The sequence below is a fragment of the Nostoc sp. JL33 genome (genome assembly GCF_017114985.1).
In the GTDB taxonomy this organism is placed as follows: Bacteria; Cyanobacteriota; Cyanobacteriia; order Cyanobacteriales; family Nostocaceae; genus Nostoc.
Window position 1 is genome coordinate 1 of record NZ_JABXKP010000028.1, and the last position, 57,671, is coordinate 57,671.

The window sequence follows — 57,671 nt, forward strand, 5'->3', positions numbered from 1 at the left end:
ACTGAAGTGGTTCCCGTTACAACTGGAGTGGTTCCCGTTACAACTGGAGTGGTTCCCATCACGACTGAGATGACTAATATTTAAACATTGCTCATCAACATCCTAATTTTTGTGAGTAAGCTGTTACGTATACAACTTGCATTATTAGGGCGGGCTTTTCGGCCCACCCCACAATCATATTGAAAAAATATTAGTGCAAATTAAAGGCGCAACAGCTTAACAATAGGTAAGAAACCTACGATAGTTATTAGTGTAAGCTACTTGACAGGCGGACACACTTGCTGCACTCTTTGGGGAAATTGCCGACACATCTGCTGGAATCCTTGAGGATTAATTTGCCACCAAGCAAATAATCCCAGACTTGTACCCCCCACAAGCAACGCCAACACTACTCCCAGCCTTACCAAACGTTTACCCCGATTAGGTTTTCTAATTAAACTTCGTGGAATTACTGGGCTTGGAAGTGGTTCTTGTGAAGTATCCAAATCTAGATCCAAATCTAGATCCAAACCTAGATCCAAATCTAGATCCAAATCTTGCAGCGATCGCGAACTTTCTATGAAGATAATTGGTTCTTCTACTTCCTCTTGTTCCTCTGGTTCCTCTGGTTCTTCTTGTATTTCTGCTTCTATAATCTCTTCTGGCAACGCCGGAGTCACAGGTACTAAGTATTCTGGCGAGACACGATAATAAGTGAGAACAACCGACGTATTATCACGCCCATTTTTTTCGTTTGCCAAGTTAATCCAGTTGCGAACAGCATCTTCAACTGTCAGTTTACCTGTTAACACGGGTATTGCATAATCCTGCCAAGATTGTTCCACCCAGTTATTATCACTTAAACCATCAGAACACAATAATAAGATGCCGTCTTCTTCTACAATGAATCGCTGAACTTTAAGACGCAAAGATTCTGCATCTCTTGTTCCCAATGCTTGAGTTAGGGCACTAGCATCTGGTCTTAATAGTGCCTGTCGATACAAGCTTTTAGCAAAGCGTACCTCTCGCGTTACCACATCATCATCTACTGTCAGTAGCTGACAATAATTACGAGTAATCCAATAGGCACGGCTATCGCCAACATTAGCCAAGTAAAGCTCATGGGTATTATTTGATTGCCACCCAGTACTCGTCTGCACTCGTTGTGGAACTTGCACCCCCATTACAATAGTTGTAGCCATGCGTTCTCTGCCTTGGCGTTTTTGTTCATTATTGCGGGCACAAATCAGATTATTTATCACCCGTAAGCTTGCTTCTAATTGTTCCTGCAACAACTCTGGTGATACAAGCACAGCTTGTTCTGTCACCTCCGTTAGTAAGGCGCGAATTTGCAATTTTACAGACTGCACAGCCAACTTACTGGCAACCTCGCCGCCTTCGTGTCCACCAATGCCATCGCAAACAATCGACAAGTGCGGTAATAAAGGTTCATCTAACTCACTTAAAGCATTGGGGTAGCAAGCGTCTTCATTTTGCGCCATAACTGGGCCAATATCTGTAGAACCTGCCACCTTTAGGACTAATGGTAATTCTGCCGCAGACGCTAATAATAAATTATTGAGTTGAATATTAATAGCTTCTAACTCAACCTCAGTTTCACACATCTGCTGGGCTATGTTCTGTAACCCTTTAGCTACTGATGCCTTTGCAGACGATACCCAAAATTGCCAACACTCTCCCAGATTTTTTAAACTCAGTTTCTCATCTGCTGGTGTTTCGTAAAGTTCCACTAGTCGCACACACCAACCTTGGACTCTCAAATTATCTACTACTAGTAAACTGCGGCTAACTCCCAATTCTGATAAAGGTGTCCAAAGTTGGAGAATTTGCCACAACCAGTAAATTTGTCGTACCGCCGTAGCTTGCTCCCATGCCTCAACAATAGTTGGATAAATATTTCCTGTCTCATCTATTGGCACATTTTCCAATAAGAGAATATCAGTTGTATCTCCCTCAAGGTAAGAAGCAAACCCATAAACCTGGGGCAAATGCAACCGCTCTTGATATAATCGTAGATAAGAAATTACTTCCTTTGGCAATTCTTCAGGTACATCTGGCAGCAGTCCCGGTTGAGTATCTAGCCAAATCTGGTGACTAATTACTTCATATCTATCTGCAACCTTTGTACCTGGTGGGATTTGAGCAGACAATGAGCCAGTAGCCCAAAGATAGCGGTGAACTAAAGGAGTTTGACAACTGGCACAAGCACTATCTCCCATAGGATTAATGGGGCTATTACAGCTTGGATTTATACAATAAATTATCAGTTGAGTAGAAATCATAAATAAGGGGTCAGAATTGCTGAATACTCCACCCATAAAGGGATAGAGTTTCAAGAAGGAAGAATATTTAATACTAGTTTTGCTCACCACCGACAAGGTTTTAAACCAATATTCATTAAAGAGGCGCACAGAATTCATTCTGGCTTCTGGCTTCTGAGTTCTGAATTCTTCTTTATAAAAGTATAAATTTAAGAACTCAATCAACTCATGAACTTCGATTAACTTTAGGTGGCAATGACTTGAAGGTTAGAATAGACTGGATTGGTGTACTGCTAGCTACACCTTGTTACTGAAATTAATCAAAACTATTGGTAAAAAGACCAAGTTTTGCTTTCCGTAAATAACTTACGTCTGGCTGTATTTAATCGTAGAAATGCATTTACGTCAATGTAGAGTTTAGGATGGCGCTATGCCAAGTATTACCTTAATCTGGCTTCTGGCAGGAGCAGTTCTGTGTTTAATGGAACTGTTCTTACCATCGGCGTTTGTCGCCTTCATGATGGGAATTAGCGCTTTTGTAGTGGCGCTGCTGTCTGGAGTGGGTTTGGGAAGTGTATGGTTGCAAATTGTGGTTTGGCTATTGCTTTCCACAGCACTAATTTTGCTTTCCCGTCGGTTTTTGCAACCGCGACAACGCAAATCTAAAATTCGGGATGCAGTCATAGCTGAAACCTTAACAGAAATTCTGCCTGGGAAAACAGGGCGGGTGCGGTATGAGGGAAATTCTTGGCAAGCAAGATGTGACGATGACAAATTTACCGTACCACCCCATCAAAAAGTTTATGTGGTGAGAAGAGAAGGTACTACTTTGATTGTGATACCAGAAAATTTGTTGAATTCTTAGTTATTAGGAATGGGGAGTGGGGAATGGGGAGTGGGTAGAGACGCGATTAATCGCGTCTGTACTGAGTTAGGAGTGTAGGAACTATCTATCAACCCCTGCCTCCCCTGCTCGCTCATCCCCGACTCCCGACTCCCCACTCCCTACTCCCCTTCCCTTTTTTTAAAATCAGGAGATTCATAATGGAACAGTTCTTCTTGCTCGTCTTTTTAGCCCTTGGTGGTTCTGCCGTAGCAGGTTCTGTGAAAGTCGTCAATCAGGGCAATCAATCTTTGGTGGAAAGATTGGGTAGTTATAACAAAAAACTCGAACCAGGACTAAACTTTGTCATTCCTTTTCTAGATAGAGTTGTCTACCGAGGAACTATCCGAGAAAAAGTCTTAAATATTCCTCCCCAACAGTGCATCACTCGTGACAACGTTGGCATTGAGGTGGATGCAGTGTTTTACTGGCGGATTGTGGATATGGAAAAAGCCTGGTATAAGGTAGAAAATCTGGAGTCGGCAATGGTAAACATGGTGCTGACTCAAATTCGCGCCGAAATGGGACAACTAGAGTTGGATCAAACTTTTACTGCTCGTTCTCACATCAGTGAACTTTTATTACAGGATTTGGACGTTGCTACCGATCCTTGGGGTGTGAAAGTGACACGCGTAGAACTGCGAGATATTATTCCATCTCAGGCAGTGCGAGAATCGATGGAATTGCAAATGTCGGCAGAACGACGCAAACGGGCAGCAATTTTAACTTCTGAGGGCGAACGCGAAGCTGCTGTTAATAGTGCTAGAGGTAAAGCAGAGGCGCAAATATTGGATGCGGAAGCTCGTCAAAAATCGACAATTCTGCAAGCGGAAGCTGAACAAAAGGCGATCGTTCTGAAAGCTCAAGCGGAACGTCAGCAGCAGGTTTTAAAAGCGCAGGCGATCGCAGAGTCTACAGAAATTATCGCCCAAAAGCTCCACACTATCCCCAATGCCAATAAAGCGGTAGAAGTTCTGTTTGCCTTGGGCTATCTGGATATGGGTGCGACAATTGGTAAAAGCGATAGCAGCAAAGTCTTATTTATCGATCCGCGCACTATCCCTGCTGCTTTCGAGGGTATGCGCTCCATTATCTCAAATGGTCAGGTTGACTCTAACGAGTTGTTTTCTAAGCAAATACCAGGGTTAGAAAATAACCGCCCTAGTTAGAAGTGGGAGTGGGGAGTGGGGAGATGAGGGGGATAAGGGAGAAGCAATGCTCAATGCCTCATGCCCTACATCAGCAACTCTCATCTCCAATTTCTGCTCCATTTTCTTACTGGAGAACCACCTGATTTAGCACAACGAGCTTTCAGACTAATACAAAAGGCTGAATCTGGAGAAGTTACGCTCTGACTTTCGCCAATTGTCGTTGCAGAAGTAGTTTGGGTTTTGTCTTGATTTTATAAATATTCCCGCGTGCAAATTGCTGAAGTTTTGTTGCCTTTAGTCGTCGCAGAAGGAATTTTGTTAGATGATTTAGAACAAGTAACAGCCGCCCTTAAACGCATGGCTAATGCTAATGTCGATTTTATCGATGCTTATTTGGCAGAAACTCCCCATCAAAAAGGAGAGACAATAGTTTCTTTTGACAGAGATTTTAAGCGTTTATAAATTGATTGGGTTCAGCCAGAATAAATAGATGAAATAAAGTATCAAATGAAGCACAAGTGATTATTATTAATAAATTTTAGGCGATACCTGACGGTAAGCTAGCGCGATCTCTAGGGTGGGCTACACCTACGGACTAAATTGCCACATTCTTCTAATGATAAAATAATCAAGTTTTGATAAGTTGTAAATTATGACGTTATCTATTCAGCCAACCACAGCATTAAGTGTAGAAGAGTTCTTAAAACTACCAGAAACCAAGCCAGCAAGCGAGTATTTTAACGGGCAAATCTACCAAAAACCTATGCCACAAGGAAAACATAGCACTTTACAAATTGAATTAGCTTCTGCCATAAATCAAGTTACAAAACCACAGAAATTAGCTTATGCCTTTCCTGAATTACGCTGTACATTTCAAGGTCGTTCAATAGTACCGGATATTGCTGTGTTTGAATGGGAAAGAATTCCCCTTGATGGAAAAGGTAGAATTACAAATAAATTTGAAATTGCCCCAGATTGGATAATTGAAATTCTCTCACCAGAACAATCACCCAACCGAGTTATCCGCAAAATTACTTTTTCTATCCAAAATGGAGCAAAGCTAGGTTGGTTGCTCGATTCTGATGATGAGTCAATCATGATTTTTGAACCCAACAAATTACCAGAATTAAAAGAAAAGCAAGATGTTTTACCCGTTTTGAGTGTTTTGGAAAATTGGCAATTAACAGTTGCAGAGGTATTTAGTTGGTTAAGTTTTGTTTGATTGAAGAAGAATATATTCTCACAATTCAGGAGCGAAGCCGGAGACGCTCCAGGACTCGCTGACGCAGGCTTGATTTTGGTAGCCCCAGACTTTAGCTGTACGAGAATAAAGTGCAACCTCAGATAAAATGAGTATGACTATTGAACAATCCCAGTAGCTTGATTTACTTGGCATTGGTTGCACAACCCAAAAAACTCTAGGGTGTGGTAAAAAACTTTAAACTTATGGTTGGATTCTAACTGGTCTTCTAGGTCATGAACGGGGCATTCATTAATCGGAATTGAGACACCGCATTGCAAGCAAGTAAGGTGGTGTTTGTCTTGCTGCGCTAGGCTGTAGAGGGCTTCACCGTTAGCCAAATTCCGCACTTGTACTATGCCTTCAAGTTTTAAGGCATCTAGGGAGCGGTAAACTGTCGCTAAACCCATGCTCTGATTAGTGTTACGTAGTTCTACGTAAATATCCTGGGCGGAAACGCCTTTTTTGATGGTTTTCAGTAGGTTGAAAATACGCTCTTGACTGCGGGTGCGTATGGCTCTCATAGACAATTATTTAAATATGCCACTGTAGTTGAAGCTGTTAGATGGGCTAATTGATCAATTAACTTTAACGGCTTCGTAATCTTATTTTCACTCAGTTCGAGCATAAAGTTATAGTATAGCGATCGCAGCATTCAGCAAAAGCCCGTGCAAACCAAGTATTTAGCCAAAATTTTCGTGACGCTTCGTCCTTCAGTCTTAGACCCTGCTGGTGTGGCTGTACAATCCGGTCTTCAGCAAATGGGATACGATAACGTTGACCAGGTGCGGATTGGTAAGTACATTGAACTCACCATCACCTCGACTGAAGAGAAAAAAGCGCGTCAAGACCTTGATCAAATTTGTAACCAAATGCTAGCAAATCCGGTGATTGAAAATTACCGATTTGATTTGATTGAGGTCGAAACCCAAACTGGGGTATTTTAGAGATTGGGCATGGGGCATTGGGCATTGGGCATGGGGAAAACTCTTCTCCAGTCTCTACTTCCCAATCCAAACTCCTAACTCCAAACTCTTAACTCCAAACTCTCCACTCCCCACTCCTCACTCCCCACTCCCCTTGACTAATCATGAAATTCGGTGTTGTTGTTTTTCCAGGTTCTAATTGCGATCGCGATGTTGCTTATGTAACCAGAGATTTGCTTTTACAACCAACTCGCATGGTTTGGCATCAAGAAACGGACATTGCTGATTTGGATGTCGTGATCATACCTGGTGGCTTTAGTTACGGGGATTATTTACGCTGTGGTGCGATCGCGCGTTTTTCACCCGTGATGCAGCAGGTTGTCGAACACGCCCAAAAAGGTAAGTTTGTCCTCGGTATTTGCAACGGTTTTCAGGTATTAACTGAAGCTGGACTTTTGCCTGGGGTGTTGACTAGAAATCGGGATTTGCATTTTCTGTGCGATCGCGTTCCCTTAAAAGTTGAGCGGACTAATCTCGCATGGACGCAAGCTTATACCAATAGTGAAGTTATCACTTTGCCCATTGCCCACGGAGAGGGGCGATTCTACGCTGATCAAGCCACTCTCGCAGAAATTGAAGATAACGGGCAAGTCTTGTTTCGCTATCAAGGGGAAAATCCCAACGGTTCACTAAACAACATTGCCGGGATTTGCGATCGTCGAGGCAATGTGTTGGGGATGATGCCGCACCCAGAAAGGGCATCTGACGCGATGCTGGGGAATAGCGATGGGTTAAGGTTGTTTCAGGGATTGTTAGAGAAGGTAGCGGCATTAGCCTAGAGCGCCGGTCGAGCAACTAGGTTGGGCTAGCGATCGCTCTGTGAAAGATAATGAAGATTCTTCTACAGACAGCGATCGCTCCAATAGACATAGGCGTGAAATTAAATATGCGTTACCCAGAACCCTTGTAGAGACGTAGCAGTGCTACGTCTCTACATTCTTTTCACGCCTATGTCTAATGAATAACTAGCAACTTGGGTTAATATTCAAAATTGGCTCACCATCCCCAAGTACCAGGAGCGCCTTTGAAAGGCCCAACAATATCACTGGTGATCCAACCGCCGTAGAAGTTACCTGGTTGTGGTTGCACCTCTTCGCCATCCACGTAGCAATTATCCATTAAATGAGCGTAAAAAGCTACATAGTCCTTAAGAGATTCAAAAGCTGGTGTCGGGTTAGGATAGAACCAGGCAGCATTATGGACTTCTTTTTCACCAACTCGAATTGTGTAATAAGTAGCACTCCCCTTCCACTCGCAAAAGCTAGATTGCGGCATCAGTTGCAAATATTCGATTTTGATATCCGCAGGGGGAATGTAGTAAGAAGGAGGATGACTAGTTTCTAAAACACGTTTGGCGTTGTGGGTATCTGCAATTATTACTCCGTTAAAGATTATTTGGATATGTTTACTTGTCTCCTCCAGACGAGGAGGACGGGGGTAATCCCAAACTGATTCTTGTCCGGGAGTGGGTTCGATGCGTTGAGAATTAACCATTTAACAATTCAAAATTCAAAATTGTTTGACTACAAGTACTAACGTACCCCTTTAAGAGTATCAACTTGCTTGGTAAACAACTCAGTGAATAAACTAAGCACACTCCGTTCTTCGCGCACTTTTATATTGGCACTGATGGACATACCTGATTGCAAGGTGACTTTTCTACCCTTAATCACTAAGGATTGTTTATCCAATGAGATTCTTGCCGGAAATCTATAAAACTGATGTGTTTGATCTGGCGGTAATGCGTCTGAACCTATGTCAAGCACTTTTCCTTTGATATCGCCAAACTCGCTGTAAGGAAAAGAGTCAATTCTGACATCTACGTTCATGTCTTTTCGCACAAAACCAATATCTTTGTTAGTGATGAACACTTCAGCTATATACTTTTCATTTGGAACAATTTGCAGCAGCTTTGTGGTTGGAGTCGCTACAAATCCAGGGTTTTTTGCTTGTAAATCGAAAATTGTTCCACCTACAGGCGCATGGAGTTCTTCATATTTAACATTTAACTGTGATTGAGATATTTTACTATTGACATCTGCCAAACGCTGCTCATTATCCAGCACAACTTTCATGAATTGGCTATCGATTGCGGCAATACGCTGTTTGTTATCAGCTATCTTATCCAAAATGCTTTTATTAGAAACAGCCACCGTATTGCTTAACTCTTGTCGTCCTTTTTCTATATCAAACTGGAGGCGTTTTGTTTCCTCGCCTAGTTGCGCTACTTCTGCCGTGCGGTTTTGTACTTCTTGTTTCTGGTTGAGATACTGAAGTTGAGAAATGCCACCTTCTTCTGCTAATGTCTTCAGCTTATTTAAAATCCCCTGTTGAATAGCTAAACTTGCTTTACTATCTTCCAGCTTAAATTGATTTTGGCTAAGTTGCTTTTTGGTTTTTTCTACTTCCAATCGCGCTGCTGAAGAACGAGAATCTAATTCTTTTTTGGCAACTTGTAGAAGTTGTTGTTCATCAGTTCCTAGTGCATAAGCTTGACCAGAATTTTTTAATTGAGTCCGCAATAATTCATTTTCTCCTACTAGCGCTGACCGACTTTTCAGCAGAAAAGCGGTTTCTTGTGGTAAATTACCGCGCAAATATAACAATTCCGATCCCGTTGCGTTACTTGCACTCATCAATCGGCGATAAATCTGGTTTTCTTTAATTAATGCAATGCGAATTTTATTCAAAGAATTTAATTCAGCAACAGAAGCAATGGAATCAAAAGTCAGCAACAAATCTCCTGGCTTTACTTGTTGTCCATCTTTAACATTAACCGTTTTCACCACTCCACTAACAGGAGCCTGAATTTCTTTGACTGTTCCTTGCGGCTTTAATTGCCCTGTTGCTGGCACTACTTGCTCAATTTTTGCAAAATAAGCCCAACCAATTCCAAAACAGGCTAGTCCGATTAGAGTAACCATGATTGTACGCGACCAAATTGGAGATTGCCGCAAGACAATGGATTGCTCAAATTCCTGATTGTTTGAGTTAGTTAAAGACTGTTGAGCAGCTTTCTGTTGTTTTGTAAGTACCCGTGAATCTTGCTTTACTCCGTTTTTCTGATTGCCGTTTTTCTGATTGCCGTTGAGGTGATTCCCATTAAGTTGAGTCATAATGATTTTGGGTTTTGGACTTGTCGTGAGCGTTCAGTCGAACGATTTGGGATTTTTTGTAGGATGGGCAATGTTTGCCGAAAACCTGGATTTTGATATTTGTGACATTGCCTACTCTACGCTGATTAGTGCATCTATTATGGAATGTTGGTCAAACAGAGAATTTTCTGATGCCATGCCCCCAGCAATGACTAATTACAAGTTCACATCTTGTTGCTGATACAGGTAAGAATAATGACCTTTAAGAGCCATTAGTTCTTGATGGCTGCCTTGTTCTATAACCCTGCTATTATCCATCACGACGATCATATCTGCATTACTCACGGTGTTCAGGCGGTGGGTAATAAAAAATACTGTCTCACCCTTGAATGCTTTAGCTAAATTGAGACATATTTGCCGTTCTGTGGGATAATCTAATGCACTAGTTGCTTCATCTAAAACTAATAATTTTGGTCGTTGTAAAACAGAGCGGGCGATCGCAATTCTCTGTCGTTGTCCACCTGAAAGTGCAGAACCCCGTTCTCCCACCCGTGTGTTGTAACCGTTGGGCAAGCTCATTACAAACTCGTGGGCGCACGCAACCTGAGCCGCTTCGATAATTTCTTCGGTTGTGGCATCGGGATTCGTCAGAGCAATATTTTCCTGAACGCTGCCGTCAAACAATAATGTCTCTTGGGGAACTACGCCAATCTGCCGTCGCAGTGAATAAAGTTCTACTTTGGCAATATCATAACCATCAATCAAAATTCTGCCGGACTCGGTTTCGTAAAGTCTGAGTAATAACTTCATCATCGTACTTTTACCAGACCCACTTTGTCCGACAATGCCGATAAATTTACCTGGAGCAAATTCGAGGGTGACATTAGAAAGTTGCAGAGGGCCACTTGTACCAAACCGGAAGGAAACATTTTCGTATTTCACTGCTCCCTTGATCGTAGGTAAGGGTATATTGTAGCGGTCTGTTTCCCCTTCTTGTGGCGTATCGACAATATCGCCTAAACGCTCTAGAGACAAGGCAGTTTCTTGGAAGCTTTGCCAGAGTTGAGCCAACCGCAATATTGGACTGGTGACGTAACCGGATATAATCCTAAAAGCAATTAATTCGCCTAAGGTTAATTCTCCTTTAAGTACTAGATAAGCTCCTACCCATAAAACTAATAAGCTGCTGAGTTTGTTGAGGAAGCTGCTGGTAGAATTGGCGAGGGTAGAAGTCACAACGGTTTTAAAACCAGCCGCGACAAACCGAGCGTAACGCTCTTGCCAGGAAAAGCGCGATCGCAATTCGATATTTTGCGCTTTTACTGTTTGAATTCCTGACATCACCTCCACTAAATAAGATTGAGTTTCGGCGTTGCGTTCGGCTTTGCCACGTAATTGTCTGCTAATAGTGGGAGAAGCAATTAAGATCACAATGATAAACACCGGAATTGTGCTTAAGCCTACTAAGGTGAGTTGCCAACTGTAAATCAGCATCACACCGATATAAACCACTGAAAACAGAGCATCTAAGCCCACTGTTAAAGCAGTACCCGTGAGGAATTGACGGATATTTTCTAATTCGTTGATCCGAGTAGAAAGTTCGCCCACCGGTCGGCGTTCAAAATAGCGCAGTGGTAATCGTAGCAAGTGGTCGATGATTTCCGACCCTAAACTCATATCGATCCGGTTAGTGGTATCAACAAATAAGTAGGTTCGTAAGGTAGTCAAGACTGCTTCAAATATTCCGACTACTAATAGCAAAACCCCCAAAATATGTAGAGTACCAATACTATTTTGAGTGATAACTTTGTCGATAATTAACTGAACTACCAGAGGATTTGCCAACGCTGCCAACTGCACAAAAAAGGAAGCGACGAAGACCTCTATTAGGACTCGACGATAGCGTGACAAATAGGGCAGAAACCACCGTAAACTAAAGCGCTCTTGGGGTGTTTCTTTGGTAGGACTGAGCAGTAATACCCTAACTTGGGGCGGAAAGTTGGTTGGATCAACATCTAATTGTTCAAGCAATCGAGCGGGTTTGCAGCGCACAATTCCTTGGGATGGAACACCCACAACCATAGTATTTGCATCCGCCGCAAATAAAACGGCAAAACTATCACCATAGCGAATCAATGCCGGTGTAGGAATGCGGCTCACTGAGGCGACTGGTAGCTCTATCAACTGCGCCTTAAGTCCGATTAACTCTGCCAGATAAGCAGTAACTTGAAACGATATAGTACCCTGACGTTTAACTTGCTCAGTTAAGATACGGCGAACCACCTCTCGACGAAACGGCATTTCTAGGTGCTTGGCGATCATTTGGAAGCAGGCGAAGGCTGTATTCAGTTCTCCCTTACCCCCAAAAAACGGGTATTTGTCTTTTAGCGAAATGTTTGAGGTCTGGGGGGCTGTCTGTGGAACTACTTCGTCCGATGCGTAGGGGATATCTAGTTCCTCTGCGCTATCTGATTTGGTGTCACTTACTACAAGTTCTATTTGATCAGGGACTTGCAAGATCAAATCTGAGGGATGTATACCAAGCAAGCGTGCGGGGTTTTGACCTATAACTTGGATATTGTCTCTGTCATCGTCAGATTCTAGGCGATCGCCAGGTGACAAATTCGTTACTGTACCACCCCCACTCACAAACCAGACCCTTTCGCTATCTAGTTGGTTGAATGAAGTTTTTCCTGGAGGGACGTAATGTATTTTCGCCTCTGGTAATGCCTTTTCTGCGAGTTCTCTGAGATTCAAAGTAGCGATCGCTTGCTTTTGCCAATGCAAACTCAAAATATCGAAAACTTCCACCAAATAACTGCGATTCTTACGAACATTGGCAAAAGCTGGATATAAACCCAGAAAGCTAAAATATGCCGATGCATTCAAGGTAAAACATACTACTTCGGTGGAAGCGATCGCTGTTTCACAGGCGACATCGCGCAGCAAACCAATTTCGCCGATAATTTCCCCCGGTTGCAGCAATTTTAGGGTGATTGGCATTTGTGTCTGGGGATCATATCCCAACAGGCGCACTTGTCCCTCATAAATTATCGTGATCTGTTGTGGGAGACTTTCTTTACCGATGATTTTCTGACCGATGCGATATCGCCAGGCTTGCGCCTGTTCTGCTAGATTGGCGATCGCCCCATCTGGTAACTGATCAAACCCTTCTATGGTGGTGAGAAATTCCGCAAAAGTGTTCTTAATGTAAGTCATATAAAACAAGTCGAAGGTAAAAGCCAGGAATAAAGTCGAAAATATTAGGGAGTATCTCTTTTACTAACAGTGGCAGTGTTTGGTTTTATGCCAGCAGTGGCAAGTCTTCTGTCTATTCAATGTGTCTAAATATCTAAAACCATAGAAAGTCGCTTAGTCTAATTGCAGACCTGCATTCATATCACAGAGCTATAACTGTTATGCACTGTTCCAAACAAGTATAGTGTAAATAGATCGAGGACAAGTTATCACTTAGTTCACGCTACATACTTTATACTATCTTAAAATAAATATTTAGCATTGCAAGTATGCAAGATGGATACTGATCATCAAATCAAGATACAGAAAGGCGGCTGTTAAACTTAGAGTTGCATATTTTGATTTATGATAATCAACATGAAAGTATCATAGATGCTTTTCTAAGTAAATACCCTAGTTAAGAATTATGTAATAAAAAACTTGAAATTTCGGAATGATTTCTGACAAATTCTTGAATATAGGGATTGAGACGATCACTGATGGCGAAAAAAACTGAGCTTTTGTTAGTAAACAGCGCCATGCCCAATTTATGAAAGAATTCTCCATCACTTTTTTGCTAGCTTAATTTAATAAAAATTAACTGGGAAAGTAAAGGTGAAGATTTTTTAATCACCTTAGAGGAGCCAATTACTAAATTTATGAAGGAAAGACAATAACTGGCTTCAGTAAATTTACTAGTTTAATTAATATCAAGTCAATTTAATCGCTATGCATAAAATAACCTCGCTCCACAGTCAGGATAAGGTTGTTCAATTTTGCTAAGTAATTACCCGGATTTAATATTAGGCAGCGCTGACACTAAATTTTGCCTGCACAATCATATCGTTATAATCTTTGTCACCACCATTTGCCAAATCCTCAAAGCCAAAGGCGTTGTTCCCTAACATCCGAATGTGATCTGTCTTGTCTGAGTTAGCACCCAAGAATGCGAAGTAAACATTCTTATTGGCATTGCTATTGAGAATCGCATCGGGAGTACCATCAACAATAATAAATGGTGCAAACAGAGAATCAGCCCCGAAAGTCCCAGTGTAATTTGCTGTCCCTTGGTTATTCACTGTCAAGTCAATGCCTGCAACCCGCCCACGCACGGCAGCTTCGGCGTAACCAGCCTGTCCAACAAGAATATCTGCTGTGCCATCGCCATTAGTGTCAATGCCACCATTCTTATCAGCCACCTGATAAAAGCCCACAAAGTTGTTGTAAGAAGCTTCTCTGTTGACTGTAAAGTTACCTATTACCGATTGTGTCACACCCTGTAAATCAATCAGTTCCCCTTGATACTGATCTTGCAGACCTGTACCTAAAGTTACTTGTTTATCTGTTGGCTGAATCGTCACAACCAAATTCTGGAAGTTAAGAGAAAACCCTTCCTCTTCTGTGTTGTTATTTGTAGCTGAGGGAAAAGTAACGCTTGAGAAAGAGGTTTTTCCAGACAGTATATCGTGAGTAGTACTGTTAGATACCAGATAAAATCTGAGTTTGGTATCAGAGTCTAATTCTAAGATGTTTGTCAGATCGGCAGGATTAAAACCATTAGGCAGATTGGCAAGGGTAGAGAAAATCACCTTGGAGCGCAAAAGAGCCGCTTGTGTATAGCCTTCTGCACCAGGGGCTATGCCGTTAATCCTACCTTGTTCATCGTCAACGGTAAATACACTCAGTTCATCCACCTGTTTGGAGGTGTTGGTTTTAATCTTGATTGAGAGTCTTCCTTTATCACCTTTAATATTCAGCTTAGTCTTGACACCAAAGATATCGTCTGTAATTTTTGTCAGTATAGGAGTCCCGTCAGCGATCGCAACTGTAAACACATCACTGGCTTTTTCTCCAACAACATCCTTAGCGGTAACTTTGATGTTTACACTACCTATGTCTCCCTTATCGGGAATACCACTGAAAGTCCTGGTAGCAGCATCGAACTTCAACCCTTTCGGTAGAGGGGTATCGTCAAAAAGAGTTGCAGTGTAGCTGAGGGTATCTCCGACATCTGGATCGCTGAAGCTGTTAGCTGGTACAGTGAAGCTGAAAAGGCTACCTTCAGTGACTTGTTGGTTAGGGATTTCATTTGCCACCACTGGAGCATCATTGACATTATTAACCGTGAGCTTAAACACATCACTGGCTTTTTCTCCAGCAACATCCTTAGCGGTAACTTTGATGTTTAGGCTACCTACGTCCCTATTATCGGGAATACCACTGAAAGTCCTGGTAGCAGCATCGAACTCCAACCCTTTCGGCAGAGGGGTATCGTCAAAAAGAGTTGCAGTGTAGATGAGGGTATCTCCAGCATCTGGATCGCTGAAGCTGTTAGCTGGTACAGTGAACTTGAAGAGAATATCTTCAGTGGCTTGTTGGTCAGCGATCGCCTGGGACAAGATTGGTGCTGTCATAATCTTAATTGATTAATACTTACTATTTATGAATACCTTCGCCAAAAAAGAGCATGAAAAAATAGGGTTGAGGTAGTAGAGTTATTGTCTCTCACAACGGCAACTCAAAAAGCACTCTTCAGCCCATGCCCGATATCTTATCACTGTTACACTAACGTAGATCAGCGCTAGAACGGAAGCGGCAATTTAACCAGATAATCATGGCCATGTTAGCAATGAGCGGCCGAGTCACCATGTTGGAAATTTCTCGTTGGACAGGCATTGGTGGTAGTTATCAGTTAACCACAAATTTTTGAAAATTAACGTAATAATAGGAGTTTCAGCCCTTGTGAATCAGGAAGCAAACACCATTAGTAATAGAGCGATCGCATGAATTTTAATGTTACCTGTAAGGGCTTATAGCGCTTCTCGTTTACTTGAGGTACACCCCCCTACACCTCGCAATGTAATGTTGTACGGCATCTGAATAGGAATCGCTATACACCAATACAGTTCAGATAAGCCCAAAATCCTGATGTAGAGACGCGATTTATCGCGTCTTTAAAGACCAATTATCTACATTAATAATCCTTAACACCAACCGTATTGCGCTATATACCATTTGTGAAAATCTTTGCAACACATGAAATGTTTAGATCGCCGACTTATTTAATAAGTCGGCGATCTCATTGTTCAGGAATGATTTAGGATTGGGAAAACGCTAGGCAACAAACTAAGCCACGACGCTAGCAGAGAAAACGAAGTCATTTGCAGTCAGGCTAGTTGATGCAACTCCCAGCAATGAAGCCAACTCTGTATTTCCGGTTTTCACGATCGTATCACTACCCTGTTGCAATAGCGTTAGTCCACTAAACTGAGTAACGCCAATCCCGCCCAGCCCGATTTTATCAATCCCGATCGCAAAATCAGTCACAATGTTCTTGCTAGCTGGCAGGCTAGCGTTAGCAAGAAAGAACTGGTCAGCAGCAGCACCACCACTCAAGCGATTACCGCCCTGTTGACCAGCAAATAGCAGATCATCACCATCACCACCAAACAGCGAATCATTGACATTGGAGAAAAGTTTGTCATCCCCAGAGCCACCATAAAGACGGTTATTGCTACCTTGACTCTTAAGGGTGTCGTTACCGGAGCCACCGAAGGATAGTTGACGATTACCTTCAACTACTGTCAAAGTATCATTACCTGCTGCCCCAAACAAATTATTACTACCACTAGCTTCAACTACGGTAATTTGGTCATCACCAGCACCACCATTAGCACTAGTATTCTTAGCAGGACTATTTGCGCCAATCAAGACTTGATCATTACCATCTCCTGTGGACACTGAGGAGTCACTGCCGACTACCACCGTGTCATCACCGTTCCCAGTCACGATTGTGTTACTTCTACTACCTTCTACAAAGTCTGCTCCGTCACCTGTAAATAAGGTTTGGTTTGACTTGAGGGTGACATCATCACTACTTTTAGAACCAAATTCGACATCTAATGTTGTTAGTCCATCGGTGCGACCAGCAAACCCTGCTGCTGTAAAGTACTGAGTATTGCCTACACTCTGATCATTTAGAATTGTTGTTTGACCATTAGCAGCTTTTTCTGAGGTCAAAGTTCCTTTTGTGAAGGAGACTGAATCAGGCCCTCCCACCAGTGCTTCTGTAATGGCACGACCTTTCAAATCGCCATTACTGGGAATGTCCAAACCCAGAATACGAGCAAGCGTAGGCGTTACATCAGCATTACTGACGGGCGCATAGTCCACATAGCCTTTTTTAAAGTCAGGGCCAATAGCCTCCATGTTATTGAAGGTATCACCTCGACCAAAGCTGCCATGCATCCCCTGCCCTTGTTGCAAAGTTGTATCAGCAATCTCTACCTGAGCTTGAGGGTTGTTTGGGTTGTTTGGGTCGCTGCTAAAGCTTTTGAAGTTGATTACAATCGATGGAACAGGTGTTTTAGCATCACCTTTTAGCCCGATCGCACTCAGTGGTAAAGCACCTGGAATAGTTCCATAGGCATCGTCTACGAAAATACCACTGATGTAGTCTTTTTGCGAGAGCAAATTCACTACCTGTTTAGCTAAATCAGCATTGCCATTGGGCAGATAAATCAGGTCAGAACCGCCGTTAGCAGCTACAACTATCTTTGTACCAGGGTCAAGTTGGCCATTAATTACCTGACCTGTACCACCAATTACACCATTCCCAGAAATAGGACGTTGACCTTTTGTGGCATCAACAGTTGCATACTGGATCTGTTTGAGGTCTGGGGGGAGGGTTGTAGGGTTAGGATCGTATAAGGGTAGACCTAGATCGTGAGCCAAATCAATCGCAACAAAGCCTGCTGGTAGAAATCCCGGATTTACGCCTGCATAAGTTTGGGTGGCAGCATAACTTTTAGTTTTTGTGCCTTGGCTATCAATAACTTGTTTGCTGATGGTAGAAAAACCGTGGTCGGAAGTAATAAAGACATCAGTAGTCTTGTCCAAGCCTGTACTCTTGAGATAGTCAAGAAGTTGCTTTAAATTATCATCAGCATTTTTGACCCCAGCTTTTGAAGTAGGGCCATTGATACCTGGTGTCAAGCTGTTTAAGCTATCACCCTGATTGTGTTGAGTACCATCGGGATCTCTTGACCAGTAAACCAATGCGAATGGTTTACCATCTTGTTGAAACTTGGGTAAAATTACCTTGGTAGTGGCATCTGCAAAGTATTGTTGTTGAGCCACATTGGCATTCAGGGTGCCAGGAGTTGTATTGTTACCAGCTGGCTGGACTCGCAGCGTCGGCTTTACATCTAGACCCGCGGCTTGTAAGCGATTGGCAATATCTCGATCAAGTGGAACAGCAGAAGGTGAACCTGCGGCTGTAGTCGGCGGTGTTGCACCATTCGTACTGTCATCAATAATTATTGTATTGGGAGTAGGAATAGTACCCGTAGTACCACCTTCTCGGTTAACTTGTGTGACATCTTGGATTGCAACTGGCCCTAATTTACCAACTGCTGCTGTGTTGAAACCCTGCGATCGCGCATAAGCTAGGAGTGACTCTTCATCTAAAAAGTTGTTACCGGGAAACTTTTCATCGATATCTCCCAGAACAGGATCATTTTCAATGAATGGCGTGACACTACCATTGGCATTAGCACTAGGAAAACCAGTGTAGATAGTATTACTAAAGTCACCTGTATCACCAAGATAATGCCCCGTTGCGATCGCAGAAGCATTCGGGGTGGTAAATGTCGGAAACAGTGAATGACTGTTGGCGAAACTAACTCCTTGCTGACGGATGCTATATAAAGTTGGGGTATCAATGGGATTTACAGAACCGTTACGCAATCCATCCGCAACAAAAATAATGACATTTCTACCGTTGCCGTTTGTATCACTCATCTCGACTATTCCTTAAGTATTGTGCTATGCGATTAATCGCACTATTTGCATATTTGTGGGCTGAGTTATTGATTCCCCACAACTTAAAACTGAAAATTCTTGGCTACTGAAACGTAAGTAGTATTTGGCAACAAAATGCTCAATGTTCACACAAATTTGTCTGAACAATTAAAATATTGTAATTTTGGTTACTACATAGGAAGATAGTCATTCAATGTTTAAGGAAGGTTATGAGCAAGTTAAGTTTATAAACCTGAATGCTTTCAGCATGTTTAGCAGAGCAATACCTGTTTTTGCCCTTTTTAGGGTAGGACTTACGCATAGGTAATGGAAAACGTAGACGCAAAGCGGTGAAGCAGCGCGGTCTTCTCCCTCACGCGCGTGGCTAGCGCAAACGCGAGCGCGTCTTTAAGAGTTGGGGGTTTCCCCATGAGCGATTGCTGTTAGCGAAGCGTAAAGCCTCCGGCATAGCTTCTCTACCAGAGGCTGCGCCAACGCTTAGAGCGACGTAAGAGCGTCTACCCGGAGGGCTTGCCGCAGGCTACCACAGACAACGCAGAGGTCACGGAGGTAGAGAGTTTGAGAGGGTTTTTGCATAAGTCCTATAGGGTAAGAACAATGTAGAAAATCATGCTCTGCAATACACTCTGACCTCACTTCCATTCCTCTCTCCTTTTAGGAGAGAGGTTTAATCTTACTCCCCTTCCCTTATAGGGGAGCCAGTGCGTTGGGCGGCTCCGCCGACTTGTTCGCGTAGCGTCTCCCCTTGGGAGAAGCACCTGGCGTAAGGGGTTGGGGGTTAGGTCTCTATTGGACTTAACCCAGAAGCGCTATAGTCGGACTTCACATTAACCCGCAACACTAACAGAGAAAGTGAAATCATTTGCAGTCAGGCTAGTTGATACAACTCCTAGCAATGAAGCCAACTCTGTATTTCCGGCTTTCACGATAGTGTTACTACCCTGTTGCAATAGCGTTAGTCCACTAAACTGAGTAACGCCAATTCCGCCCAGCCCGATTTTATCAATCCCGATCGCAAAATCAGTAATAATGTTCTTGCTAGCTGGCAGACTGGCGTTAGCAATCCAAAATTGGTCAGCACTAGCACCACCACTCAAGCGATTACCACCCTGTTGACCAGCAAATAGCACATCATCACCATCACCACCAAACAGCGAATCATTGACGTGGGAGAAGAGTTTATCATCACCGGAACCACCATAAAGACGGTTATTGCTGCCGTTACTGGTGAGGGTGTCATTACCGGAGCCACCGAAGGATAGTTGACGAGTACCTTCAACTACTGTCAAAGTATCATTACCTGCTGCCCCAAACAGATTATTACTACCATTGGCTTCAACTACGGTAACTTGGTCATCACCAGCACCACCATCAGCACTAATGTTCTTAGCAGGGCTATTTGCGCCAATCAAGACTTGATCATTACCGTCTTTTGTGGACACTGAGGAGTCACCGCCGACCACCACCGTGTCATCACCGTTCCCAGTCACGATTGTGTTACTTTTACTACCTTCTACAAAGTCTGCTCCGTCACCTGTGAATAAGGTTTGGTTTGGCTGAACGGTAATATCATCGCTTATCGTGGAGCCAGACTTAATTTCTTCAGCTTTGGGCTGACCTAAGCCAGGAGCAAGGTTTAGGGACTTATCCAGCTTCAACAAAATGATTTCGTTGTTGTCTATTACTGGATGCTGAGGATCATTTCCAGGACGACCTGTTGAGAAGGGATAGTTGTTGTCATTAGCAACCAAAATGGTGTTTTTGTCAACAACTAACACATTTTCAATTGTTTGAAATGGGAAGTCAAAGGTTGTTTTACCGTCCCCATTCAAGTCTTTGGGGTCTTGGATGTTTAACAAGTCTGCAACTTCTTCTTTAGCTACATAGCCTTTAGAATCTGTTTTAGACAAGTCTACTTTGTAGATTTTCTTGAATTTAGCCCCAGTCCCTTGATTGTTATCCCGCTCAATGACTAAGTACTCATTATCATTAATAACTGTGAAGTCACCGATCGAATTTGAGGGATTTTCCAGTTTGTAATAGCGTAGTTGATCGCTGTATTTGTGGCTGGCTAGATCAAATTCATTAATCCGTAAAGCACCAGAAGTATCGCCCTGAACAGTCCCCTCTAGCAGTAGGTAGAGCTTAGTTTTGCTGGCGTTGATTGCTCCACCTTCAAAACCTTTGGAACTACCCAAGTTAGCAAAGGCATCTCCTGAAAGAACATCGGGGTTTTGTGGCGATCGCACTACATTATATTGCGGATCATCTCTGAGTTGATCCCGTACTTTATCCCCGATATCTGGGAAGTCTGTAAATAGCGCATCTACGCCTAATTGATAGAATTGCTGGATCTCTAGTTCTAGCTTGCCTTGGTAATCTGTTGCTAAATACTGATCTTCCGCACGGAAGGTGTAAGGGTGAACCTGCAAACCTGCGTTGTGAGCATCTTGAATTAAGGTAGTCGGCGGTAACGTTGTCTGATCGGCCTCATTTACTACCCCATCCCCATTGATATCATCTGCCTTGCCATCACCATTAGCATCAGTACTTTTGACGCTAACAATCATTCGCTTCCAAGGGCCAATGCCATCAGCATAGGTGGCAATTTGTGCCAAGCCTTCTGGAGTTCGCAAGTCGCCATAGGTGCGATTATCACCACTCACCTTCAGGTCATAAGGTTGACTTTCTATGAGCTTGCCGTTAATGTCAATGCCACTTGCATCTAGAAGTTGGATCAGTGGAATATCCACCCCTGCCGCAGGCATAATCCTATCATGCAGTTGTTTGAGGTTAGATACTTCAAAGGATTCGATGAAAATACGGCTAGGATCAGTGAAATTATTTGCTTTGAGCGTATCGATTAGTAACTGGCTGATGTTTCTGTTTATTTTGTCCGTGGTGCCTACATAAGTGGCTTCTTGGGCAAAATAGGTCGGATGCTTAGTTTCAGGGTAGATGCCAATCTTTTTACCTGTCTCGGCTTCTACTTGCTTAACCAAATTGATGATTTCTGTGAGGGTAGGAATCTCAAATTTATCATCGAAGGAGTGATCCCGGAAAGGTAAACGCTCTTCTGCCCGTAAAGTCTTGATTTCAGCTAAGGTGAAGTCTTCAGCAAACCAACCTGTAATTGTGTTTCCATCTAAACTTACTGTTTTTTTGCGATCGGCAAACTCTGGATGTTTGTAAACATCTGTGGTTGTGTTGTTGAAATTGACTGTGCCATCAGCGTTCAAAATTGCTAAAGCAGGCTCATGGCGAGCAATTAATACACCATCTTTGGTAACTACTAAGTCAGGCTCAATAAAGTCAGCACCGCGCTCAATTGCCTGTTTATAAGACTCTAAGGTATGCTCTGGACGATAGCCACTTGCACCTCTATGACCGATAACTTTAGGTGCTTCTCCATTTAGAGTCTTGAAGTGGTCAAGTGTAGCAATCGGAGCCTCTAACAACTTACCAGTGGCATCAAAATGCAGCAGATAGGGGCCGAACTCGTCTCCAACCCAGATTGTACCGTCTTTATCAAAGACGAATGACTCTACATCAAAGTCTGCACCAGTTAGTAATCTTCCAGGAGTTCCCTGATTAACTATTTCAAAAGGAACTTTTTTGTTAGGGTCAGATAGTTGAATGTAATCTAAAACTTTAACAGTGCCATCCCCATTTTCTGTTCCCTTGAAATTTGGATCTAGACGATTGATTCGCAGCAAAAAGTCTTCACTATTATCTTTGCTACCGTAACCATTGTCTGACAGAAAGTAAAAAGAGTTACTGTCAGCGAATTGTACACCACTGAAGCCTTGAATTGGTTGTCCTGGGAAAGGCCCCGTTCTGCCATTGGCTGAAACGTCCTTACCAGAAGCTGGGCCATCACTAAAGCTATCAGCAGGTAAAGAGGCAAAGCCTACTAACTTAATTGCCATAATTAGAATGTTTTTTGGGTATTTGGATTTAACTGCATTACAAGCGATTCAAGTTCTCTCATGGCATTACTTGTGGGAAAAATGAATCATATTCTCAGGCTATAAACCGGAATTCCGGGTAAATTTAAGAATTACAAAAATATAGTTCGGGCAAATTCGTTAAGTCCGATTCGTCAATTAACACTGAGAATGCATTTGCAAAAAACGTATTTTCTCAAAGTTATCGAAAGCTTGAGAAATGATAATGGAATGTCAACTACTAATTTGCGTTAGTCTGTAACACTAAGATTACAAATTTACATCTGTCGATAGTAGTTATGAGATAACTTAGCTATCACTAAAGATGTTTTCATCAAAAGATTAAGAAAAGAATAAGTTAAATAGAATAAATGATTAAAATACAGTCAAGGGAAAATAATATTTAATAAAAAATCAATATTTGATTACCGAACTATTTATTGATAATTCTGAAGAGATAAAATTTGATTTTTTTCAGTTTGAATAAGCCTAAACCCTTTTAAAACCTCGTTTCCAGCCTCTCTTTGGCTGGAAATGCTCCTGATTGCGGTGCCGCGAGTCAGAGAGGCGGAGCCTCAATGAGGGGCATTCCCAGTCGGAGACTGGGAACGAGGGAATCTCTAAAAGCCGATTCTAGACTGGCTTTTACCTTAAGTTGACACGCACGTACATCTGTACGCCCCTACGAAAAGCTAGGCGGACAAACTAAGCCACGACGCTAGCAGAGAAAACGAAGTCATTTGCGCTCAGGCTAGTTGAGGTAATTAAAAGCAATGAAACCAACTCTGTATTTCCGGTTTTCACGATAGTAGTACTACCCTGTTGCAACAGTGTTAGTCCACTAAACTGAGTTACGCCAACACCGCCAAGCCCGATTTTATCAATCCCAACTGCAAAGTCAGTAATAATGTTCTTGCTAGCTGACAGACTGGCGTTAGCAAGAAAGAATTGGTCAGCACCAGCACCACCACTCAGGCGATCGCTACCCTGTTGACCAGCAAATAGTAGATCATCACCATCGCCACCAAATAGCGAATCATTAACATTAGAGAAGAGTTTGTCATCTCCAGAACCACCGTAGAGACGGTTATTGCTACCGCCACTGCTAAGGGTATCATTGCCTGAGCCACCGAATAATGATTGACGATAACCTTCAATTACTGTCAGAGTATCATCACCTGCCGCCCCAAACAAATTATTACTAGCACTAGCTTCCACCACGGTAATAACATCATCACCATTGCCACCATCAGCACTGGTATTTTCAGCCGCGCCGTTTTGACCAATAAATATTTGATCGTTACCGTCATTCCCGGATACTGAGGAGTCACTGCCTACAAGCACTGTATCATCACCGTTTCCAGCCAGGATTGTGTTATTTTTAGTAGCTTCTATAAAGTCTGCTGCGTCACCTGCAAAAAAGAATTGTCCTGGTTGAAGATTGACAGTATCGCCGTTGCTAGAACCAAAACTGGTTAGGTTTGTCCGGGCAACAGGATTGCGGGGATCGTAACTAGTGGGGTCGATATTTAGAGAATTGGGGAAGGCATTGGCTATATTCTCCCAAGGCACTAGCTTAAAGTTAGAGTTGACGTTTTCGCCATCAATTGTCTTGGCAGGTTCATTAGAGCCATCTTGGGTGACAAATAAACCAAATGGGAAGTTAGGCCCCAGTGGCACGTTAATCACATCTGCACCATCTGACTCTTGCACGCTGTCAATTGACCCATTGTTACCAATGGCAAAGTTACCCACATATTCGTTGTTACCTTCACGAGTGTAGGCAACAAAGGTGCTATCGCCTTGGCTGGATGCTAGCAGGTAGCCTGTGCCGTTTTTGCCGTAATAAATAGTCAACCCTTCTGCGTCATCGGTGAGGTGAGAACCACCCTCAAAACGAACGCGATCAATCAGCTTGCCTGTTGTACCACCGTCCGGTTCTGCCTGGAATTTCCAGATGCCGACATCTTCTTGGGCTATGTAAAGAGAGCCGGTTTCTTGGTCAACCACCATACCCTCTGTTTGCGGAGAACGCCCTTCTGTGGTGGGTGAGGGGATGGTGAACTCCCGCACCAGTTCAGTTCCAATTTTGCCATTACCTTTGTCAATCAATTTGAACTGAGCTATATCTCCAGTTTCTCGACGACTGGTGAAGACATAGTAATCGTTAGTTAAGGGGCTACGGTATAAGGTAACTCCGTAAGAACTGCGAGTTGATGCGGAATAGGGAGGTTCAAAAGGTGATGCTTGGAAGATAGTACCAATATTGCTATCGGTGATATCTTCCAAGTATTGTCCGGGGGTGGTGGGGTTGGGGTTAATTTTGAAGATTGCTAGTTTATCATTGCCGCGATCGCTAGCTACGGCAATATCAACAGATTGATTGCCTAATTTAAAACCGTATTGCAAATCAATGTTGTTGTAGCGAATACCACCAGGATTAACTGTTTGCAACAAATTACCAGACAAGTCATAAACCCGCAGTCCGGCATTTTTCACTGAGGTTAGTACTAGGCTATCGGCAGCATTTGTGGCATTAACATAGATGGCAGGATCATCAGCATCTGCACGTTGAGATGTGGGAAGTGCCGGATCATCAAATAAATCGGGACGGGTTTCTACTGTGGGTGCAGCAGTGGGAACCAAATCTGCACCCAAGGTGAGGATTTGGGTATATTGGGTATTGCCAAAGTTGTTGTCACTCACCAGCACAATCGACTGACGACCATCTGCTAGTTTGGGGCCGAAGGTAATACCCTCAATGTTATCTACTCCTGTGGGGTGATTGGGGTCAGTAGGGAGATTTAGGTCATTTAAATTCAACAGCAGACGCTTTTGAGCAGGTTTTATCGCTGCTAGTTGTTCAGCACTCAAACTGCTGAGTGAGTCAATGGTGCTAATGTCCGTTGCACCTTGTAGAGAAACTTCGTAAATTTTGATGGTGTTGCCTACACCTTGAGCAAAAGAGCGTTCCAACGCTAAGAAGGTTCCCCGATTATCTATTGCGAGTAAATCTGCCAAACCATTGTTACTTGAGCCTGTCTTAGGGTTGGGCGGTTGGGCGATGGCATTAGTAATATAGAGATATTCCTTTTCTGGTTGTCCAGTAACCAGATTGTATTGCAGAATTCGCGATCGGCTACCACTGGTGAGTGAAGCGATTAATCCATCTTGGGATAGCGCGTTTTCAGTAGCGGTGAATAGGGTTTTCTGGTCGGGTGTAATCGTCAGGCTTTCAAATGCTAAGTTATTGTAAACGCCTGATATCTGCGTATCATTTGCATCTATAATACCATTGCCGTTGGTATCCTGAACTACTGGCAAAAACTTGGTAGGGACAAATAGCGTTCCTACTTCTTGCCCTGTTGCCAAGGAAAATTCTTTAATAAAGGGATTGGTAACGCGACCAGCCGCAGGATTGACTTCGCCCTCTGAAGAGATAAAGACTGTGCCATTGTTACTTAAAGCAATGGCTTCTGGGTCGAGACTATTGAGTGCAAAGAAGTTGCCATTGATATCTTTCAAGGGTGTGACATTGGTAAAAGTCACATCTGAATCAGCAGCAGTGAAGGTATAAAAACGAGCAGGGGCAACTTGGGAGCGATCGTCTGAGATCGCATAGTAGCGCTTATTGGCAGGATCATATGTGACACCAGAAAGTCCACCCAATGCAGTTTGTACCCCATTCACCGTTCCCGCCGCACCAGAGGGAATAAAGCCAGTAACGAAGGTAGTCTGCCCCTGGAATCCCACATTAGGAATGGTTTTACCTGCCTGAGCGCTGGGGTTTAGGGAAGCATTGAATTGGGAAAAGCGGATTGTATTAGTAGTTACCATAAGTTAGTTATGGGGTAGATTCAGAGTAGGTAAAAATGAGCGGATATTTGAGGCTGAAGAAATGAGACTGATTTAGCTGTAACTCCCAATTTTGTCAGTATCGATAATTAGTCCGTAAGCGATTATAGTACTGCTGAGAAACGAACAGTATCAGAAGTCAAACAATGCAAGGATTTTAGATTTTAGATTGAAGATTGACCCCAGCAATGCTACGCCAACACCTGCGATGAACACAATATCAACATGGGCAATATAAAATTTGCCTTCCAAATCCCTGGTTTTAGAGGTTTTCAGAAGACAGCTAGATAACTTTTTGGTATTAGTTGTTAATTGGGCATCCTCAAACTATCCCAGCTAGATTAAGAAACAGCTAGCAAAAGGTTAAAACAACATATATAATTCATGAGATTGGTGTAAAATCTTAGTCCAATGAAAATTAGGGTAGGCTGTTTGCCCACCCTATAATTCTTCTTAACTGAACTGTTTTATATAGCAATACAGTTCAGTTAAGCATTTCTTCCTTCTCTTTCTTCTCTTCCTTTGCGTCCTTCGCGTACTTCGCGGTTCGTTAAAAAAATTGACTTTGACAAAGAGTTAAGCCTTAACCCAAGCGTATTGTTTTATATAGGACTCGTATTTGATTTTTGAAAAAAATCAGTACACCCCAAAAAGGCTTCTTCCCCACTCCCTACTCCCTAATCCCTACTCCCTGTCTACGCAAATAATTATGGCTACGCCACGCTGCGCGAACAAAAATCAAAGCAGACTGTTATATTAGCGGAAATTACCAGGATTTAGACGAGCATTGTTAGGCTGAGACTGACGACGAATTGCTACTCCACTCCGCAAATTGTTTCCAGTACCCCCATCTTGGCGATCGAGGAAAGGTTTCAGATTAATCCCATCTCTAGATGAACTAACCCGATTATTACCACTGCCCAGAAGTGTGCGTCCTAAATTATATAATTCGTTGCCTCCACTACTGCGATCGCCATAAGTGTTAACTGCTATAGTCTGTTGTCCACTGTCAGCAGTAGTCAAGTTTTGAAAAACGCTATTGCGGATAACATAGGGGTCTTTCCCGCGCGGTACTGTCAGCACAATTCTACAGGTTGGGTTAGCTTGAGTTGTGACGCAGACAATATTTTCGTTATTTTCTACAGCTGTCTGAAGTTCTTGTAAGCCATCTGGACGATAAAGTTCTAAACGACTGGCAATTGCTGCACAACGCCTTTGTGCATCCCAACCACCGCCCAAAGCCGCAGGCGCCGCCCAAGGAAAGAATTGTCCTGATTGACTTTGTGGCTGATACATGACAGTATACTGACCATTATAAGTCTGACAGCTAAACCGAGTTGTACCGTCAGCTGAGGGTGAAGTTGGTATGCCTGTTGATGTGTCTATTGGGACTGGTGCTGATGTACCACCTGATGGTACTGTTGGTACTACTACACCACCATCGCCATTAGAATCATATTGTGCCATTGCTGCCGAATTGCCCAGACACAAAGATAAACCAAGAATACCCAAAGACATAAATCGCAGCAGTTGTGATGACATAAATCATCCTCCAGTAGAAATCGGTCGGGAATTGATAGTTTAAGTGACGAATAATTCTGTTTTTTGATTCATCAAAAACGCTATTTTTTTTCCTCTCTTGCTTTTTTCTCTTCGAGTAGCTTTTTCACCCATGCTTGAATTTCTGAATTCATCACCGATTAACCCAGCTAATTCTGCTTCCGAATTGGTTTTAGCGATGCCGTTCGCGGAGCGTCTCGTAGAGAAGGCGGCAAGCTAAGTACCCCAGCAATTCTTTGCTTAACACTTAGTCACTGAAATACTTGATAATTTTGTCTATATATGCTATGGCAAATTATTTGGATCAATACCTTGAGATTGTAAATAGGCAATTAGCCGTTCTTTTTGCTGACGTTCCTGTTCAGCACGTTGACGTTCCTGTTCAATTAGTTCCACTGCCCAAAGTAACAAATTACCTGCCTCATCCCACCAGCGCAACCAGTAACCAGTACGGGCTTCTTTTGTTCCTTGCCAAGTTCCCAGAAATAAACCGATTGAATCAATCCAATGACGACCATTTTCATCAGGTTGCTTTAACTCGTAGCGCCTGTTTTCGAGTTGGTAAAATTCTACCAAACCGCCATTTGGGTCAAAAATCAGGTAAATTGGGACTTGAAGAATCTGCTCATAAAAAAACCATTTTCCTGGTGGATAGGTTCGCTTAAAAGAGTATTCTCCACCCTCAGTGTCAGATAGAAATTCCATCACAATTGCCGGAATATCACCCTCTAAATTGGGTGTATAGCTTTTGCGTTCTGCTAAAATCTGATTTACCGATCGCACATAAACCCAGTCGGGTGCTTTAGCCACAAATTGTCCGTTTATCGTCGCACAAAGTCCAAAATTCGAGGCTATCAACATCTGCGGTTGGATGAAACCACTTATCTCAAGGCTTTCGCGCAAAGCACCAGCCAATAGTGGCTGACCTGTATTTTCCACTGGTTCATTCTCTAGATGAAAATCTGCGGGCAATGCTTCCCAAGATATTACCAGTTCTGTTGAAGATTTAGCTTTACCGAGTTGGGTTGCCATAAACACCCAGTTTGATTAATTTGTCTTTATTTTATAGTTAACCAGTCGCTTGTTGTCAGCTATTAGGTTGGGTTTCGTTCCTCAACCCAACCTACAGCGATCGCACTAGATTTAGGTGGTGCTTACTTACGTGGTAATCCCGTGCGGAGTATCTACCAATACGAACTTTTGGTTAGATTATGCAAAGAAGTAGGTTTCTTTCTTGCTCAAGAATTTTACCACTATAATCCGGCTCGACTACCAACGCCTGCCGAGTGGGTGACAATCAGGCGGATTCGTGTGAAAGATTCAGTAAATACAGTTTGGTGGTTATCTAAAACACCGAATCCTAAAGCAGATAACAGAAAAGTTTTAAAGCCCTATAGCCAAAGTATGAAACAATTACTCAAAAATGGTTATAAAGCAAAATTACGTCCTAGTGGACATGATATTTCTGATAAATTCCAAAAGGATAACCAGGGTGCAATTGTGCCGAATTTACTAGAAATTGCTAATACTGAATCGAATAGCGCTTATTTACGACGCTGTAAAATAGCAGAGATTAAGCCCCATCCAGCCCGTTTTCCTCAAGGGTTTGCCGAGTTATTCATCAAATTCTTAACTGATGAAGGTGATATGGTTTTAGATCCATTTGCAAGTTCTAATACAACTGGGTTTGTTGTACAGACTCTGCAACGCCGATGGATATCTTTTGAAATTAATCAGAATTATGTAATGGGAAGTCGTTATCGATTTAGTCAATAAACAAATTAAGTAAAGAGTCAAGAGTAAAGATTTAAAATTTATAACTCATAACTCGTAACTCATAACTACTCAATTAAATTTCTCCATTCACCTGCATTTGATGAACTTGATCCGCTAGGTCTTGACGACCTCGATCATCTAGTTTATCAATCGCTAACATCCCCATAAGAATAACTTCTTTCAGGGTTAAACGTGTCGAATGTGCCTGTTTTTGCACAATCTCCTTAATAATGGGACTGACACCAATCGCTGTACTAGCTCTTGCCACAGAATAAAAGGAAAACACTAATGATTCAGCCTAAATCTTAGCACTTCCAATGAGGTTATTCTCAAGAGTTAAAACTTAATTTAAATGTGTTTCAACCCATACTTCAATGAGTAAACATAAATTTTAAATTACGTATATAGAGAACAACGGTTTTAAGTGCTGGGCATTGTCATTGTACTGGACAATCTAGATCAAGCCCTCAATTATGGCATCAAATGTAAGAGCCTACTTTTCGATGAAAATAAATTTACATTTTGTCATGCCAGCGTAATGGGTATAGTGCCTAACCTCTTTTTGGGTTAGTTCTCAAATTCTGAGTATGGCAAAGCTGATGCTTGCTCATTGATGGCATACCATCGTATGATATCAATATTCTCAACAGTTAAACTTCTGCCTATTACTCTAAAATTTCTACTAAGTCTTCAATCGTCAGATCAAAGGTGGGAGCTAATTTGTGAATGGCAGTAAACTCAACTGTTGTAATTTTGCGACGACGCGCATAAATTCTAACTCTCCTGTAAATTATCCCAGAACGGTCATAAACTTTTTTTAGCGTCCATCCTTTCTCTTGTGCTAGTTCTCGAATCTTTAATCGGACTAATCCCATATTTGATAACTGATGTATTTGCACCGCTCAATTTCATATAAGAAATTAAAAACGGTAGAGGCGTACTCCTGCGTGCAAGCAAGCTACGCAAAGCGTCTGTCTGCGACACGCTATTGGCGTTCGTAGAGAAACGGCTTGTCGTCAGACATCGCCTCTCGGTCTAGCAAACTCTCATGCGATCGCCACAATTTACTGAAATTTGGAAACCTCAAATCAAATGGCTATTTTTTATATTACCAACATCAAAAGCAAAAACCTCTTTTTTAAGATACTCAAAATCGCTCAGTAATCGCCGAGTTTGCAAACACTTACAATATTTGTGACAACTGAGTTATGGAAAGTGGTCGCCTAATGAAAACAGTGCTTTAAGTAGAAGTATTCTTACAAATAAGACTTGTATACCACCGGGAAGCCCGTACTTTAAAGAGATCGTAAATTGTCAAATATAATATCGTAAACACGCTTTACAGAGCTACACAGTGTAAATAACAATAATAGCTTAACCGAAATAAAATTTTCCTGAATACAGGCAACTAATGCTGTCATAGGGAAAAGGAAAAGCAGTGAGTAGAGGAGAGACAAAGCGATGAAGGACCCTTATCTGTTGGCAGCAGGTTTGTTAACAGGATTGGCAATACCCGCATCGGCTCTTCCACATCTGTCGATTGTCCTGCCAGAAAATTCTAGATTCCTATGGGATTTAAAACAGGGTTCGCAGACAATAGTCAGTACAAAAATTATCAAGAGCGTTGATCTTTCCTTACCAGAACTCAGCGCCCAAGTGTTGCAACCTGTAAAAAATTCGCAGCTAACAGTAGATGAGAAGAATGTCAAGAGCGTTGATATCTCCTTAGCAGAACCCGGCAGTCAGGGATTACCAGCCCCAAGAGAGTCACTACTCAACTCCAGCGGCCAAGGAGCTAGTCTTTCACTGGCATCTGGCAATCAACTTTACTACCAAAGATTGGCGGCTCTGAAAACAGGTCAGATTTATACACGCGTAGATACTGATAATTTGCGATCTTTGTGGGAGTCGATCAAGAAACGTCAACTAACTTATGACGACTGGAAAAGTTTGCTAGCTTTAGAAGCTAGAGCGATCGCTCAAGGTCAAGGTGCAAATCATCTAAGTATCTTAGTTGGTGATTCTTTGAGCATGTGGTTTCCTAGAGAAAAACTGCCTACTGGTAAATTGTGGCTCAATCAAGGCATATCTGGAGATACTTCCAGTGGCGTTTTAAAAAGATTGGGGGCATTTTCCGCAACCCGGCCGAATGTGATTTACATCATGGCTGGGATTAACGACTTACGAAAAGGCGCTAGTGATGAAACAATTTTGCGTAATTATCGCCGAATTATCCGTCGTTTACGGCAGGCTCACCCACAAGCTCAAATCATTGTCGAATCAATTTTGCCTACTCGCCTACCAAAACTTTCCAATAGCCGGATTCGTCACATCAACATCCAATTAACCCTGATTGCCAAGCAAGAAGGCGCTAATTATCTAAATATCTATAGCTGGTTTACAGATATGGAAGGCAATTTGCGCCCAGAGTTGACCACAGATGGGTTGCACCTGTCTCAAGAGGGATATGATGTATGGCGATCGGCACTACAGCAGATAGAATACAAGCTGACTCAGCGCCAGAATTGAGCGATCGCCCCAAGCATCGGGCGATCGCATTCACCCTGCGGGTTCGGAGTCGCTTCTGCTAAGGGAGACGCGCCCAAGGCGCTGCTCATCATAACCTTTACTCAGACTATGTTTCGGACTTTTTTGATCGGTAATAATTTTGATCCAGCGTCAAACACCTAAATCTAGGTTTTATAAGGCTTTGACAAATCTGATCACAAATCCGAGATTAACGGTTGCTTTCTAGTTTGTATAGAAGGTAAATAAATATAAACTCTATTTATATACTTTAACGCCCAAGGCTTCCTGATTCAAAACCTGATTCAATTTACCACTGCGATAACCTTCCAAATCTAAGGTTACGTAGATAAACCCAAAATCTTGAAATGCGGAAACTAATATTTGTAAATCCGTTGTCAACACAAACTCTTTAATTTGTTCTGGTGGTAATTCAATGCGTGCTGTATCCTCTTGCGATCGCACGCGCAAATTCTGCCAACCTAGCTTTCGCAGATAAATTTCTCCTCTACCGACTCGTTGTAACTTAGCGACAGTAATCTCTTCACCATAAGGAAAGCGGGAACTGAGGCAAGGTTGAGCAGGCTTATCCCACCAAGGTAAACCAAGTTGTTGCGAAAGTTGGCGGACTTCAACTTTGGTGACACCGACTTCTGCTAAAGGCGATCGCGCCCCTCTTTCCTTAGCCGCCTGAATTCCTGGGCGATAATCATGCAAGTCATCGGCATTTACCCCATCCACTACATAGGGATAACCCAACTCTAAAGCTAAAGGTTTGAGAGTATCGTGCAACTCACTTTTGCAAAAATAACAGCGATTAACAGGGTTAGAAGTGTAATTGGGATTTTCCATCTCGTGAGTCTGGACGATTTTATGACCAATCCCAATAGTTGCAGCTTGAATTTTGGCGTCTTCCAATTCTTCTGGTAATAGCGAAGGAGAAACAGCAGTGACAGCCAAAGCGCGATCGCCCAACACATCAAAAGCAATTTTGGCAACCAAAGTGCTATCAACGCCCCCAGAGTAGGCAATCAACGCCTGCTCCATTTCTCTAAATAAGGCTATTAATTGCTCAAATTTTTCTGTCAACATCATTTCCCAATCCTGCCAAAACCCTATACCACCCAACAATTTCTATTGTAGTCAGGAGTCAGCAGTTAATACTTTTATCGTAAATTAAAGGGTTTAAGACCCCAACCATTACACCTAGCGCTCCGTTTCTCCCTACAGCCCTTCTCAAGACAGTCGGGGTTTAAATAAGAGTCTGTTGGCTATAGCGTGCCGTAGGCAAAATGTCTTTAAGGCGTGAATGCGTGAATTTTGAATTGTTATCTCCCTAATCTTTCGACTCCCCATCAACCAAGGTTGGTGCTTTACTGTACTTCGCCACCAGACTGGCTAAAAGCGGTAAATCAATCGGTTTAGAAATATAGTCATTTACTCCAGTTGCTAAACAAATTTCGCGATCGCCTTTCATCGCCATTGCTGTTTGGATAATTATCGGAATCGCCCCATATTGCCGATTTTCTCGCAGTTGTTGCACCAACTCAAGACCATTTCCATCTGCCAGGTAGACGTCCATTAAAATCACAGCTGGGTCTAATTGTGTTAGAGTTTGCCACATCTGGGCAGCATTTTTGACCCAAGTCACCTGATATCCCAATTTACGTAGAAAAATTTGCATCAAATGAGCGTTGGCGAAGTCATCTTCTACCAGCAAAATGTCTACACAGGAACTAGGGGTGAAAGGCAGAAAAGATGAGGAATTTGCTTCCCTTACTCCCTCATCTCCCCCCACTCCCGCCTCTTGCTTAAGGGGTAGTACGAGGGTAAAACGCGAGCCGTGATCTAATTTCGATTCCACTTTCACAGAACCACCGTGAATTTCGGCAAGTTTACGAGTCACTGCTAAACCCAAACCAGTACCTTCAACACCATCAGCTACAGCCTTGGCAATTTGGAAATAGGGTTGAAACAGTTGAGCTTGATCTTCTTGGGAAATGCCAGTGCCAGTATCCCAAACTGTAAAATGCACAAATTCACCTTTGGGAGCAACCTCTAAGACAACACTTCCTTTACTGGTAAACTTTAGGGCATTGAAGAGTAAATTCAACAACATTTGCTTAAGTCGTAAGGAGTCGGCTACTAGGGTTGTAATATCAGGGTCAATTTCTACGCATAGTCTCAAACCCTTATTAGCGGCTTTCTCTTTCACCAGCGCCAAAACATTGCTACACAACAGCGCCACATCTATTGTTTCCCACTGCACATCCATCTGATTTGCTTCAATTTTAGAGAGATCCAAAATATCATTAATTAGAGCTAGCAAGTGCTTGCCGCTAGACTGAATGATATTTAAATACTCTTGCTGGCGTTCTCTAGTTGGTTCGTACCCTGGCGCTAAAAGCAGGTTGCTAGAAAGGATAATAGAACTAAGCGGTGTACGAATTTCGTGACTGGTATTTGCCAGAAACTGATTTTTCAGTTGATTGGTGTGCTGCAATTCTTGATTAGAGCTACTTAAGAGTTCATACCGTTGCTGCCATTGTCTAAGTTGTGCCAACGCTGTCGTACAGTATTTGGCAGACCTTGCCATCAATTCTGATCTGAGTTGAGCAAGTGATTCTATCAGCGACTCACGATCAGCGATAATTAGCCAGCCCATGACGCTACCAGAATCATCAGCTAACGGCCAAGCGCTTGGTGGCTGTTGATTCTCAAGCTGTTGCAAATCTTCGACTTTTATAACCTCTTGCAATCTCAACAGCAGCTTTTTTTCTGCTGTCAGCACTTCTAGAAATAAAGCTTGTGAGTTTGCGGATGGAGAAGGAGAAACATAGCAAACTGTGGCAACAGTTTCTTGTGGTTCAAACAGAGCGATACCTACGGCAGAACCTGTAAGCGCCAGATTACTGCTGTCAACAGCAGTGTTAATCTCGTTAACCACAGTTTGGAAAACTTCCGCTTGTGCGGCTTCTGCCTGTGGGACAGTCTTACAAGCAGAAAGCAGGCAATCATTAAGGCGACTTTGCAAGTGGTTCAAGCTGCGCTCTAGCCACACCTGTGCGCGAAGTTGCTGATTTGTTGTCAAAAGTTTTGGCGTTGCATCTATCTGTGAGTTCTGGTCTGGTAAGCTTGAATACTGCTGCATGGTCAACTAGACCGGTGAACGAGTTTAGATTCGCATAAAAATCCGAACAGGATTCTATGTATATTGGCGGACAATCCTTTTTTATTTATAACCCATAATTTTTCTTTATAAACCATAAGTTATGTTGTTATAAACCATAACTTATGATGTTGAGTTTAGCTGCTAGACCAAAAATAATTATTGTATCAACCACTGACCTAAAATTTTTTAAAGCAACTTAAGGCTTATGGATACACAATTCGCCCAACTAATTGTCAATGGAATTGCGGTGGGTAGCATTATTGCTTTAGCCGCAGTCGGACTCACTCTTACCTACGGTATTTTACGGCTATCTAACTTTGCTCATGGTGACTTTTTAACTCTAGGAGCCTATCTTACGTGGGTGATAAACACTATTGGAGTGAATATTTGGCTGTCGATGATCCTGGCGGCGGCGGGAACAGTAGCAGCAATGCTGTTATCGGAAAAGTTCCTGTGGTCAAAGATGCGCTCTATCCGTGCTACTTCCACTACGCTGATTATTATTTCTATCGGACTTGCCTTATTTCTCCGCAATGGGATTATTTTTATCTGGGGTGGCAAGAACCAAAATTACGACTTACCTGTTACCCCGGCTTTAGATATTTTAGGTTTAAAGGTGCCGCAAAATCAATTATTGGTATTGGGATTGGCGGTGCTAGCAATTTTGGCGCTGCATTACCTGCTGCAAAATACCAAAATTGGTAAGGCGATGCGAGCAGTTGCTGACGATCTGGACTTAGCTAGGGTTTCAGGTATCAATGTTGACCGAGTAATTTTCTGGACTTGGCTAATTGCTGGCACTCTTACGTCATTGGGCGGCAGTATGTATGGGTTAATTACAGCCGTGCGCCCGAATATGGGATGGTTTTTAATTTTACCATTATTTGCCTCAGTGATTCTTGGTGGGATTGGCAACCCCTACGGTGCGATCGCGGCAGCTTTTATGATTGGCATCGTCCAAGAAATCAGCACTCCTTGGCTGGGTTCACAGTATAAACAAGGTGTAGCACTATTGATCATGATTTTGGTGCTGCTCATTCGTCCCAAAGGTTTATTCAAAGGAACGATTTGAGCAGCACCACTCCACTTCTAACTATTGAATAATGTGGAAGTAGTAGGCTGCTACCAGGAAGTTAATAGCTAACAAGAACAGTGCCCAGCCTGTGCGAAAGGCGTAGGGAGGTTTAGCTCCACTGTCGGCAACTGGTGAATTCTTAGCTTTAGCAGTCATAATCCGATTCTCCTAATGTCAGGACTTTTTAAGAAATACCAAACTGGCGTACCAAATACTCAACTTCTTTAAGAATATTTGTGTGAAGTTGGGAATTGGACATTGGGATTAGGGAAGAGGTGACAGGTGATAGGGAATAATCTGTACCCTGTAAGCTGTACCCTATTCCCTTCTTCACTCCCCACTCCCCACTCCCTCCTCTCCAGCATGATAGGAACTGCGAACCAGAGGCCCAGAACGAACATGGTTGAATCCCATTTCCCATGCTAATCTGCCGAGTTGATCAAATTCCTCTGGAGTCCAATATTTTTGGACTGGCAGATGTTCAAGAGTTGGACGCATATACTGCCCGATAGTCAAGCGATCGCACCCCACAGCCCTGAGATCAGCCATTGCTTCAACCACTTCATCAACTGTTTCTCCGTGTCCCAGCATCAAACCTGATTTGGTGGGAATTGTCGAATCGATTTCTTTGACCATAGCCAGCACCAAGAGCGAGCGATCGTACTTGGCTCCCCGACGCACTGGCCCAGTTAAGCGTTGCACTGTCTCGATATTATGATTGAAACAAGCTGGTTTGGCTTTTACAATCATCGCTATCCTCTGGCGTTGACCTGACACCCCAACACCAGCACCACCCCAAAAATCTGGGGTCAGCACTTCAATTTGAGTCTCTGGGTTCAACTGGCGGATAGCCGCGATCGTCTTCACAAAGTGCCCTGCACCCTGATCGGGCAAGTCATCACGGGCTACAGAAGTCAGCACCACATAACGCAATCCCAAAAGCTGCACCGCCTCGGCTACCTTTTGGGGTTCATCTAAATCTAGGGGCATTGGTGCATGACCTTTATCTACTTGACAGAAAGCACAAGAGCGTGTGCAAGTAGGCCCCATTAGTAAGAAAGTAGCAGTTTTTTGGGCGTAGCACTCTCCCCGGTTGGGACAGCGGCCTTCTTCGCAAATTGTGTGAATTTGGCGCTGCTTAATAATGCGTTGTACGGTAGAGATTTCACTGGCTTTGCCAATCGGACGACGTAACCAGCTAGGCATTGCCGTAATTTCAGACTTTAGTTCGGCTTGTTGTGACGAAATCATAGACATCTAAGCAAGATGCGGATATAGAGTCGTGGTCTGTCAATTAACAAATGATAGGGCGCGAACCCTCTTAATGAAGTCACCATGTTCCTTATGCCCTAGATCAAGGCTAAAGCCTTAAATATCACCATGACACAAATTGAAAAGAGCGCAAGCAAAAGTTTTGCAAAACACCTCTAGCAATGTCATTTATACCGAAATATACTATCCCCCAATTTCTAAAAATTTTGTATATAGTGGGAGAATTCTCAAGGACAATCGGCAAAGTCGCTATTTACACTTAAAGTTTCTATTAGAGAAAAGAGTCGTGGCAAGCAACAAAATTTTAGTTATCGATGACACTACAGTTGTCAGGGTAAAAGTACGAGAAATGTTACCTCCGGGCAATTTTGAGGTACTGGAAGCAAAAGACGGTTTGGAAGGACTAAATTTCATCCTTCAGGAAAAACTCAGCCTGATTATGCTGGATTTCCTGTTGCCTAAAATGAGTGGCTGGGAGGTTTTCCAGAAAGTTCAAGCCGATCCAGAGTTAAGGAAAATTCCTTTGGTGCTCATGTCTGGTCGCAAGGAAGAAGTTACCGAGAAAATCACAGAACCATTTGAATATTTTGAATTTCTGGGCAAGCCTTTTGATCAGAAGCAACTAATTAGCGCAATTAAGTTAGCTATGACTAAGGCGAAACTGCCACGCCCAGAACTAGTCCCAGTCGCAGCAGGAGTTGCTGTCAAAAATAGCACAATTGCAACTTCTGGTGTCGCCAGTGCTACGGCAGTAGCCCCTAGTGTTACAAATACGGCGATGCCTACGGCGGCAAGCAACGCAACTCCTACTCCTATTGCTGCAAATGCGGCGATGCCTACGGCGGCAAGCAACGCCACTCCTAGTGTCGGAGGTGCCTCCAACGCAGAAATTAATGCGTTGAACGAGAAAATGGTCAAAATGCAAGCAGAAATTGATGGTTTGAAGAAACAACTAACTCAGGTAGTGACTTTTATTAAACAAAAAATCAAGTAGCATTTGTACTCGTTATTATTATCCCAGCCGAAAATACCCCGTTTATAATAACGGGTGTCCGATTAAACAATTCGCAATGACGCTCGTTGGCCCAAGGCGCGTGCCGTAGGCAAGACTCGTTCGCGAAGCGTCTCGTAGAGAAGAGGCTGCCAAGAGAGCAATTACGTTTTGTAACGGGGATTTTACCGCGACACAAAACGTGCTGCCCTTCTTAGGCAGGGGAATTAAACCCTTAAACTTTGTTAAAAGCGGGTAAAAATAGAAAAATACTTGCTCTATACCTTGTGGGGAAAAGTTCTTTATTCTTCCCCCTTTTCCTTTTCCTCTTTTTGGTCAGGACTTACGCAAAAATCGCCAACTGCGCTTAATTTATCGAACCGCCTTCTCTACCTTAGGCTTCCGCCAACGCGCAACGCAAGATAGAGAAGCCGCCTACACTTCTCTATCTTGGGCTGCGTCAACGAAACACTACGTGTAGCTTGTCCTCCGCAGGAGTACGCAAAGCAATACAGTTCAGTTAAGAAAAATTGTAGGTTGAGTTAAGCAAAGCGCAACCCAACAAAGCCCCGGAAATGTTGGGTTTCGTTCCTCAAACGCCACATGCTTCTCTCAGGGGAGACGCTACGCGAACAACTCGGGAAACCGCTTTCTTCGCAGTGGCTCCCCAACCTACCCAGTTTAAGGTTTTTGGCGCTAACTGAACTGTATTGGTACGCAAAGCGTCTGGTAGAGAAGAATTCGTAGAGTGTGCGTAAGTCCTATTGGTAAATATAGGACTTACGCAAAATATCTCTCAAACTCTGATTTCTCTGTGTCCTCTGCGCCTGAAGTGGTAGCCTGCGGCAAGCCGCTTCTCTACGAGACGCTACGCGAATGCGTCTACGTTATTCCGTAAGTTGTGCGTAAGTCCTAAAATATTTACCAGAGGAATTTGGTAGCAATATAGGACTCGTATTTGATTTTTGAAAAAGATCAGTACACCCCAAAAAGGCTTCTTCCCCACTCCCTACTCCCTAATCCCTACTCCCTGTCTACGCAAATAATTATGGCTACGCCACGCTGCGCGAACAAAAATCAAAGCAGACTGCTATATCCTTGGAAACCTTATGCCTTTATACCAAAATTAGCTTTTCCAGAATTAGATAGTTGAATATTCAGATATTTACTAAAAAACTATATTTTTTAATACAAATTAAACCAAAAAAATTACTATTTTATGATACTGATAGCCTTCGCACGGGAATACTAAGTCATAGAAACAAGAATTATGAGCATATTCCGCAATGCTAGTAGTATTAGATACATTATATGCGTTTCCTGGCTATCGCATCACTGAGCAAATCTACTTAGGCAGTAAAACTCTAGTTTATCGGGGCATTAGAGAAGAAGACCAAAAATCAGTCGTTCTCAAATTTATGCGGAATGAGTATCCTACATTCGCGGAAATCGCCCAGTTCCGCAATCAATATATCATCACCAAAAACCTTGATCATCCTGGCATAGTCAAAACCTATAGCTTAGAAAACTACCGTAACAGCTACGTCTTAGTGATGGAAGATTTTGGCGGCATTTCCCTCCAAGACTGGCGACTGGAGGACGATGGGAAGAAGGAAAACTGGCTTTCCCTCAATGAGTTTTTCCACATTGCGATTAAAATTGCTTCTACCTTTGAAGGACTGCATCGCGATGCGGAAGGCGGGGTACGCCTACGCATCATTCACAAAGATATCAAGCCTGCCAACATCCTAATAAACCCTACCACAGATGAAATAAAACTCATCGACTTTAGTATTGCCAGCCTCCTGCCAAGAGAAATTCAATTTCTTACCAATCCCAACATCTTAGAAGGCACTCTGGCTTACATTTCCCCAGAACAAACCGGAAGGATGAACCGAGGTATCGACTACCGCACTGATTTTTATTCCCTCGGTGTCACCTTCTTTCAACTCCTCACCGGACAGTTACCCTTCACCACTAAAGATCCGATGGAGTTAGTTTACTCTCACATTGCCAAACAACCGCTAAAAGCTAGCCGGATTAACTCCAATATTCCGCCAATTTTATCTGACATCATCAGCAAGCTGATGGCAAAAAATGCCGAAGACCGCTATCAGAGTGCTTTGGGGTTAAAGCATGACTTGGAGGTGTGCCAAAGCCGATGGCAAGAAACAGGAAATATTGCACCCTTTGAACTAGGCGTAAGGGACATCTCAGACAGTTTCGTAATCCCCGAAAAACTCTATGGTCGCCAAAGTGAAGTTGAAACCCTACTCGCTGCTTTTAAGCGTGTGACAGAGGGGGCAACAGAAATGATCTTAGTCGCAGGTTTCTCTGGTATTGGCAAAACTGCTGTGGTTAATGAAGTCCATAAACCTATTGTGCGGCAGCGTAGTTACTTCATCAAAGGAAAATTTGACCAGTTTCAACGCGACATTCCTTTGTCAGGATTGGTGCAAGCTTTTCGAGATTTAATAGGGCAACTACTCTCGGAAACTGATGCCCAAATTCAGCAATGGAAAGCCAAAATTCTGTGGCAATTGGGTACACAATCTCAGGTGATTATTGATGTAATTCCTGAACTAGAACAAATTCTTGGCAAGCAACCTCCGGTTACAGAACTTTCTGGCGGTGCTGCCCAAAATCGTTTTAATTTATTATTTCAAAAATTCATCCAAATATTCACGACGAAAGAACATCCCCTAGTTATCTTTGTCGATGACTTGCAATGGGCAGATACAGTTTCTTTGAAATTGATTCAGTTATTAATGTGTGAAAGCACCTTATCTTCTCTTTCAGAAGAGATAGAACAGATAGATGAAATTAAGGGTGGTTTATTGTTAATTGGTTCGTATCGAGATAATGAAGTTTCCAAGGCACATCCGCTTCATTTAACGCTACAAGAGATTAAAAAAGCAAAAGCAGTCATTAATACGATCACCCTCGCACCCTTAAATCAGGGTGATTTAAATCATCTAATTGCTGATACCCTTCATTGCCCTGAAGTAGTTGCTGTTCCTCTCACTCAGATGGTGTTTGCCAAAACTAAAGGCAACCCCTTCTTTTCCGTCCAATTTCTTAAGTCTTTACACAATGATGGGCTAATTGTATTAAACTTCGATGTAGGTCATTGGCAGTATGATATTTCAAAAATCAAAGAATTAGCTCTCACAAATGATGTGGTAGAATTTATCGGACTGCAAATAGATAAATTGCCAATATCTACCCAAAAAGTTCTAAAACTGGCTGCCTGTATTGGCAATCAATTTGACTTAAAAACTCTGGCGATCGTCAATGAAAAACCTGTAGTAGATACAGCATCAGATTTGTGGCAAGCATTGCTTGATGGGCTAGTTTTACCACAGAGTGAAAATTACAACATTTTTTCAAAAGATAATACTAATCAAGAGTTAATTGTTCATGGAATAGAATCTACACAATTTTCAAGTTCTAATTTCCAGCTACCTAAATATAAATTCGTACATGACCGAGTGCAGCAAGCCGCTTATTCTTTAATTCCCGAAGAACAAAAAAAGCCAATTCACTTAAAAATTGGGCTGCTGTTATTGAGCAATATTCCAGTTGCAGAACAGGAAGAAAAGATTTTTGAGCTTGTCAATCAGTTTAATGTCGCAGTGGAATTCATTTCTCCTCAAGCTAAACGAGATGAACTAGCCCAGATGAATCTAATTGCTGGACGTAAAGCTTTAGCATCAACGGCTTATCCATCTGCTGTGAAGTATTTAACTACCGGCATCCAACTGCTAGCAGGTGATAGCTGGGAGACGAAACATCATCTCAGCCTAGCTTTATATGAGACTGCGACAGAGGCAGCATATTTAACTGGTAGCTTTGAACAGATGGAACAATTAGCAGAGGTGGTGTTGGGACATGCAATACTACTGGAAAAAGTAAAAGTTTATGAAGTCAAAATTCAGGCTTATGGGGCGCAGAACCAAGCACTGGAGGCTGTAAATACCGTCCTAACCTTTTTGAAACTTTTGGGAGTGGAGTTTCCTGAACATCCAAGCGAGTCTGATATTCAGTTAGCAATGACAGAATTAACATCAAATCTCAACGGGAAGCCCATTGAGGACTTAATTAATCTGCCACAGATGATAGAAGCCCAACCTCTGGCAATAATGCGTATACTATCAACTGCAACGTCTATTACCTATGCAGCTGCTCCTAAACTTTTTCCGCTGATTGTTCTGAAACAAATCGAATTATCGCTCAAATATGGCAATGCTCCCTTATCTGCCTTTGGCTATAGTAATTACGGGTTAATACTTAGCGGTTTAGTAGGAGATATTGAGTCTGGCTATCAATTTGGAAAACTTGCTGCTAGTCTGGTGGATAAGCTGAATGCTAAAGATGTTCAAGCTAAAATTACGCTGGGATTCAACACAACTATTCGGCATTGGAAAGAACATAGTAGGGAAATATTAAAACCTTTACTGGAAGGTTACTATATTGGACTGGAAACAGGAAATTTAGAATTTGCCGCCTATTATCTCAATGCTTATTCCTACTCTTCATATTTCATTGGGAAAGAACTCACAGGACTAGAGCGTGAGATGGCAAATTACAGCAATATCATCAGACAAATCAACCAACAAACAGTATTTAACTGGATTACCATCCACCAACAGAGTGTCTTGAACTTGCTAGGAAATGTAGCAAATCCCTGTCATTTAATTGGTGAAGCTTACGACGAAGAAAAAATGCTGCCGCTTTACCATGACACCAATGATGTCATGGGAATTTTCTATTTATATGTAAATAAACTACATCTCTGTTACCTATTTCAGGAATATCCTTCAGCCTTGGAAAATGCTACTTTAGCAGAAAAGTATTTACAAGGTGGAATAGGACAGCAAGTGACTTCTCTTTTCTACTTGTATGATTCACTAGCACGACTGGCTGTATACGCTGATGCATCGAGTTCTGAGCAAAAGTGCATTTTAGATAAGGTTCAAGCGAATCAGCAAAAAATGGAGCATTGGGCACATCATGCTCCGATGAATTATTTACACAAATATTATCTTGTAGAGGCTGAAAAGTATCGGATTGGTGGTCAATATCTTGAAGCAATGGAATTCTACGATCGCGCTATCTTACTTGCTAATGAACATGAGTACATTAATGAAGAAGCCCTCGCTCAAGAACTTGCCGCCAAATTCTATTTAGAATGGGGTAAACATAAGATTGCTCAAACATACCTAACAGATGCTTACTATAGCTATATTCGCTGGGGAGCGTTAGCCAAAGTTGACGATTTGGCAAAACGCTATCCTCAATTGCTTGCTCCTCTATTCCAGCAAGAAAAACTGAGTATCCATTCCAGCCAGGAAAGCACTTCTTTCAATAACACATCTATATCATCTTTATCTACCTTGAGTAATCAACAAACTGTTGTTGGCTCGAAGACAAGTATTTCTGATTCTCTGGATTTAGCCGCATTCATTAAAGCATCTCAAGCACTATCTGGGGAAATCGAGCTTGAGCGACTACTTTCTACTTTAATAAAGGTTGTAATGGAGAATGCAGGAGCCTCTAAATGCGCTTTGATTTTAAGCGAAGGTGATAACTTAGCATTAACTGTTACGGCTGTTTGTTCAAGTTCAACTTTTGAGCAAACCTACACAGAGTTTCCTTCAACTTCCCTTGAGTCAAGCTACGATGTTCCTATTACTTTGATTAACTACGTTAAACGCTCCAGAGAAATCTTGGTTATTGATGATGCAATGGCTGTTTCTTTTCTAGCAGGTGATAGCTACATTATCAGTGAAGAACCCAAAAGTTTGTTGTCTACGCCTATTATCAATCAAGGTAAATTGATTGGGATTCTTTACCTAGAAAATAATCTAACGATAGGAGCATTTACACGCGATCGCGTAGAAGTCCTCAAACTCCTCACCACTCAAGCAGCAATATCCCTGGAGAATGCTATCCTCTACAAAAATTTAGCAGAAGCTAAAGAAAGCTTGGAGGAATACAACCATACCCTAGAGGAAAAAGTCCAGAAAAGAACGCAGGAACTTAACGACAAAAATCACTCTTTACAACACGCTCTAGAGGAATTGCAACGTACCCAAATGCAATTGATTCAAAGTGAAAAAATGTCTTCTTTGGGAGAAATGGTGGCGGGAATTGCCCATGAAATAAATAACCCGATTAACTTTATTCATGGTAATATTAATCATGCTAGTGAGTATGTCCAAGACTTACTAGATTTAGTAGTTGTTTATCAGCATGAACATCCCCGTCCTTCGCCTTTAGTTAACGAGAAAGCTGAGGAGATTGACATAGATTTTTTAGCAGAAGACTTGCCAAAGATTCTAGATTCAATGAAAGTGGGGAGTTCGCGTATCCGGAATATTGTTTTAGGCTTACGCAACTTCTCACGTCTAGATGAAGCTGAGATGAAGCCTGTAGATATTCATGAGGGAATAGACAACACCTTAATGATTTTGCAACACCGAATTAAAGAAAATAGCAATTTTCCTGAAATTGAAGTTATCAAAGAATACGGGAAATTACCCGAAGTTATTTGTTACCCTGGTCAACTCAATCAAGTATTTATGAATATTTTAAGTAATGCGATCGATGTTTTAGAAGAATCATTTGTCATTGGTCATCCATCATTGGTAAATAACAAAGAACAAATAACAAAAAACATAGACGCGTCAAAGGCTTCTCATAGGGTAGGACAAATTCACATCTTTACTGAACTAACAGATTCTAATACGGCGATAATTAGGATTGCCGATAACGGTTCTGGTATGACAAAAGCGGTGCAGCAGAAAATCTTTGACCCATTTTTTACCACCAAGTCGGTAGGAAGTGGCACGGGGTTGGGGTTGTCGATTAGCTATCAGATTATTGTGGACAAACACAAGGGTAGTTTAACCTGTGATTCCACATTAGGAAAGGGGGCTGAGTTTACTATTGAGATCCCGATGCAACAGTCAGATATCTAGACTAATAATAATACCATTTCACACAAACCCTGATACATATAGATTTCTCGTAGGGGCACAGTAATGCTTATTGGTGTCAACTTAAGAAAAAATCTGCTTTGAGAAGACGTTTTGCCCTCATCCCCTAACCCCTTCTCCCGACTTGGGAGAAGGGGAACTAGAGAATTGTCTCGTTCCCAGTCTCTGACTGGGAATGCATTATGAGAGGCTCCGCCTCAAGAAAGAGCGGCAGAGCCGCAATGAGGTGCATTTCCAGCCAGAGGCTGGAAACGAGGTTTTAAACGAGTTTTAGCTTAAGTTGACACGCATAAGTAATGCTGTGCTCCTAACAACGTATTTGTATCATTATTATGAAACGGTATAATAGTTCTTTTAAAATACAAAATTGGGTTAAGTAAAGCGAAACTTAACATTTGAAAGTTTATTGAATTTTGCTCCGCTCTACCAACCTACAATTCTAAAAACCCAGTTTGTCACAAAAACTGGGTGATTTTTAGAACTCATAAAAACAACTCTGGCAAGCTACTAGGATACGGATGTAGTTGTCATATTAACTAAAGACTTTTGACGCGCACGCCGTCCTGTAATTACCATCTTGACTCCACTGGAAGGCGCAAGGTTAAAACCTCGACGCTGAGGTTTCTCTGGCCGCTGATCAACTAGTGCCAAGTCATAGCGTGATAAAACGGTTGCGAATACTAGCTTTATTTCAAATTGAGCCAAAGCTTGGCCAATACAACGACGGACACCACCGCCAAAAGGCAGGAATTCATAGGGAGAAAATTGACGTTCAATAAAGCGCTCTGGTTTAAATTGCTTAGACTGGGGGTATAAATCCTCTCGGTGATGAGTGAGATAAATACTGGGAAGCAGTACAGTTCCTGGCTCTAAAGGATGTCCCAATAATTCAACGGATTCTTGCACTACCCTCGGAAATGAAAACATTGTAACGGGGTAAATTCGCAAGGTTTCATTACAGACAGCTGTGAGATATGGCAGTTGGTAAATGCTCATCGGATCTGGGGAATCACCGAGAGTGTCTAGTTCTTGGAGCAGTTTTTCCCGCACTAGAGGATTTTGGTGAATCCAGTAAAATCCCCAAGACATTACCGATGCCGTAGTGTCATAACCAGCAAGTATTAGGGTTATTAACTGATCGTGCAACTCCTGATCCGTCATCGGTTGGCCCGCTTCATCCCGAGATGATATCAACAAAGAAAGAATATCGATGCGTTCTGGATCAGGTTTTTGCTGACACTCGGCAATTTCAGTGTAGAGGAATTGATCAATTTGCTCTCGATCGCGCAGGAATTTCCCCCAAGGACTCCAAGCTCCTAAATCCTGTTGCAAGAATGGGAAAAAGAATAAACTAGAAGTCAAAGGTGACTGAAAAAGGTTTAACAGTAACGGTAATAGTTGTCTAAGTTTTTGAATTTTTTCTTCCTCATACAAGCCAAAGATAGCCTGTGAAATGACTTGCAGGGATATCTCCTCTGTTAGATTACGAGCGAAAAATGGCTTGTTTAATGGTAACTGACTAAAGAGTTTTTCAGACGCATTACAGATTAGCTGACCATAGGCTTGCATCCGCTCTCCATGAAAAGAGGGTGTCACAAGTTGTCGTTGGCGTTTGTGAGCATCGCCCTCCAGCATCAGGACTGAATAATTGCCCAAAAGCGGCTGCAAAATTTCGTTGAGTTTCCCGACGGCTGTAAACTTTTTTCTATCATTAGTTAAAATTTCCTCGATTGCTTGGGGATGGTTTACAAACACTACTGTGTCACCAAAACCGATGATATTACCAGTAAAAATATCAGGATATTGCTGGGCTGCATTTTCCATATAGCCTACAGGGTCACTAACCCACTGAAGCTTTTGTAGTAAAGAGGGGGTTTTGAGAAGATTAGGTAGTTGCATCTAATTTTTTACTTTTAAATTGTGGTGGGCTAATCTGATGGTCATTAATTCTTGCTATCTAAATTACTTAATGTCATAGATTCAAAATTTATTGCGTACAACTTGAATACATCTTAGGTTAGTATTCCACGTTCACTGCTGAAGTAACTTTGGCTTATAGATAAACCGCATCTACCTTGAAAAACCTAGTTTTTTGGAATTAGGGTAAAGCTCAGAACTCAAGCCCCGACCAAATAACATACTTTCCTGAAAATTCGGCGTTGCATAATGGACGGGGTTTAAATCTAGAGTATGATTTGATTATTTGAATTATTTTAGCTCCAGCCTTTCTGAATTTTGATAGCGAGAAGAGTGGGAATACCAATCGAGATTACCACGAATCCAACTATGCATACTTGATATATATTTTGCCATATCAACATCTAATTCTTCTCCAAAAGATGGGAGAAATGATTCTAAGACCAATAAGGAACGTACTTCTTGATCGTGGATTTCTATCACTTGTTTTGTTGCTTCTTCTAGAGAAATTTGCTTGTGATAATGCAACACAAATATTAAATTGTGAACATCACCACTAGCTATTTCTCTGGATGCGGAGAAGATATCATTAGACCAGGCAATAATGTCAGTTGTAATTAGTTCCAGTTTTTTCACAAGATAGTGATTTCTTAAAACATCAGGAATCATGAACTGATTACAAAATTCAGCTAATGCGAGAACAGCATAGACACCTACGCTTGACCTACGTATCATAATATAAGTGTCCACATCAGGTACAATTCCCTTGGCGCGGTTGGTTGCTTCCTGAACGCAACCACAGAAGTAGTCTTCCAAGTAGCTGATGAAGTACTTAAACCATTTTATGCTAGCTCTTTGGAGAGTTCGTTGTCGTAAGTCAGCTAATGCATGACTGAATAGTGTATCCTGGCTTGTAGGTTCTGCACCGTTCAATATTTCTAAAAATCTTTGGTGAAAAAGCTTTATTATTTCAGGTTGCTTTTTTAACTCTGATAAATCACATTGATCATCCCAAATAAACACCCAACTCAGCCAGTCATGTGCAATCTTCAGTTCTTCAATATTGCTATAAGGATAAGCAGATGCAGCTAAGAAAAAGAATTTAGACTTGCAAAAACGCTTATAAGTTGATTCATCAGCCAGGAGGTTGAAGCGAAGCACCCATTCAAGAGCATACTCTTCTAAAATATCAACATGCTTATTGATCTGGGATGTAAATGGACAATATAAATCAGGGTAAAGTAATTGCTTCACAAAAAATGTATTAGTTTAAAGTACTGAAAAAAATGAATCACAGTAGAACAAAGACAATAGATCAAGAGATTTCTTAAGAGTCTTTGACAAAAATTTTTGAAAAATTCACAACAATACCACGTTTTCTGAATTGTGTGTAAATATGATTAACACCACTATCAGTAGTATGTAAATGTATATGAATATTTTCAAATCTATCTAACTATTGTTCAATATTTTTTAATAAAAGAATAACCGTAATTATGTTGAATTATGTGTTTTTAATAAAAACAGTTACCTCTGTGTCTGTTCATCATAAATGCTGTTGACGAACTGAAAAATTTAAATTACGGTATCAACAATATTGTTCTGGTTAGCGCTACTTTTATAAAAAGACAAGGGTAATAATGACTAATTTCAGAGCGATCGCCTTCATAAAGAGGATGTTCAACTCTAGTGAAAGTGAAGATTGGTGGTTAATTTCCATCCTGTAGCGATCGCCCCCGTAGTCCCATAGGGCAATTTAATGTGAAAATGTTGCTGTTGTCAGAGTTTTTGGGAACTATAGGATTGTCAGACTAGAAAAAAAGTCAGTCAGTCTGCCAATAGAATAGAGGTGACTTAGCTGCGATCGCAGGGCAATAGTGAACAATTGACAAGGAGTAAATTTAATTTAAATACATGAATTATATGTCAGATATAAAAATGCTCTATGTACCAGAAGATAGTTTAATTTTAGTAGTGGATGATACTACTACAAATTTAGAATTTGTCTTTGAGGTATTAACTAATGTAGGCTTTAAAGTTATTACAGAGAATGATGGAGAAAAGGCGATTAATCAGGCTGAAAATAGACTACCTGATTTGATTTTGCTAGATGTAATGATGCCGGGAATAGATGGATTTGAAACCTGTAAAAGGCTGAAAGAAAATTCAGCTACTTGTGATATTCCCGTAATTTTTATGACGGCAAATTCTGATACGGTTAGTAAAGTAAAGGGTCTAAGTATAGGTGCAGTTGATTACATCACCAAACCCTTTCATGAAGAAGAATTATTAGCTAGAATTAAAACCCATCTTCAATTACGAAATCTCACAAAAACTTTAGAAAAACGAGTTGCAGAAAGGACAGCAGCGTTGTCTAAGGCATTAAAAGACCTACAAGAGTCTCAACTTCAGCTTGTACAGACAGAAAAAATGTCTGCCCTTGGTCAATTAGTAGCAGGAGTTGCTCATGAAATTAATAATCCAGTTGGTTTTATTCATGGAAATCTCGGACACGCTTCAGTATATTTCCAAGACATGATTAACCTCATTGATCTCTATCAGCAGCACTATCCTGATCCGGTTTCAGAAATTCAAGAGAAAATTGTAGCGATAGATTTGAAGTATATGCTTTCCGATCTACCTAATTTAATTTCCTCAATGCAAGAGGGTGTTCAGCGCATTCGCAACATTAGCACCAGTCTGAGAACCTTTTCTCGATCAGATAGCGATCGCAAAGTTTATTGCAACATTCATGATGGCATTGATACCACAATCATGATTCTTAAACACCGCTTAAAAGCATCCGAGGATCGACCCGATATTCAAGTAATTAGAGATTACGATAATTTGCCAGAATTAAAATGTTTTATCGGGCAACTAAATCAGGTATTTATGAATTTGTTAGCTAATGCTATTGATGCTTTAGAGGAGTCTAATGCAGGACGCACCTATACTGAAATTGAAGCAAACCCCAATCAACTTTTGATTCAAACTACTTTTTCTGAAGATAAAAATCATATTTTGATTCGGATTAAAGATAATGGCGTGGGAATGTCAGTTGATATCCAGCAAAAAATCTTTGATTATTTATTCACCACCAAGGCTGTGGGACAAGGCACAGGATTAGGATTATCAATTGCCCATCAAATTGTTGTCGAAAAACATGGAGGAACTCTGGAGGTAAATTCAGAACTAGGACAAGGTTCAGAGTTTATCATTAAGCTTCCCATTTAAGAATCATAACAAGTTGCGTTCATAAATATAATAGATAAATATATGTTTAAGGCAGTAGTAGGTCACAGTAACGATCCAGATTCTCTATCAGCAGTTGAAGAAGTTCTTCAGCAATGTACCAGTTCTCTTGCAGGAAATATACCAAAAGCTGGGATTATTTTTGCTGCAATTGATTTTGAACATTCTCTCATTTTGCAGCAAATTGATCAGGCTTTTCCGGAGATTGAGTTGATTGGTGGAACAACAGATGGAGAAATTTCTTCAGTCTTAGAGTTTCAGCAGGACTCAATCAGCTTGATGTTGTTTTGCTCAGACGAAGTTGAAATTCATGCAGGAGTTGGACGTAAAGTTTCAGGCGATCCAATAACTGCAACTAAACAAGCTGTGGAGCAAGCCAAAGTAAAAAGTACCGCAGTTCCAAGGCTGTGTTTAACTCATCCAGAGAGCCTTACAACTAGTGGTGTGTCTATATTGAATGGCTTAAAGCTAGCTCTTGGGCAACATCTTCCGATATTCGGTGGTTTGGCAGCCGATCAGTCAAGATATCAAAAAACAGCAAAAAATGTTTGACCATTTATTCACAACCAAACCTGTGGGAAAAGGAACAGGATTAGGATTATCAATTGCCTATAAAATTATTGTCCAAAAGCATAAAGTGACTCTAGAAGTAAATTCTGTATTAGGAAAAGGTTCCGAGTTTATAATTACCATTCCAATTTATTAAAGTAGCAAATATATCAATTATTAAAATTAATATTATAAAAAAGAAATATTCAATGTGGTAGCAAGTCATAGTGGCTGAATAATTCGTAATTAATTACGGTTTCAAAGCAACAAAATTTATTTATAGAAAACAGAAAACTTTTATCCTGATTGCATCGCAAAGACGCGATAAATCGCCGTCTTTACAATAATCAGTCCAATGCAAGAGACGGCGATTTATCGCGTCTCTTGCCTTAACCGAACCGTATTGAATGATATTTTGTCCAGGAAGATCCCCCCAACCCACGCCAGTCGTTCATCGGGGAAACCCCCAAGCCTATTGGGTAATAGTGGGGACGTAAGCTAGAAGAGGCTTTGCAAAATCGGGAGCTGTCGCAACGACAAGGTTCAGAATTTGTGATCACCAATACCATTCATTAGAAACAAAAGCCAGCATCAAATTCTCTGAAGAAAGATATTAAGCAGTTACTTTAGAGACATTTTAGGGAACTCTAGAATTGTAGTTCCAAGATTGCGTCTTCAAAATTTATGACCAATACAGTTAACCACTCAATAGCTACACTTAATCTTTCTTTAGAACGCGATATATTTTTACGTACATTAATCAGAGAATTATCTGGCACTTTGCAGGACGTAGTAGGCTTAGAAGAAGCTTCGGGATTTATTAGTGTAGTTGGTGGAACGATGGGTAGGCAGCTAAACCAAGATTACAAATCTGCCTTGGAAGTCTCCAACCTTTCTCGTAACCAGGTAGCTGATGTCTTGGTTGATTTAAAAAGACGAATCCAGGGCGATTTTTATGTGATTGAGCAGAATGATGAAAAAATTGTCTTTGGCAACCGCGCCTGCCCATTTGGCGACAAAGTACTTAATCGCCCTGCCATGTGCATGATCACTTCAAACGTTTTTGGGACGATCGCAGCTAATAATCTGGGCTATGCGAAAGTAGAATTGCAAGAGACCATAGCACAGGGTGATCCTGGATGTAGAGTTATTGTTTACTTAAAAATTACAGAAGAGACAGAAGATGCAGAAGGTAGAGAATACTTTAGGGGACTAGAATCTGCCTAAACCCTTCAGCACTAAACCAACCCCAGGATACAAGCTTGAGTGCAGATATGTAAAGTAGAGCCAAACTTTGAGAATGGAAGCCCCATGACTCCTGAACAATTTCTTGAATTTGCCAGAGTTTTACCAGAACCTTTACTCCTAGTCAGTGGAGAGGGTGAGTTGTTGGCTACTAATAAACCAGTAGCAGATATGTTGGGGTTACGCCGTAAGCAACTGCGGGGAAAAATGCTCTTTGAACTTGTAACTGAGTCTGCTAACGATATTATCAAGTACCTGCAAGCTTGTTCAAGTAGCAGAGCAATGGTTATTGGCTCCTTGACTTTACGAAAGAATGATGGACAAACGTTAATATGTCGTAGCCAAGGAGCCGTTATTCAACCTTGGTCTGGTAAATCTTCAGCTTTAATTCTCTTACGCTTGGAAAATAGAGTTGTAGCCACCAGTAATTTCATTCTTTTGAACGAGAAAATTGATGAGTTAGCAAAAGAAGTTCACAGACGTAAACAAGCGGAGTCAGCACTCAAGAAAGCGAATCAAGAGCTAGAAATTCGGGTTGAGGAACGTACAACTGCTTTACAAGAAACACTAAACGAACTGCAACTTACCCAAACTCAGCTTATCCAAGCTGAGAAAATGTCTAGTTTAGGTCAGATGGTTGCTGGTATTGCCCATGAAATTAATAACCCGGTGAGTTTTATTTATGGGAACCTTCACCATGCCCATAAATACACTCAGGATTTACTGAGATTGGTGCAAATTTATCAACAATTTTTTCCAAATACTCCTCCAGAAATTCAAGAGCAAGTAGAAAAAATAGACTTAGATTTTTTGATTGAAGATATAACTAAACTCTTCCAGTCAATGAAAGTTGGAACAGAACGCATTCAGGAAATTGTTAAATCACTACGTAACTTTTCCAGGCTTGATGAAGCAGAACTTAAGCAAGTTAATATCCATGAAGGAATTGATAGTACTTTAATGATTTTGGAGCATCGCTTGCAAGCTACACATGAGTACCCAGAAATCAAAGTTATCAAAAAATATAGTCAACTGCCGAATGTAACTTGCTATCCTAGTCAACTCAACCAAGTTTTTATGAATATTCTTGCTAATGCGATCGATGCACTGGAGGCGGCGGCGAACAAAGACAAGCAAAAACTGACAAATAATAATCCCGAAATTCTAATTAAAACTGAGGTAATCGATAAAAAATGGATAGTGGTTAGTATTGCTGATAATGGTTTGGGGATAAATGAGCAAGTTCGCTCAAAGCTATTTGATCCGTTTTTCACTACTAAAGCCGTGGGCAAAGGTACTGGACTAGGGCTATATATAAGCTATCAGATTATAGTTGAAAAACATAAAGGACAACTTAGCTGTTTTTCTGTTCCCGGAAAAGGTGCAGAACTTGTAATTAAGATACCTATTAGCTCAGTTTCATAAAGTTTAATTACTGCTTTAGGATTGTTGCCAAAAATCAAGATAAGGCTTATCTATTAGTATACTAAACCTATGTAAATTACAAGTATAGCGCTTCTCGTTTGTATGGAATAGACTTTGACCTCACTTCCATTCTTCTCTGCTAAAACGAGAGAGGCTTTGAATCTTACTCACCAACGCTACAACGGTTGGGGGTTAGGTTTCTATTGCAATCAACTGAGAAGCGCCATATTTAACCGGACTTAATATAAGTTGTAAATTTTATTTGAAGTTAAATGATATAACAAACGCCTGTCTGCTTATTATTAGCAAACAGGCGTGTCTTTGAGTACAAAGTTTGGTTGAGACTCGGATTATTAAATCTTCGCCGTAGAATCAACTGAGGGTTGAGACTGACTAACCGAATCTAACTTTGGTAAAAGCTGTAGATTTTGTGCTTTTACATTAGTGTTGATTGTTGCTTGCAAAATTGGGGTATTGGAGATGGAATTGTTAGCCAATGTAAACAGTGGATTTGACAAAATCCCTGCTATAGAAGTGGCAATTAATGTTACCACCAACCCGACCTGCAAAGGTCTTAGCCCAGGCAAATCCCAACGCACTTCTGGATAATTCTTCACGGCGTCGGACATTTCATGGGGTTCTTTCACTACCATCATCTTAACTACGCGAATGTAGTAGTAGATGGAGACGACGGTGGTAACTAAGCCCAGCAAGACTAACCAATAAAGACCTGCTTGCCAACCAGCCCAGAATAAGTAAATCTTGCCGAAAAACCCCGCCAATGGTGGAATACCACCCAAGGAAAGCAGGGAAATACTCAATCCCAGTGTTAGGAGTGGGTCTTTTTGATATAAGCCAGAGTATTCGGAAATCTGGTCGGTTCCCGTCCGTAGTGAGAACAAAATGATGCAGGTAAAACCGCACAGGTTCATGAACAGGTAAACCAGTAGGTAAAATATCATACTGGCATACCCTGCCTGTGTACTAGCAATCAAGCCAATCATCACAAACCCAGCTTGGGCAATGGATGAATAAGCTAGCATCCGTTTCATGGTGGTTTGGGCTAGGGCGACTACGTTACCCAAGATCATACTGAGAACGGCCAGAGCAGTGAAGACAAACCTCCACTCGTCAGCAACAAGAGGGAAGGCTGTTGTCAGCAGGCGGATGGCTAGAGCAAACCCAGCTGCTTTGGAACCGACAGATAAAAAGGCGATTACTGGGGTGGGAGCGCCTTCGTAAACGTCTGGTGTCCACTGGTGGAAGGGTGCAGCGGAGATTTTGAAGCCAATACCGGCGATCGCAAAAACCAGGGCAATCACTAAACCTAAAGATTGTCCGACTTTAGCTGTGGCAATGCCATTCGCGATCGCACTTAATTGAGTTTGTCCTCCAGATAGTCCATACAGCAGTGATACACCGTACAAAAATATTGCCGTACTGGAAGCTCCAATTAACAAGTATTTCAGCGCCGCTTCATTGGAGCGGGGGTCACGCTTGGTATAGCCTGTCAACAAATAAGAGGAGATACTCAGGGTTTCTAGGGAGATGAAAATCATCACCAACTCACTAGCCCCGGATAAAAACATCCCTCCTAAAGTAGCACTCAGCAAAATAGCGATGAATTCGGCTAAAGGTGTACCGCTCTGCTCAACGTAGCGAATTGACATCAGTATAGTCGCGATCGCAGACAAGGCAATAATACCGCGAAAGACGATACTCAGGTCATCACCGTTAAAGCTACCGGTAAAACCGATGGGATTAGGAGCGTCCCATTGAAAATATAGGGCGATAATCGAAGCAAATAAACCTGCGATCGCTAGATATCCAATCCAGCGTGCGGATGTACGCCCCAAAATCAAATCAACAATCAAAACCCCCAAGAGGGTAAGAATAACAATCCCCTCTGGTAAAATCGTTCCAGCGTTTAGCTGGGATGCAATATTAGCAAAATCCATGAGATGTATAGGTTTTGGCGATTAGACATTAAGGCTAACTCTGTTCACTCTAGCAAGTTTTCTAATCAAGAGACTAGCTCTTTTAACAAGAGCTTAACAGCTTGGGTGCAGATGGCGATTGCACCAACTTCACTGGCTTACCAGCAGCTTTCTCCGTATCTAGGAATTCACCTAACAGCTTTTCCACCTCGTTTTTCAGGCATGATCTTTAGCGAATATCATAAATAATTATGCCGCAGGCAGTGCGAACGCGAACAGCGTGCCGTAGGCAACCGGTAGGTACAAAAAGCTTATAAAATTAATCAGGGCACAGCAGTGCTGTGCCCCGACAATATTCATAACTCCTAAATTTGTTAAAAATCGACAGATGGCAGTTTGCCTTGTAGCGACTGAAATTTAGACTGAACACAGTTTGCACAATTGCAACCAAGTTGATCAATAATCGGAGTAGATTTTTGAGCCAACTTTGGTGTTGCCAGATCAGGAATTTGTTGTGTAGATGCTACCGTCATAATTTGTGTAGCATACGCAGATTTCAGGCTGGATGCGTGTGCTGGATTGACTACCAGCAGCATGGATACCAGAAGTGCAGGACAGGCAAGTAAAATCAGTTTGACTATGTTCATAATTCACACAAATATACCTTTGCTGATACAGCATACCCAACAAATTGCCGAGGTTCAACTTTAATTACTGAGTATTGCTTAACTACGCCCGAATCCTTGACCCCGCAAAACCTTTGACCATACAACTAATTCGCCCTGATCACCGCCGGCGGCCAGTAACTTACCTTGGGGATGCCAAGCTAGGGTGGAAAAGCCTCCTGAGACACCTGTGATAATTTGGGATACTTCCTTGGCTTTGTTCCACAAACACAACCAGCCGTCAGCAGCAGCAGAAGCGAGAAGGAAGCTTTTGGGTGCAAAGGCGATCGCATTAATCACACCTACATGATTAGTTAATACTCGCGCTTCCCAACCTAAAGAATCATCCTCTAGCTTTTCCCACACCACAATACCTTCAACGCTAGAAGATGCCAGTATTGGCGCACCCACTTTTGTGATAGCTTCTGACCATGCTAATTGGCGAATTTTACCAGGGAAGCCACGCATTACCCAAGGGTCAGGGTTGTTCCATTCCAAAACAGTAACGCTACGATCCATATTGCCAGAAGCCAGGAATTTGCCATCGGGCGACCAAGCCATAGCTAAACTGACAGTAGTCATATCTAAGCTGTATGGGTCTTCATCCCAGTTTTGACTATGCCAAATCTTCACTCCCTTATAACCACTAATGGCTAAGTATTGTCCATCAATGCGCCAATCTATACCCAATACTGAAGAGTTGTCGAAATTCAGCGTCACGACAATTTCATGAGTATCTGCATCCCAGACTTGGACGTAACGCCCCAAACTAAAAGCTAATTGGTTAGTAGTGTAATTCCAAGCTAGCTTGTCAACCCATGCGGGGGCAT

Annotated in this window: 36 protein-coding genes and 2 pseudogenes (1 of these 38 running past the window's edge); 16 read left to right on the forward strand and 22 right to left on the reverse strand. The window is 41.9% G+C overall.

The features are described from left to right. Positions 1–257: 257 nt before the first annotated feature. Entirely contained in the window at positions 258–2,282 is a 2,025-nt protein-coding gene (locus HWQ23_RS06810) for a protein phosphatase 2C domain-containing protein (RefSeq protein WP_292825551.1), read from the reverse strand. 409 nt (positions 2,283–2,691) lie between these two features. Between HWQ23_RS06810 and HWQ23_RS06815 the strand changes: the two genes are divergently transcribed. The 4 genes from HWQ23_RS06815 (at position 2,692) to HWQ23_RS06830 (ending at position 5,517) form a co-directional block, all read left to right on the forward strand. Further along, complete coding sequence (locus HWQ23_RS06815; protein ID WP_292825422.1) at positions 2,692–3,126, forward strand: NfeD family protein; 435 nt, start codon at positions 2,692–2,694, stop codon at positions 3,124–3,126. 179 nt (positions 3,127–3,305) lie between these two features. Then, positions 3,306–4,313 (forward strand): SPFH domain-containing protein, encoded by a 1,008-nt coding sequence (locus HWQ23_RS06820; RefSeq protein WP_292825425.1) that lies wholly within the window; start codon positions 3,306–3,308, stop codon positions 4,311–4,313. Between the two features lie 249 nt (positions 4,314–4,562). Beyond that, positions 4,563–4,757 (forward strand): PIN domain-containing protein, encoded by a 195-nt coding sequence (locus tag HWQ23_RS06825; RefSeq protein ID WP_292825428.1) that lies wholly within the window; start codon positions 4,563–4,565, stop codon positions 4,755–4,757. Between the two features lie 190 nt (positions 4,758–4,947). Further along, complete coding sequence (locus HWQ23_RS06830) at positions 4,948–5,517, forward strand: Uma2 family endonuclease (RefSeq protein ID WP_292825431.1); 570 nt, start codon at positions 4,948–4,950, stop codon at positions 5,515–5,517. Positions 5,518–5,654: 137 nt separating this feature from the next. On the opposite strand, the gene HWQ23_RS06835 is transcribed toward HWQ23_RS06830, so the two are convergent. Beyond that, positions 5,655–6,059 carry a Fur family transcriptional regulator gene (locus HWQ23_RS06835; protein ID WP_292825434.1) on the reverse strand — a complete coding sequence of 135 codons (405 nt, stop codon included), beginning with the start codon at positions 6,057–6,059 and terminating at the stop codon, positions 5,655–5,657. A gap of 144 nt (positions 6,060–6,203) precedes the next feature. Between HWQ23_RS06835 and purS the strand changes: the two genes are divergently transcribed. Further along, a complete protein-coding gene (purS, locus tag HWQ23_RS06840; RefSeq protein ID WP_292825437.1) occupies positions 6,204–6,482 on the forward strand; it encodes a phosphoribosylformylglycinamidine synthase subunit PurS in 279 nt (92 codons plus the stop codon). A 143-nt stretch (positions 6,483–6,625) separates the two neighbouring features. Then, a complete protein-coding gene (gene purQ, locus HWQ23_RS06845) occupies positions 6,626–7,300 on the forward strand; it encodes a phosphoribosylformylglycinamidine synthase subunit PurQ (RefSeq protein ID WP_292825440.1) in 675 nt (224 codons plus the stop codon). 217 nt (positions 7,301–7,517) lie between these two features. On the opposite strand, the gene HWQ23_RS06850 is transcribed toward purQ, so the two are convergent. From HWQ23_RS06850 to HWQ23_RS06895, 9 genes are all read right to left on the reverse strand, one after another. Continuing rightward, positions 7,518–8,015: a DUF427 domain-containing protein gene (locus tag HWQ23_RS06850; RefSeq protein WP_292825443.1), complete on the reverse strand. Its 498-nt coding sequence runs from the start codon at positions 8,013–8,015 to the stop codon at positions 7,518–7,520. 38 nt (positions 8,016–8,053) lie between these two features. Then, the gene (locus HWQ23_RS06855) at positions 8,054–9,637 is read right to left on the reverse strand and encodes a beta-barrel domain-containing protein (RefSeq protein ID WP_292825446.1); all 1,584 of its coding nucleotides are present in this window, start codon (positions 9,635–9,637) and stop codon (positions 8,054–8,056) included. A gap of 195 nt (positions 9,638–9,832) precedes the next feature. Further along, on the reverse strand, positions 9,833–12,835 hold the full coding sequence (locus tag HWQ23_RS06860; protein ID WP_292825449.1) for a peptidase domain-containing ABC transporter: 3,003 nt from the start codon (positions 12,833–12,835) through the stop codon (positions 9,833–9,835). 821 nt (positions 12,836–13,656) lie between these two features. Beyond that, entirely contained in the window at positions 13,657–15,267 is a 1,611-nt protein-coding gene (locus tag HWQ23_RS06865; RefSeq protein ID WP_292825452.1) for a putative Ig domain-containing protein, read from the reverse strand. Positions 15,268–15,979: 712 nt separating this feature from the next. Beyond that, positions 15,980–18,655: an alkaline phosphatase family protein gene (locus HWQ23_RS06875; protein ID WP_292825455.1), complete on the reverse strand. Its 2,676-nt coding sequence runs from the start codon at positions 18,653–18,655 to the stop codon at positions 15,980–15,982. Positions 18,656–19,503: 848 nt separating this feature from the next. Further along, the gene (locus tag HWQ23_RS06880) at positions 19,504–22,608 is read right to left on the reverse strand and encodes an esterase-like activity of phytase family protein (RefSeq protein WP_292825554.1); all 3,105 of its coding nucleotides are present in this window, start codon (positions 22,606–22,608) and stop codon (positions 19,504–19,506) included. A 720-nt stretch (positions 22,609–23,328) separates the two neighbouring features. Then, complete coding sequence (locus HWQ23_RS06885; protein WP_292825557.1) at positions 23,329–26,376, reverse strand: phytase; 3,048 nt, start codon at positions 26,374–26,376, stop codon at positions 23,329–23,331. An 858-nt stretch (positions 26,377–27,234) separates the two neighbouring features. Beyond that, positions 27,235–28,020, reverse strand: a complete 786-nt coding sequence (locus HWQ23_RS06890; protein ID WP_292825457.1) for a COP23 domain-containing protein — start codon at positions 28,018–28,020, stop codon at positions 27,235–27,237. A 303-nt stretch (positions 28,021–28,323) separates the two neighbouring features. After that, entirely contained in the window at positions 28,324–29,070 is a 747-nt protein-coding gene (locus HWQ23_RS06895) for a Uma2 family endonuclease (protein WP_292825460.1), read from the reverse strand. Between the two features lie 102 nt (positions 29,071–29,172). Here HWQ23_RS06895 and HWQ23_RS06900 point away from each other — a divergent pair. After that, a pseudogene (locus tag HWQ23_RS06900) lies at positions 29,173–29,814 on the forward strand (DNA methyltransferase); the annotation flags it as partial. Between the two features lie 73 nt (positions 29,815–29,887). Here HWQ23_RS06900 and HWQ23_RS06905 read toward each other — a convergent pair. Continuing rightward, positions 29,888–30,100, reverse strand: a complete 213-nt coding sequence (locus HWQ23_RS06905) for a hypothetical protein (protein ID WP_292825463.1) — start codon at positions 30,098–30,100, stop codon at positions 29,888–29,890. Between the two features lie 379 nt (positions 30,101–30,479). Further along, positions 30,480–30,689, reverse strand: a complete 210-nt coding sequence (locus HWQ23_RS06910) for a helix-turn-helix domain-containing protein (protein ID WP_292825560.1) — start codon at positions 30,687–30,689, stop codon at positions 30,480–30,482. Positions 30,690–31,275: 586 nt separating this feature from the next. Here HWQ23_RS06910 and HWQ23_RS06915 point away from each other — a divergent pair. Continuing rightward, positions 31,276–32,343 (forward strand): SGNH/GDSL hydrolase family protein, encoded by a 1,068-nt coding sequence (locus HWQ23_RS06915; protein ID WP_292825466.1) that lies wholly within the window; start codon positions 31,276–31,278, stop codon positions 32,341–32,343. A gap of 255 nt (positions 32,344–32,598) precedes the next feature. Here the strand turns inward: HWQ23_RS06915 and larE are convergent, their stop codons facing one another. Together larE and hrmK are read right to left on the reverse strand one after the other, a co-directional pair. Then, positions 32,599–33,435: an ATP-dependent sacrificial sulfur transferase LarE gene (gene larE / locus HWQ23_RS06920; protein ID WP_292825469.1), complete on the reverse strand. Its 837-nt coding sequence runs from the start codon at positions 33,433–33,435 to the stop codon at positions 32,599–32,601. Positions 33,436–33,676: 241 nt separating this feature from the next. Continuing rightward, entirely contained in the window at positions 33,677–35,491 is a 1,815-nt protein-coding gene (gene hrmK, locus HWQ23_RS06925) for a hybrid histidine kinase/response regulator HrmK (RefSeq protein WP_292825472.1), read from the reverse strand. A gap of 226 nt (positions 35,492–35,717) precedes the next feature. Between hrmK and HWQ23_RS06930 the strand changes: the two genes are divergently transcribed. Further along, positions 35,718–36,584 (forward strand): branched-chain amino acid ABC transporter permease, encoded by an 867-nt coding sequence (locus tag HWQ23_RS06930; protein WP_292825475.1) that lies wholly within the window; start codon positions 35,718–35,720, stop codon positions 36,582–36,584. Positions 36,585–36,605: 21 nt separating this feature from the next. Here HWQ23_RS06930 and psaX read toward each other — a convergent pair whose 3' ends face one another. Both psaX and lipA read right to left on the reverse strand, forming a co-directional pair. Continuing rightward, positions 36,606–36,743, reverse strand: a complete 138-nt coding sequence (gene psaX / locus HWQ23_RS06935) for a photosystem I protein PsaX (protein ID WP_292825478.1) — start codon at positions 36,741–36,743, stop codon at positions 36,606–36,608. A gap of 174 nt (positions 36,744–36,917) precedes the next feature. Continuing rightward, a complete protein-coding gene (lipA, locus tag HWQ23_RS06940; RefSeq protein WP_292825563.1) occupies positions 36,918–37,838 on the reverse strand; it encodes a lipoyl synthase in 921 nt (306 codons plus the stop codon). 307 nt (positions 37,839–38,145) lie between these two features. Here lipA and HWQ23_RS06945 point away from each other — a divergent pair, with 307 nt between their 5' ends. Continuing rightward, positions 38,146–38,853, forward strand: a complete 708-nt coding sequence (locus tag HWQ23_RS06945; protein WP_292825481.1) for a response regulator — start codon at positions 38,146–38,148, stop codon at positions 38,851–38,853. 1,283 nt (positions 38,854–40,136) lie between these two features. Then, complete coding sequence (locus HWQ23_RS06950; RefSeq protein ID WP_292825484.1) at positions 40,137–45,833, forward strand: ATP-binding sensor histidine kinase; 5,697 nt, start codon at positions 40,137–40,139, stop codon at positions 45,831–45,833. 525 nt (positions 45,834–46,358) lie between these two features. Here HWQ23_RS06950 and HWQ23_RS06955 read toward each other — a convergent pair. Beyond that, the gene (locus HWQ23_RS06955; protein ID WP_292825486.1) at positions 46,359–47,750 is read right to left on the reverse strand and encodes a cytochrome P450; all 1,392 of its coding nucleotides are present in this window, start codon (positions 47,748–47,750) and stop codon (positions 46,359–46,361) included. 309 nt (positions 47,751–48,059) lie between these two features. After that, complete coding sequence (locus HWQ23_RS06960; RefSeq protein WP_292825488.1) at positions 48,060–49,022, reverse strand: terpene synthase family protein; 963 nt, start codon at positions 49,020–49,022, stop codon at positions 48,060–48,062. A 669-nt stretch (positions 49,023–49,691) separates the two neighbouring features. Here HWQ23_RS06960 and HWQ23_RS06965 point away from each other — a divergent pair. The 5 genes and pseudogenes from HWQ23_RS06965 to HWQ23_RS06985 all read left to right on the forward strand — a co-directional run bounded on the left by HWQ23_RS06965 (position 49,692) and on the right by HWQ23_RS06985 (position 54,239). After that, positions 49,692–51,002, forward strand: coding sequence for a hybrid sensor histidine kinase/response regulator (locus tag HWQ23_RS06965; RefSeq protein WP_375466617.1), 1,311 nt, complete (start codon positions 49,692–49,694; stop codon positions 51,000–51,002). A gap of 42 nt (positions 51,003–51,044) precedes the next feature. Further along, a pseudogene (locus HWQ23_RS06970) lies at positions 51,045–51,557 on the forward strand (FIST N-terminal domain-containing protein); the annotation flags it as partial. A gap of 7 nt (positions 51,558–51,564) precedes the next feature. Beyond that, complete coding sequence (locus tag HWQ23_RS06975) at positions 51,565–51,726, forward strand: ATP-binding protein (protein WP_375466616.1); 162 nt, start codon at positions 51,565–51,567, stop codon at positions 51,724–51,726. Between the two features lie 527 nt (positions 51,727–52,253). Continuing rightward, a complete protein-coding gene (locus HWQ23_RS06980) occupies positions 52,254–52,796 on the forward strand; it encodes a methanogen output domain 1-containing protein (protein ID WP_292825490.1) in 543 nt (180 codons plus the stop codon). Positions 52,797–52,880: 84 nt separating this feature from the next. After that, positions 52,881–54,239, forward strand: coding sequence for an ATP-binding protein (locus HWQ23_RS06985; protein WP_292825492.1), 1,359 nt, complete (start codon positions 52,881–52,883; stop codon positions 54,237–54,239). A gap of 353 nt (positions 54,240–54,592) precedes the next feature. Here the strand turns inward: HWQ23_RS06985 and HWQ23_RS06990 are convergent, their stop codons facing one another. The 3 genes from HWQ23_RS06990 to HWQ23_RS07000 form a co-directional block, all read right to left on the reverse strand. After that, entirely contained in the window at positions 54,593–56,197 is a 1,605-nt protein-coding gene (locus tag HWQ23_RS06990) for an NAD(P)H-quinone oxidoreductase subunit N (RefSeq protein WP_292825494.1), read from the reverse strand. 353 nt (positions 56,198–56,550) lie between these two features. Then, entirely contained in the window at positions 56,551–56,823 is a 273-nt protein-coding gene (locus tag HWQ23_RS06995) for a hypothetical protein (protein WP_292825496.1), read from the reverse strand. Positions 56,824–56,901: 78 nt separating this feature from the next. Continuing rightward, positions 56,902–57,671: the 3' portion of a WD40 repeat domain-containing protein gene (locus HWQ23_RS07000; protein WP_292825498.1), read on the reverse strand. It continues 292 nt past the right edge of the window; 770 of the gene's 1,062 nt are visible here — the last part of the coding sequence; its start codon lies off the right edge, out of view; it ends in the stop codon at positions 56,902–56,904.

Coding starts and splice junctions, on each gene's coding strand:
- HWQ23_RS06810 (WP_292825551.1), bottom strand. CDS start 2,282: ATGATTTCTACTCAACTGATAATTTATTGTATAAATCCAAGCTGTAAT.
- HWQ23_RS06815 (WP_292825422.1), top strand. CDS start 2,692: ATGCCAAGTATTACCTTAATCTGGCTTCTGGCAGGAGCAGTTCTGTGT.
- HWQ23_RS06820 (WP_292825425.1), top strand. CDS start 3,306: ATGGAACAGTTCTTCTTGCTCGTCTTTTTAGCCCTTGGTGGTTCTGCC.
- HWQ23_RS06830 (WP_292825431.1), top strand. CDS start 4,948: ATGACGTTATCTATTCAGCCAACCACAGCATTAAGTGTAGAAGAGTTC.
- HWQ23_RS06835 (WP_292825434.1), bottom strand. CDS start 6,059: ATGAGAGCCATACGCACCCGCAGTCAAGAGCGTATTTTCAACCTACTG.
- purQ (WP_292825440.1), top strand. CDS start 6,626: ATGAAATTCGGTGTTGTTGTTTTTCCAGGTTCTAATTGCGATCGCGAT.
- HWQ23_RS06850 (WP_292825443.1), bottom strand. CDS start 8,015: ATGGTTAATTCTCAACGCATCGAACCCACTCCCGGACAAGAATCAGTT.
- HWQ23_RS06855 (WP_292825446.1), bottom strand. CDS start 9,637: ATGACTCAACTTAATGGGAATCACCTCAACGGCAATCAGAAAAACGGC.
- HWQ23_RS06860 (WP_292825449.1), bottom strand. CDS start 12,835: ATGACTTACATTAAGAACACTTTTGCGGAATTTCTCACCACCATAGAA.
- HWQ23_RS06865 (WP_292825452.1), bottom strand. CDS start 15,267: ATGACAGCACCAATCTTGTCCCAGGCGATCGCTGACCAACAAGCCACT.
- HWQ23_RS06875 (WP_292825455.1), bottom strand. CDS start 18,655: ATGAGTGATACAAACGGCAACGGTAGAAATGTCATTATTTTTGTTGCG.
- HWQ23_RS06890 (WP_292825457.1), bottom strand. CDS start 28,020: ATGTCATCACAACTGCTGCGATTTATGTCTTTGGGTATTCTTGGTTTA.
- HWQ23_RS06895 (WP_292825460.1), bottom strand. CDS start 29,070: ATGGCAACCCAACTCGGTAAAGCTAAATCTTCAACAGAACTGGTAATA.
- HWQ23_RS06910 (WP_292825560.1), bottom strand. CDS start 30,689: ATGGGATTAGTCCGATTAAAGATTCGAGAACTAGCACAAGAGAAAGGA.
- HWQ23_RS06915 (WP_292825466.1), top strand. CDS start 31,276: ATGAAGGACCCTTATCTGTTGGCAGCAGGTTTGTTAACAGGATTGGCA.
- larE (WP_292825469.1), bottom strand. CDS start 33,435: ATGATGTTGACAGAAAAATTTGAGCAATTAATAGCCTTATTTAGAGAA.
- hrmK (WP_292825472.1), bottom strand. CDS start 35,491: ATGCAGCAGTATTCAAGCTTACCAGACCAGAACTCACAGATAGATGCA.
- HWQ23_RS06930 (WP_292825475.1), top strand. CDS start 35,718: ATGGATACACAATTCGCCCAACTAATTGTCAATGGAATTGCGGTGGGT.
- psaX (WP_292825478.1), bottom strand. CDS start 36,743: ATGACTGCTAAAGCTAAGAATTCACCAGTTGCCGACAGTGGAGCTAAA.
- lipA (WP_292825563.1), bottom strand. CDS start 37,838: ATGATTTCGTCACAACAAGCCGAACTAAAGTCTGAAATTACGGCAATG.
- HWQ23_RS06950 (WP_292825484.1), top strand. CDS start 40,137: ATGCTAGTAGTATTAGATACATTATATGCGTTTCCTGGCTATCGCATC.
- HWQ23_RS06955 (WP_292825486.1), bottom strand. CDS start 47,750: ATGCAACTACCTAATCTTCTCAAAACCCCCTCTTTACTACAAAAGCTT.
- HWQ23_RS06965 (WP_375466617.1), top strand. CDS start 49,692: ATGTCAGATATAAAAATGCTCTATGTACCAGAAGATAGTTTAATTTTA.
- HWQ23_RS06975 (WP_375466616.1), top strand. CDS start 51,565: ATGTTTGACCATTTATTCACAACCAAACCTGTGGGAAAAGGAACAGGA.
- HWQ23_RS06980 (WP_292825490.1), top strand. CDS start 52,254: ATGACCAATACAGTTAACCACTCAATAGCTACACTTAATCTTTCTTTA.
- HWQ23_RS06985 (WP_292825492.1), top strand. CDS start 52,881: ATGACTCCTGAACAATTTCTTGAATTTGCCAGAGTTTTACCAGAACCT.
- HWQ23_RS06990 (WP_292825494.1), bottom strand. CDS start 56,197: ATGGATTTTGCTAATATTGCATCCCAGCTAAACGCTGGAACGATTTTA.
- HWQ23_RS06995 (WP_292825496.1), bottom strand. CDS start 56,823: ATGAACATAGTCAAACTGATTTTACTTGCCTGTCCTGCACTTCTGGTA.